The organism is Pseudoalteromonas maricaloris, assembly GCF_024746855.1.
GTDB lineage: Bacteria > Pseudomonadota > Gammaproteobacteria > Enterobacterales > Alteromonadaceae > Pseudoalteromonas > Pseudoalteromonas maricaloris.
Genome location: NZ_CP024625.1, coordinates 3657538 through 3714595, shown reverse-complemented (window position 1 = coordinate 3714595; position 57058 = coordinate 3657538). Strand labels below are relative to the sequence as shown.

Here is a 57058-nt window from a genome sequence, read left to right as displayed (position 1 = left end):
CTTGAGAAGGAGTTTTAGCTAGGCCTGCGATACGGTCTAGCGCTTTCGCTATTGGAGGGGTAACAGCAAGCATGTGACCACATAATAAAACTAACAACATTTGCATCGCAAAAGTCAGCAGCTTCCAAAAGCCATTACCCCATGCCTCAAGCACCATGACAGGCGTTGCTGGAGTAAACAATGTAGCGAGTACCATCACCAAAAAAGTGAGTAAAAGTACAATCACAAATGGATCGGGTAAATACTTGTCGACTAATTTTGTTAGCGGGGTGGTAAACTTGCCAAGCATAAGACATCCTGTTTTCATTATTATTTTATGTAAATCAAAGTGATTGAATTACGCATCATAATATAGCTAAACTTTAAGCTAAAAGTTAGTGGTTTAGGCTAACTTATAGTGAACAGAAAACAATGAGCTTCATTGGTTTCTTTTAAAATCAAAGTGTTAGGGTTGGCATGAAATCTGATACATTAAAAAGAAAGACTTTAAGTAACTAAGAGAGGTAACTATGTCTGGACAAGGTTCTGGTGGTAATGTAATTGCAGCGATTTGTAACGTCTTTTTCCCTGGCCTTGGTCAGTTGGTTCAAGGTCGTATATTGGCGGCTTTAATCTTCGCAATTGTTGTTGTAGGTGGGTATGCACTGTGGTTTTTATTGGTTCCACCTGTGATTGCAGCCGTTTTCCATTTGTGGGCTATTATTGATGCTGCTAAGTATACGCCGCCTAGGTATTAACGGTTATACCAAAAAGTATAACCACCCAGTCAGGCTGACCATACTCAGCACAGTAGACAGCACAACGGTAGCCGCAAGCGTTGCTTGTTGGCTGTCGAGCTGTCTAGCAACAAGATAGGCATTGACTCCTAAAGGAGAGGCACTCATTAAAGTCACCACCTGAACTTGCTGAGTTGCCAATCCTAAATAAGTGGCAAAGAGATAAACCAATCCCGGTAGTAGTATCAGTTTTACTGCACTTAGCCATATCGCACCGTGTAACTTTCCTCGCACGCCATACTGTACCAAGCTCGCACCCAAAATAAATAGCGCCCCAGGAATGGCAGGTTTTGCCAACCAACTAAAGCTTTCAAGTATTAAGCTTGGTAGCTTTAATCCAGCAACGTTTAATATCAAACCACTCGTAATACTTATCACTATTGGATTTAACAGCAGGGGTTTCGCAATATCCACCTTATTCTTGTGTCTTGCTGCCAGTAAAAAAGTCATAAAAAACAGCATTGCACTGTGGAATGTAATAATCATAAATACCATGGCAGCGGCTTGCTCACCGAGCGCCATTAGGATAATCGGTAATCCGACTAACACGGTATTAGAGTAGGTGCCACTTAATGCTAATGCTGCACTGTCTGCTTTCGAGCGATGTTGCGCTTTAAAGAGAAATAGGTATAAGCCTGCATAAGTCAGAGCGACTGGGAGATAAAAGGATAATAACAAGGAGCCCGTCGCGAGGCTTTCCAGATCTGCTTGCACCATACTGCTAAATAACAGCACAGGAATACATAAATTAAAGATAAAAGTACGCAAGCCATCAAGCTGATTGATGGCGATAAAGCCTATCTTTGCACTTAAAAACCCAGAAATAACGATAAAAATGAGAGGAAATAAGATCTCAACAGGCGACATGCGTTGACCAATAATCGAGTGGTTAAAAGGTAATTCTATCAATGAATGCTTAGCGGACGCCACTTAGGTATAATAAAAGAAGGTGATTTAGTTAAGAAGTAAAGATGGAATATCAGTTTATTCGTGACCCACTTTCTGGGTTTCGAGCTCGCTTAAATGACGAGCACGCGTTGATAGGTCGGTGGCTGAGCGAAGAGCTAGCACATGAGCATATTGTCAGTCTGCTGACACAGCTTGAAAACCTGCCAAATCAAAAAGAAGAGCTTGTGTTGGCTGGAAAAGAGATCCGAGCCACGTTCACGCCGCAAGAAGCATTATTTGAAAGCCACGCTCTGTTTCATGAAAGTGATGACATAGCACAATACCAAGAAGACGCACTGGCTTTAGATGAATCGGGTATGATGGCGGTGTGTGGCTATGAAGATTTTTTACCCATGCTGATAGAGTGGGCTGAATTTACCAAAGCTAAATAAGTTCTGTGGGGCTTGTTGATCTTGTATGCTTGAGTTCAACAGCCCTTGAAGTATAGAGATAGCTTATTTGGGCGTACCATAGAGTTGCTCTGCTCTATTAAATAACACCCATGAAGTGAGTATATACTTATCATTAGAAACCGGAATATTGCCTCTATGTGTATGTGTAAAATACCCTGGCGCTATCACCATAGAGCCTTTTACTGGGGCAATTTTACGCTGCTGATAATAAAACTCGGTCTCGCCACCTTCCTCGACATCATTAAGGTAGAACATAAATAACAGCACTCGGTGTAAGGCTTCATTATGGTCGTGTTGAGGGTAGACTTCGCTGTGCCAGTAGGGGTAGCCGCCTTTATTTATTTGATAGCGCTGAGCTTGTATAGCGCCCAAACGAAACAGCTGTTGAGCAAGGACCGGGAGTTGTGGCTTGCCGACTTCTTCAAAGTTATCCACAGTGAGATCGACAGGCTCACCAGTTTTGGGGTGATACACTTTAAGTCCAAATGCACCGATGATCATAAAGAAATGCTCTTCAAGGTATTCAAATAAGTGCTTTGCCGTAACCTGTTGAATGTGTTGTAACTGTTTGGCATAGTCAGGATAGGAATTTAAATAAAGGTCGTGACTGACTTTTTTACTCAAGTCGACACCACCAGACGTAGTCCCCTGTTTTAAATGTGGGCTTTGATCGAAGGTCTTTACGAATTCATCGCAAAAGTTTGAACTGAGTGCGTTATCGTAAACGCGAATAAAATCACTCATGTTTTTCCCTAGTTTTTATTGGAGTTATTATGCTGTCTGAAAAGCTTATGCCGCGTTTTTGCGACACAGATGTGCTTGGACATATCAACAATACCGTACTCCCTGTATGGTTTGAAGCCGCGCGCACACCTATTTTCAAAATATTTACACCAGATTTAAATCCAAAAGAGTGGAAATTGATTGTTGCTAAAGTCGAAGTCACTTTTAAAGGGGAGCTATTTTATGGTCAAGAGGTCGAAATAAAAACGGCTGTTGAACATATCGGCAACAGCTCATTTGTCATTTTGCAGCAGGCTTGGCAGCATGGAGAATGCTGTGCTGAAGGTAAAACCATTATGGTGCGATATGACTTTGCGGTTAAGCAATCTCAACCGCTGAGTCAGCAAGAGCGCGATGCGCTAGGCACCTTTATGGTTGCTGCGGCTTAAACTGATGACCAATTGCCGCTGAAATACAAGGCTTTACTGTATAGGTGTAGCCGTATTCTGCGGCGTTATCCGGCATGATCTCTAAGATCTCATAATCGTTTAATTCAACAATATTACTGCCTTCGCTATGTTCACAACGTGAGTTTCCGTCAGACTCAAAGCGAAAGATAAAGTAAGCCAGTATTTGGTTAAGCACATCGTTATAGTTTTTGCCTTGCTCGTGCAAATCGGGGTTGGGATCGTTATTAATAGATACCGTTAACGACTCCGGCTCATCTGCTGTGGACTTTGCTTCATCTTGTTGTGGAGTATCGCCACTCATGTCGGCCACTTGTGGCTGAGTTTCCGATGCTCCTTCGTTTTCTTCTGTGGAGTCTGCAGAGCGCGATTCTTTCGCGTTGGCTTGGAAAGAAATTCCGTCCTCATCTATTTTGAAATCAGAAGAAAACTCAGTAAATGCGGTTGAAGCACCTGATTTAGCAATGCCAAGCACCAAAAAAGCCAATAAAACAAAACACATGATCAACCTGATGATTGCTGTTGTTGCCGGATAACGATAGTGATTCTGATGCCAAAAAGGCTTTATTCGTAATGGTTTAAGTAGGAAAAGCACAACGACATAGCAGGTCATAAAGAGTTGCGCGAGAATTAACAAGAAGGTACTGGTAATAAAAAACCAAGTAGGTAACGACAGCAACACACTCAAATTATGTGTGTAAGGGAAATTATCTGTGTTGACCCCAGTTAAATCATTGATACGGCCATCAGCTTGCACTAACACAAAGTTGGCGATAAAGGCATAAAATAACAGTATTAGTGCTTTACCAGGCACACTTTCCCAAAAGGTCATGATCCTTGGCCAGAATTCATAACATAGCGCCGTTACTGTGGTTATTAAGATCAAAAAAGCAGTGAAGTTATTATCTTCAGTTTCACTCAAGCTGAACATAAAAATGATAAAACTGACCAAATAATAGCGTTGAGCCAGCGTTAGGCTTTGCCAAAATTGGCCGATGGAAAAGCGCAACCTTGCTAGGTATGCGGTTAAGTTTTTTGGCGCGAGAAGTTGGTGCATAATAAATGAATTTGTAATTATTATGCACCAATAATAGAGACTTTTAGAAATTAAGACAATAAGGGCTTAAGGTACTTACCCGTATGCGAAGCCGCAAAGTCAGCCACCGTTTCAGGCGTACCTGAGACGAGTATTTGACCACCTCCTGCTCCTCCCTCTGGACCTAAGTCTACAATCCAGTCCGCGGTTTTGATGACATCTAGATTATGCTCGATAACCAGCACCGTATTACCATGATCGCGTAGACGGTGTAATACCGCGAGTAGCTGCTGAATATCATGGAAGTGTAGACCTGTGGTTGGCTCATCGAGAATGTAGAGTGTTTTACCGGTATCTCGTTTTGATAGTTCACGAGCGAGCTTAACACGCTGCGCTTCACCACCGGACAAGGTCGTGGCGGCTTGCCCCAAGCGAATGTAGGAGAGGCCAACGTCCATTAAGGTTTGTAGTTTGCGATTGATTGCGGGAATTTTATCAAAAAATTCTCGAGCGTCCTCAACGGTCATTTCCAACACTTCGTGGATATTTTTACCTTTATACAGCACTTCCAGTGTTTCACGGTTATAGCGCTTACCAGTACAGACATCGCAAGGAACATAGACATCCGGTAGGAAGTGCATCTCAACCTTGATAACCCCATCGCCTTGACAGGCCTCACAGCGACCGCCTTTAACATTAAAACTAAAGCGGCCAACCTTATAACCGCGTGAACGCGACTCTTGTGTCCCCGCAAATAGTTCACGGATAGCAGTAAAGATCCCGGTATAAGTTGCTGGGTTTGAACGTGGTGTGCGACCGATAGGACTTTGATCAATATCGATAACTTTATCAAAGTGATCTAGCCCATGAACTGATTCATATGGTGCAGCTTCTTGCGTTGTTGCACCGTTTAATTCCTGATGGGCAAGCTTGAATAGGGTGTCATTAATGAGGGTAGATTTACCCGAACCAGATACTCCAGTTACGCAGGTCATGAGACCAACAGGCACTTTTAAGTCGACACTTTTTAGGTTGTTGCCCGTTGCACCTTTAAGTTCAAGCCACTTGTCATCACATTGATGACGTTGCGCTGGAACTTCAATGCATTTCTCGCCACTGAGATATTGACCCGTTAATGAGTCTTTACTTTGCATTATCTCATCGCGAGTTCCCTCAGCGACGACATAGCCGCCGTGTACGCCTGCGCCTGGACCGATATCGATGATGTGATCGGCTGCACGAATGGCATCTTCGTCGTGCTCTACCACAATCACGGTGTTGCCAAGATCTCTTAGGTGCGTGAGTGTTTTAAGTAAACGGTCGTTATCGCGCTGATGTAGACCAATTGAAGGCTCATCCAGTACGTACATTACCCCCACGAGGCCGGCGCCAATTTGGCTTGCAAGACGGATCCGCTGAGCTTCACCGCCAGATAAAGTATCAGCACTACGCTCCAAAGAGAGGTAGTTTAGGCCTACATTGATCAAGAAAGATAAACGGTCGCGGATCTCTTTGAGTATTTTGTCCGCAATTTGTGCTTTTTGGCCTGTGAGTGCTAAGTCGATAAAAAATTGACTGGCTTCGCCGATACTCATCGTTGTTACGGTTGGCAGGTTGGTCGAGCCGATAAACACATGGCGAGCTTCCTCGCGCAGGCGTGAGCCATGGCAACTTGGACACGCTTGGCTGGTTTGATATTTGGCGAGCTCTTCTCTTACTGAACTTGACTCCGTTTCCCGATAACGGCGATTCATATTGTTTAACACGCCTTCGAACTCGTGATTGCGAGTGATAAGATCGCCTCTGTCATTACGATACTTAAACGCGATTTTAGTTTTGCCTGAGCCTTCTAATACCACTTTTTGAAACTTACTCGGCAGATCCTGAAATGGCGTTTCTAAGTCAAATCCATATTGCTCAGCAACCGAGCTTAACATCTGAAAATAGTAAAAACTGCGTTTATCCCACCCTTTGATTGCACCGCCAGACAAGCTTAGTTCTGGGTTTTGCACCACACGTTTGGGATCAAAATACTGCTTTACCCCCAAACCATCACAGCTTTGGCACGCACCTGCGGGGTTATTGAAAGAAAACAATCGTGGTTCAAGTTCGCTCATGGCATAGCCACAAGTTGGACAGGCAAAGTTGGCTGAGAAGATCAGTTCGTCTGCCTCGCTATCATCCATATAGGCGATTTGCGCAATGCCATCAGCCAAATCAAGCGCGGTTTCAAAAGATTCGGCTAACCGCTGCTCAAGCCCTGCTTTGACTTTGAAACGATCCACCACGACTTCTATGGTATGTTTTTTCTGTAACTCTAGCGTGGGTGGATCTGAGAGATCGCATACCTCGCCATCAATACGCGCACGAATAAAACCTTGGCTCGCAAGCTCTTCTAACAGTTTTACGTGCTCACCTTTACGGTTTTTCACCACCGGTGCAAGTAGCATGAGTTTGCTACCCTCTGGGAGTGCCAATACAGTATCAACCATTTGGCTGATAGTTTGTGCGGCTAACGGTAAATCATGCGTAGGGCATCTCGGTTCACCCACTCGAGCAAAGAGTAACCTTAAATAGTCGTATATTTCGGTAATGGTTCCCACGGTTGAGCGAGGGTTGTGAGAAGTCGACTTCTGCTCAATGGAAATCGCGGGAGACAAGCCCTCAATGTGATCCACATCTGGTTTTTCCATCAGCGATAAAAACTGCCTCGCGTACGCAGACAAAGACTCAACATAACGACGCTGGCCTTCTGCGTATAAGGTGTCAAATGCTAAAGACGACTTCCCTGAGCCAGAAAGACCCGTGATCACTATCAACTTGTCTCTTGGAATAGTGAGTGAAATGTCTTTTAAATTGTGGGTGCGGGCACCCCTAACTTCTATTTTATCCATACGACCCTTGTGTTTTTTCGTGCGCTGTACTGAGTACGCGATACTAATCCACTAAATTGAAACCTGGATCAGTCAAAGCATGATGTGAAGTGAACAGATTACCGCATCCCGAATACAAAATTAAGTTATCTCTGCTAAACGAACTAAACTTATTAAACCGATCAACTTGGGATATTGATTTTGTATCGACTTTTATTGCTTTTGGCGCTGCTTTGCCAAAATGTCTTCGCCTGTGAGCTGGTGGTGCGGTTTGAGAATTATGCGGCGCAGTCTAAGTTAAATGACGACCTTGTTTGGCACGGTATGGACGTTGATTTCGCTAAAGCCTTGTTAGATGAAGCTGGGTGTAGCTATCGTTTCGTGAGTATTCCTTGGGGTCGGGCGCTGAAGCTTTTAGAGGAGGGTGATATCGATCTTATTTTGAGCGTCACAAAAACACCAGTACGTGAACAATTTGCGTATTTTATTGGTCCCCAACGCATGGAAACCATTGTTTTTGCTATGAACTCAGGGGAGCCTCATCAGCTTGACTCACTTGAGTCGTTATTTCATCTGTCAAAGCCCATCGCTATTCAGCGTAATGCTTATTACGGTGAGGCGTTTACAGCTCGCCTTGCGCGTCGTACCGACAGTGAAACACAATTTATTTATGTACCCGACAATCAGGTAAAATTGAATTTGCTCAAAAAAGGACGGATCGCAGGGTTTTTAGAAGAAAAATTCAACATCCTGTATCAAAGTAAAAATAACCCTGATTTTGAAAAGTTTGCGATTAGCCCGTTGGTTATTAACGAAAACCCAGTATATTTTGCCTTTAGCAAGGCACGCACCTCGAGCGAGCGTTTGCAGCGTTTGAGTCAAGCATTTGAACGGGTTAAACGTAGCGGAAAATTAGATCAGATCACGGCCAAGTACGGCGTCAACTAGCGCTTTTCTCTCTCGAAGTAAGCCACTCAAATTCACGATGGTAACAATCGCATTGCAAAGATCCGTTCGCGCTAGTGTAAGTTAAGAAAAGAGTTTGTTAAACTTGCGCGTGATTTTCGATAGTGATGAATACCGCCTTATGTCTAATGACTCTTTAAATCCAACTGAAAAGCGCGCCGCGATTTCTCTTGCTGGCGTTTTCGCTTTCCGCATGCTTGGTTTGTTCATGCTGATGCCTGTGTTAGCTGTTTACGGCCAGTCTTTACAGGATGTCTCGCCACTGTGGATTGGTTTGGCTATTGGTGCTTATGGTTTGACTCAAGCTGTACTCCAGATACCCATGGGTTGGTTGTCTGATAAGTTCGGCCGCAAGCCAATCATCATTGGTGGGTTGTTGGTATTTGCATTAGGATCCGTTATCGCGGCATTAGCGGATTCAATCTATTGGGTGACATTTGGTAGAGCCCTGCAGGGGATGGGCGCGATTGCAAGTGCTTTACTTGCGCTTGCTGCGGATTTGAGCCGTGACGAGCAGCGTCCCAAGGTTATGGCGGTCATCGGCATGTGCATTGGTATGAGCTTTGCTGTAGCCATGTTATTAGGACCAATGATTGCAGCGTCTTTTGGTATCGCAGGGATCTTCTGGCTGACGGCGGTATTGGCAATTGTAGGTATCGCTATCATTACCTTTATGGTGCCAAATGCGGTAAATAAAGCCCCAAAAGGCGACACAATTGCAAGCTTTGCAGATACTCGTCGCTTGGTGCAAAACCCACAGTTACTGAGGCTTGATCTTGGGGTATTGCTATTGCATTTGACGCTGACTACAATTTTTGTAGCCTTGCCAGGTCAGTTGATCCGTGACGGCCTTGCAGCAGATAGGCATTGGCAACTCTACATTCCGGTATTTTTACTCGCCTTCATTTTGATGGCACCGATGATGATAGTGGCGATCCGCAAACAAAAAGAAAAGCAGACATTCTTGTTGTCTATTGCAATGCTAGTAGTAAGCTCGGTTACTTTGTATTGCTTTGTAGATTCACTTTGGGTGATCGCAGGTGCAATGCTGGTCTATTTTATTGCCTTTAATTTTCTCGAAGCAACTATGCCTGCGTTGGTTTCTCGCATAGCTCCAGCCAACCAAAAGGGATCGGCGATGGGAGTATTTTCATCTGGCCAGTTTCTTGGCGCATTTATAGGTGGAGCTTTGGGTGGTATCTTGGCACAAAATTTTGCGGTCGATACGATATTTGCCGCAACGGCCATTATTGGGGTAATATGGTTTGTTATCGCATGGGGCATGCAAGTGCCACCTAAGAGCAAAGCGATCAGCTTAGTTTCTGCTGTAGAAAATGAGCAACAAGCGACGGAATTGGCAGACCAATTGGTTTCATTACCTGGGGTACTTGAGGCCACGGTAGTGAGAGATGAGAATCGTAGCTACCTAAAAGTAGATGATAAAATTTTTGATTTGAAGCAAGCCAAGCAAGTGCTGGGCTTGTCATAGTGTGAGGAGACAATGCCATGGCACGTGGTGTTAATAAAGTAATTTTGGTAGGTAATCTGGGCCAAGATCCTGAAGTTCGCTATATGCCAAACGGTAACGGCGTGGCTAACATCAGCATTGCAACTACGGATAGCTGGAAAGATAAAAACACCGGTCAATTGCAAGAGCGTACAGAATGGCACCGTGTGGTGTTGTTTGGCAAACTTGCGGAAGTTGCGGGTGAGTATTTAAGAAAAGGCTCGCAGGTTTACATTGAAGGTCGTCTACAGACTCGTAAGTGGACAGATCAAAGCGGCCAAGAAAAGTACACAACGGAAATCGTGGTGGACATGGGTGGCCAAATGCAAATGCTAGGTGGCCGTGGCGAGCAGCAGGGTCAAGGTGGCGGCCAGTACCAAGGTGGTCAACAGCAGCAAAATAATTATGGCCAGCAAAGCTATAATCAAGCGCCTCAGCAGCAATATTCGCAGCCACAGCAAAGCCAGTCAAACCAACAGCAAGGTGGATTCGCACCACAGCAATCGCAACAGAATTCTCAGCAGTCTTCTGGATTCGGTGGCCAGTCTCAAGGTGGTTTTGCACCACAACAGAACCAAAACAATGGTCAATCAGGTGGTAGCTCAAATCCTATGGAGCCACCAATTGACTTTGATGATGATATTCCGTTCTAATTTCTGGTGTAGCATCTACGAAAACCCTAGCATCATGCTGGGGTTTTTGTTTTTTACTGGTATAAATATCTCTAAGAAAATGGTGACAAGTAAGCTTAGATAGAGCTTACCATCTTGTACGATTAATAAACTTAACGCATTTCTAGTTTTGGCTCAGTTGCTTATCCTTTCTGTACAATTAAAAGCCGCATCTCGCTTGAGTTTTGCACTATTTTGAACAACACTTCAGTTATCTTTCCACCCAATAAAAACATTATGCCAATTCAGCTGTTAGATGGATTTAGTCGTCAGTATCAAAAAAAGCTAGTCGCGGTAAGTTTGGCGGTGTTGTTGTGTCTAAATTTCCTTCTTAATCATTTATTGCACCTTCAAGTTCACACACAAGGAGAAGAAGCCGCGGCTGAAATTTCGCAGCTATCAGCTGAAGCTTTTGCTATGGGAGTAAGTGAAATAGCTACGAAGTATGGTTTTTCGTCGTTACCTATTGCGAATGCAGAAGAACATCAATTTGTTGCCGATGATCAAACCGTTACCTTGTACCATGAATCTATATGGATAAGTCATGGATATATATTGATATTTTTCAATTTGTTGTCAATTGGGCTGGTGTTATTCGTACACCGGTGGTGGTTTTTATACGGTAAGGCTGAGTCTACCTCACATGCGCAAAAGCCTGTGGCTTTACCAGCCCCCGCTCCTGAAGGGCAGTACGCACTATTTGCGTTAATCCATTGGCAGTGCAGTACGCCTAAAGAAGTTGATCTGCAGTTACATTTTCAGCTTGCGCTGGTTAAAGGCGTTGGAGAGTTTGGGACGGTGGCAGTTAAATATCTAGCTTCTGGGGCATTAGCCGTGACAGTAAAGCAGATTGGGGCGACTAAAGGTATGGATTTGGTAAAGCAAATGCACGAAATCGTTTATCGAGTGCTGTTAGAGTTTCGGGGGGATTTATCTCGCAGCAAAGTGAAACTTGGCGCTTGTTTTTATCAGGAAAATAAACAACAGACACAGGTTTATCAGAGCGCAAAATCAGCGCTTTCGATCGCGCAAAATCAAGTGTGGCAACATACTCATTTAGTTCATCTCACAGAGTTATTGGCAAAACGCCTTAACGAAGATGGTGAGGCTTTGCTGAGTTATCTGAAAGCCGGACAGTTTTCCTTATTCTTCCAGCCGTTGTTCGACTTTTTAGCCGAAGACGTAATTGTAAGCGAAGCGCTACTAAGAGTGACTCACAAAGAAATGGGGCGAATTTCGGCCAAGCAGGTGATGCAACACCTCTATACCCCAGAGCAATTTCAGTTTCTGGATAGAGCGATAGTTAAACAGGTGTTGTCTGTTTATGAGCAGGAAAGGAATTTTGGAAAGGTAAGTATTAACTTACATATTTCGAGTTGGGTGGATAGCCAGTTTATTGATTGGCTAGAGGGGCAGCTCATTGCGTCTCATAGTGGTGCGGCAATTGGGTTTGAACTTAGCATAGAAGAGGTCTATCAACATGGAGAGCGATTGCTAGCAGCTTTTGATAGGTTGAACCGACTTGGGTGCGATATTTATTTGGATAATGTTACGCAGGCTCTGACGCTAGGGCGCTCACCGCTTGCCGAGTTGGTAAAAGCTGTCAAGCTTAGCTATGAGCTGGTACACGGCATTGAAAAGTCTGCGTATCGTAAACGCACAGTAAAGCAAATAGTCGCTCAAGCAAGAAGCTTGGGTATTCCCGTGTATGCAGTGGGGATTGAAACCGTTGCTGAACTGAGTTGCATCAAAGGGCTTGGAGTGAAAGGGGCCCAAGGTCATTATTTCTCCGCACCGTTACAACAGCTCGCTGATATTCACTAAAACGCTAACCGCATGAGCTGATTAGGTCTACTTTTTATTTGCCAGATATCTCAAACCATCTAATCCTTGTAAGCCGCCGGTATGGATTGCGGTGATCACACTGCCTCTTTTGAAGTATCCTTGTTGAGCCAAAGTGAAAATGGCGTAAAACAGTTTACCAGTGTAAATAGGCTCAAGAGGCAAACGATATTTTACCTTCATTTCATGACAAAAACTCAGCAATTCAGGTGTAGTATTGGCGTAACCTCCGTGGTGAAAATCATGGAGTAGCTGCCATGGCGCACGGCGCTGAATTGTGATTAATTCATGTATTTCCTGTGCTAGGTATTCAGCACCTTTTAGTACCGTAACACCTAAAACCTGCGTGTGGTTAGGCAATCCCGAGATTAGTCCTGCCACTGTGCCGCCACTACCCACTGCAGTCATGACATAATCACTTTGAGGCAAGGAATGCGCTAGCTCTTCAACGCCTTGCAGTGCAAGTGCATTAGTGCCGCCTTCTGGTATGAGATAAGCATTAATAAACTTGGCTTGCAGAGTTTGAATGTATTCAGGTTGATTTCTTTGTCGATATTCGACTCGACTCACTGGATGAAGTGTTAGCCCGCAAGCGCTTGCCATTTTTAGCGTTGGGTTGTGCCGGTCAATCTCTGGGCCTCTAACAATTAAGTGACCTTTGATTGCGAAAAGTTTGCACGCCATGCTAGTAGCATATAAGTGATTGGAAAACGCCCCGCCAAAAGTGACTAACTCTTCAAGGCCAGCTTGCTTTAGGTGGAGTATGTTGTATTTTAGCTTACGCCATTTGTTTCCTTGGATCACAGGATGGAGCAAATCATCACGCTTAACCTGCAACGTTAAACCGTATTTATCCAATGTCGGGTGGTGGATAGTTTGGATTGGTGACTCGGCGATATTGGTGATGGTTTGCATGATGAAATCAGTCTGATATTTTGCACACTATAATAAATAACCCGAGCGTTTCACTCCAGAGGTTATCATACATCCTTGATTACCTATCTTCTATTTTGGACTCGAATTAGTAACACATCGCGATGTTAGAGAAAAATAGACAAAATCTCAGCTAAAAACTGGCAAGACGCTGGTTAATAGTTGTAAACTCAGATATTAATTGTGCAAAGCTTGTGTTTTACTTTGTAAGTACATAGCATAGAGCCCTAACTATAAGAAATAACAAGACCAAACAATTGCCGCTGTTGGGAATGGAACATATGCGAATTGCTCCTTTAACTTTTATTGTCTCGGCCTCGATCCTGGCCATGGGTACTGTTGCTCAAAGCGCTATGGCGCAAGATACTGCGACGGTCACTGCCATCGAGTCTGAATTGTCTAATAAGCAAAGCGAATTAGACAGATACTCGGTCGTTTTAGAAAAACACCTAGCTGAGGAAACGCGTCTGCAGTCTCAACTTGAGTTATTGAGAAAACGTTCAGGTGAGTTAGACAAAGAAAAAAATCAGGCCTTAGATGCAATGAATGAGTTGTATCGTCGGCTAATTGATGATCCTTCCATTGATATTTCTTCTGCGCAAACGCGTTATCAGCAAGCAGTGGCAGATCACAAGCAGAATAAAGAAGACATTGCGATGCAGATTGCGGCGATTGCATCACAGCGTAAAGATATTGAGCAGGTCCGTGTAACTAAGCACACCTTAGTAAATACGCTTGAAAACTTAAAAGATCAGCTTGGCACAGCGCGAGTAGAGCGACTACGTAATGAGTTTACTCGTGAAGGTACGCTAGAGGTAGACCACACGATTAACTGTAAGCGCACAGAAACCTTGGCGGCTTGCGAACAGCGTGGTCAGCAAATGGGGCTTCAAAAAGCAACTAAGCGCTTTATTGATCAGATTTTTGCTAACCTAACCGAGAGCCGTGTTGTCGAGCCAAAACGCAATATGGCTGGCGCGCAGGTTCAAGTGGTGAGCAGCCATGTTGTAAATAGTGGATTTAGTGGACAAGGCAACTACAACGTTAATCTCAGCGTGACGATGCGTGGTGATGTAAATAGCAGCCGCTTATGTAACCTGCTGAGCTTAGACAATCGTTATTGTGCTGAGTATGGCACTCCGCTTGCCGTAAATTACCAGTCGAACTACTCGACAGTCTACAGTGATAATCAACTGACTTTTTCGGACGAGCAAAGTGATCCGGTTGAAGTTGCGACTATTACAAAGCAGCCAGTCGTGGAGACCCCTCTTGTAAAAAAGTCACAAACGGCTGATAAAACAGTCGAGTTAACTTTAAGATCAAATGTTTACGACGACGAAGTATTTATTAATGGAGTCAGCTACGGCGCGACAAAAACGACAGTAGCAATTCCTGCCGGATTTTATGATGTTGAGATCCGAAAATTAGGTTATGAACCTTATAAAGCGCGCATTAACCTACGAGCGGCACAAACTATTAATGCGAAATTGGTGAAGAAACGCCAATCGGTAACGTCTGTTGTAACGAAAAAGCCTGAGCCTGAAGCGCAACAAGCACAAGTGGTCGCCGTAGCAACCACCGAAAATGAGCTAGCTATTATCCCTGCAGGCACTTTTAAAATGGGCGACCTGACGGGTAATGGCTTACCAAATGAGCGTCCCATTGTTGAAAAAGTGTTGAGTCATTCATATGCCATGCAGAGCACTGAGGTTACAGTGGCGGCTTTTCGCCGTTTTGCACAAAGCACTGGATATAAAACCTTAGCCGAACAAGGTAAAGGCTGCGCGTACTATAAAAATGGCGAACCGGTTTGGGAGCTTGAATATAATTGGGAAAACCCCGGTTACGAGCAATCAGATAATTTTCCCGTTGTGTGTGTTGCTTATGATGATGCCAAAGCGTATGCCAACTGGTTATCTGGCGAAAAAGGACAACAATTTAGATTACCCAATGAAGTTGAATGGGAATATGCGGCGCGTGCAGGCACTGCATCTGAGTACCCATGGGGTAATGAAATCGGAAGAAACCTAGCTAATTGTGGTTGGTGTGGCAGTGAGTGGTCTAATAAAAGTCCTTCACCAGTTGCCCAATTTTCACCGAATAGCTATGGCTTATATGATACTGTAGGAAACGTCTGGGAGTGGACGCAAAAGCGTGCTTCTCAGAGCGATGTTACAGTGCGTGGCGGTGCATGGAACTTCGCGCCGAGTTTGGCTCGAGTGTCAACTCGCTTAGCGTTAGCGCCAGATTTTAGAGCGAATTATATAGGTTTTCGACTTGTTCGAGAGCGATAAGTAGTAAATTAAGAGCAGCAGGTGATGCTGCTTTGTTTGACAGAATTCTGAAAGGTCACCCAGCCTCATGTTTAAAAAATTACGCGGATTATTTTCTAACGATCTCTCTATCGATTTAGGGACGGCAAACACACTTATTTATGTAAAAGAAGAAGGCATCGTACTGAATGAGCCATCGGTGGTGGCAATTCGTCAGGAGCGAGCTGGTGGCCCAAAAAGCGTTGCATCAGTAGGTACTGCGGCTAAGCAAATGCTAGGTCGAACGCCGGGTAACATCAAAGCTATTCGCCCGATGAAAGACGGGGTGATTGCAGACTTCTATGTAACAGAAAAAATGTTACAGCACTTTATCAAACAGGTGCACAATAATAACTTCATGCGTCCAAGCCCTCGTGTACTTATTTGCGTACCTTGTGGTGCAACGCAAGTTGAAAAGCGTGCTATCCGTGAATCCGCAATGGGTGCTGGTGCACGTGAAGTGTACTTAATTGAAGAGCCAATGGCTGCTGCAATTGGTGCTGGCTTACCAGTATCTGAAGCAACGGGTTCAATGGTTGTTGATATAGGTGGTGGTACGACGGAAGTGGCGATTATCTCACTAAATGGTGTTGTTTATTCGTCTTCAGTACGTATCGGTGGTGATAAGTTTGATGAAGCGATTATTAACTATGTACGTCGCAACTTCGGAAGCCTGATTGGTGAAGCGACGGCTGAGCATATCAAACATGAAATTGGCTCAGCGTTTAAGAGTGAAACACCGATTGAGATTGAGGTTCGCGGCCGTAACTTAGCTGAAGGGGTGCCGCGCTCTTTCACACTCAACTCACATGAAATCTTAGAAGCGTTACAAGAACCTTTGATGGGGATTGTAAGTGCAGTAATGGTTGCGCTAGAGCAGTCGCCACCAGAGCTTGCCTCTGATATTTCTGCCCATGGCATGGTATTAACAGGTGGTGGCGCATTACTCAAAGACTTAGACCGTTTGTTGATGGAAGAAACTGGTATTCCAGTGGTGGTTGCCGATGACCCATTAACTTGTGTGGCAAGAGGTGGTGGTAAAGCGTTAGAGATGATAGACATGCACGGTGGTGACGTATTTAGTTACGACTGATGAATTTATTATTTGGCCGAACCGTTCCTTTACAACTGCGACTTACTGTCGCAGTTGTGCTTAGTATTATTCTGATCATTGGTGACCGCTACACGGTTGGTGGGACTATGGTGCGAACCAGTTTAAACACTTTGGTCAGTCCGCTACTGTACGTCGCTAATATTCCCTATGAAGCGTTCAACTTGGGCCTGAAAAGCCTTAATACCAGAGAAAAGCTACAACAAGAAAACCAAGCACTCAGAGAAAAACAATTAATACAGAGTGAGCAATTACAGCAACTTCAGTTTTTGCAAAAAGAAAATCAAGAGTTGCGCGCTTTATTAGGTGCTTCAGCTAGGGAAACCAATCAACGTTTAATATCTCAAGTGTTGTCTGTTCATTCTAACCCTTATAGCCATCAGGTGGTGATTAATCGCGGTACTATTGATGGGATCAGCGAAGGGCAGGCTGTTATTGACGAAATGGGCATTGTTGGGCAGCTCACTCAAGTCGGTACAACGACCTCAAGAGTGCTGCTTATGACTGATACCACCCATGCGACACCGGTCAGAATATTGCGTAATGACGTTCGCACTGTGGTAGAGGGGACGGGTAAAATCAATAATGTTCGCCTTGCTCATGTACCGCATAGCATGGATATTCGCATTGGTGATGTGTTGGTCACTTCCGGGCTTGGTGGTACTTTCCCTGAAGGCTATCCGGTGGCTGTAGTTACTGAAATAGATAGAGACGAAGGCCTACCGTTTGCACAAGTACAGGCAGAGCCGATTGCACAACTAGATCGCATTCGCTTACTCGTGGTGTTAGGTAAACGTAGCCAAGAGGCAATTAATCATGAGTAAACATAGCAACTTATTGATTGCATTAAGTGTCTTTGTTGCGTTAATCATGGCACTTATGCCATTGCCTTTTTCACTTGAACCATTTCGTCCTGACTGGGTATTGTTGGTGTTGATGTACTGGTCTTTGGCCGTTCCTCACCGTGTGAATATTGGTTGGGCTTGGATGACTGGCCTAATAATTGATTTAGCGATGGGCGCGCCGCTCGGGGTGAACTCGTTGACCTATTCCATTTGTATTTATATTACCGCCAGTAACTTTCAGAAAATTCGTAATTTCTCCATCTGGCAGCAAGCAGTGCTGATCGGGCTATTTCTCGCGCTCTATCATTTGTTACAATTTTGGCTTAATCATTTCTTGCTTGATATCTACTTTAACCCGCATTATCTCTGGCCTGCAGTTACGGGCATGGTGTGCTGGCTGTGGATATTCCCACTGCTGAGAAAATATCGTAGACAGTTTAGGATCAGATAATGTCTATTTCTTTATATTTAGCTTCGGCTTCTCCGCGTCGCAAAGCGCTGCTTTCTCAGCTTGGCTATTCGTTCGAGCAATTTAGTGTTGATGCTGATGAAAGTCCGCTAGACGATGAAAGCGCATTACAGCTTGTGGAGCGTTTAGCGTGTTTAAAAGCGCAATCAGGTGTGGCGCTAGGGTATACCGATAAGCCGGTTCTTGGCAGTGACACTGTGGTTGTCATTGACGGAGAAGCGCTTGGTAAGCCTCGTGATAAAGCGGATTTCAAAGCGATGATGCAGCGCCTTTCTGGTCATACGCATCAGGTGATGACGGCGATTGCACTTGCAGATACAAGCAAAGTACTGAGCGATGTGATTGTGACCAATGTGACTTTTAAAACGCTCAGCGAAACCGAAATTGATGCCTACTGGGACACCAACGAGCCGCAAGATAAAGCGGGTGGTTACGGGATCCAAGGGGTAGGTGGACGCTTTGTAACTGAGATCCAAGGTAGCTATTTTGCAGTTGTCGGCTTACCTTTATATGAGACAGACGAATTAATTCAACGGTTTTTAAAATAAAATATGAGTAGCGAACTACTAATCAATGTCACCCCAAGTGAAAGTCGCGTAGCCTTAATCGAAAATGGGGTGCTGCAAGAAGTTCAAGTTGAACGGATCGGTAACCTCGGCATCGTTGGTAATATTTATCTTGGCAAAGTAAGCCGAGTTCTTCCTGGTATGCAGGCTGCTTTTGTGGATATCGGCTTGGAAAAAGCGGCGTTTCTACATGCGTCAGATATCGTGAACAGTGCTTCCATCGAAGAGGGGGTGGCCGAGTCCCCAGTTAAGAAAGTGCAGGATATTCGTGAGCTGGTTAAACAAGGCCAGTTCATTATGGTACAAGTGGTCAAAGATCCGCTTGGCACAAAAGGCGCTAGACTGACAACGGACATCACTATTCCTTCACGTTATTTGGTGTTTATGCCTGACGCGACGCATGTGGGTGTGAGTCAGCGTATTGAAACCGAACAAGAGCGCGACCGATTAAAAGAAATTGTCGCACAATATAATGACGAAAACGGTGGTTTTATCGTTCGTACCGCTGCTGAAGGCGCTTCGGAAGCAGAGTTACAGCATGATGCGGAGTTTTTGAAAAAGCTTTGGCAAAAAATTGTGACTCGCCGCCGTAAAACGAGCAAAGCAAAAATTTTGCACGAGGATCTTACCTTAGCATTTCGCACCTTGCGTGATTATGTTGGTGAGGACATGGAACGTATCCGTGTTGACTCAAAGTTAACTTACCAAGAGCTAAAGCTTTTCACTGAAGAGTTTGTTCCCCAACTCGCAAGTGCACTTGAGTATTACCCCGGTGAACGCCCTATTTTTGACTTGTTTGATGTTGAAACTGAGATCCAAAAAGCACTACATCGCAAGGTTGAGTTAAAGTCTGGTGGCTACCTTATCATTGACCAAACGGAAGCAATGACAACGGTTGATGTTAATACCGGCGCGTTTGTTGGCCATCGTAATCTCGAAGAGACGATTTTTAATACCAATGTTGAAGCGACGTCAGCAATTGCGAGGCAACTAAGGTTACGAAACCTTGGTGGTATCATTATTATCGACTTTATTGACATGGTATCTGACGAGCATAAACGCCGAGTATTGCACTCTTTAGAAACCGCGTTGTCTAAAGACCGAGCGAAAGCCAATATCAATGGACTCTCTGCACTTGGGCTTGTAGAAATGACCCGTAAGCGCACGCGCGAGAGCCTAGAACATATTCTTTGTGATGTGTGTCCATCTTGCTCCGGTCGTGGTTCACTAAAAACGGTCGAAACCGTTTGCTATGAGATCCTACGGGAGATCGTGCGTGTGAATCGTGCTTATGATGCCGACAAGTTTATGGTTTATGCCTCGCCAGCGGTGAGCGAAGCCTTGATCAACGATGAGTATCATAATTTAGCTGAGCTTGAATTATTTATTGGTAAGCAGGTTAGCATTCAAACTGAGAGCTTATATAGCCAAGAGCAGTTTGACGTAGTAATGATGTAAAGGGTAGCTGTACATGCAGGCTAAGGCCGTCTGTTTTTTCTGCCTGCGTAAAGCGTGGCAAATCTTTGCGATCACTTTAGTGACACTCGCGGTGCTGGTGTCTGCGCTGAAGTACGCCTTGCCCTATGCAAATGATTATAGAAGTAACATCGAAGCGCTGATCCAAAAGCAACTGAATGTTGATATTAGTATTGGCCAGATCAGTGCGAGTTGGGAGGGCAATGGGCCTGCTCTGGTGTTGGAATCGCTCTCTTTTAAAGATAATAAAGACTCGCCAATTTCCATTAATATTGCCAAAACCTCGTTGCAGCTCAATGTATTTGAGTCTGTACGGCAAATGCAGATCGCATCTAACTATTTTGTACTGGAAGGGTTTGAAGCCGATATAGATCTGAGCAAGTTAAACGCGGCTCAAGATCAAGGTGCTTTTGAGCAGCAAGCATTAATTGAAAGCCTTTTCTTAGGCGATGTTGGGCATTTTGCGGTGCAAAACAGTCGTCTAAATATCACCTTTTCTAGTGGTAAGACCCACAGTTTACTATTGAAAGATTTAGTGTGGCAAAATTCTAGCGCATTACATGAGGGGGCGGGAGAAATCGCATTACCCGGGTTTTCTCAAGGTCAGTTTAACGCTCGTCTTTCTTTATCAGGGCGAAAGCTACGTGAATTGGCGGGGAATATCTATGTATCTGCGGATAAGGTTAATCCGGTTGATTGGCTAGAAGAGCTTATCACCTTAGCGCATCCAGACCTAAAAGCAGACATCAATGCTCAGCTATGGTTAGGCTTTGATCAAGGTACATTGCAAGATATCACCGTGGATATCAAACCCAGTACGTTGACTTGGCAAGAAGATGAAAATCAGCGCACGTTAGCATTAGATGATGCGCAATTTCTGTTAAAGCCAGATCAGCAAGGTTGGTGGGTGCAAAGTAGTGGTATCCAGTTTAGTCGCAATCAAGAAGCGCTTGCTCCTATTTTATTTGAAGCGAAATGGCATAAAGATAACAAGACCTTTTGGCTAAAGGATATTAACGCCAACTTTTTAGCTGAGTTAGCACAACTTGCTAAATTCCCTGGACGAGATTTGTTGTATGGTATGAATCCCAATGGTCAACTGAGCGCAGCGAAATTCAGTCTAGGTACTAATAATGCTTTTGCGGCATGGGGGGTCATTGAGGAGATAGCTTTTGAGCCATTTCATGGGATCCCTGGAATTTATGGTACTCGATTAGAGGTGAGTGCGACTGATGAGCAAGTTAGGCTCAATTTAAGTGCTGAACAAACTGAATTGCTATCAAAAGAGACTTTCAAAGATAATATTAAGCTCCAGCAGCTCAGTGGTGATGTCTATATTCGCAATCAACAAACGCAAGGCTGGCAAGTTTCCAGTCCCAACTTTTGGCTTAGTAATCAAGACGTAGCGTTAGCCACAGAATTTTCCTTGCAGTTATCAGATGACCCTCGGCTTGATTTATATGCGGAGCTACTCGGTGGGCGTGGTGAAATCGCTTCACAGTACTTTCCTGTCAGTATTATGCGTAAAAGCTTAGTCGATTATTTAGAAGCAGGGATCCAAGGTGGTCAGCACTTGCAGACTCAAGTCTTACTGAGTGGAGCGCTTTCACAATTTCCATTCGCTGATAAGCAAGGTCAGTTTGAAGTTAAATCACGTTTGAATGAGGTTACTTTTGGTTTTGCGCCGGATTGGCCTAGCGTTACTTCAGGTGATGTCACACTACACTTCGAAAACGAAAGAATGGATATCTACGCACACCGTGGGGAACTTGTTAATCAAAGTATTGATGAGGGTGTCATTGTGAGTATTGCGGATTTAAATCACGCTGATGTGCTGATTGTTGATATTAAGCACACCACAGAAGCGAGCACGTTACAGCCTTTCTTTGCGGCAACACCGCTCGCAGATCCGCTCGCGAATATATTAGATATTGTTCAAGGTAAAGGTGATGCAAAAGGGGATGTGCAATTGGCCGTCGACCTGCACTCAGGTGCCGTACATGCTAAAGGTGACATCTACCTAGACAACAATCCTGTTTTTTTGGCAAAGCCTGGGATGCAATTACAGCAAGTGAAAGGTGTGGTTAGCTTCGATGATGACACTATCAAAGTGAATAATTTGTCTGCTAAGTGGCTGGACATGCCCCTTTCGTTAGACTTATCAGGGAGCGGAAATAAGCAAAATTATCAAGTAACGACCAAGGTCAGTCTTGAAGCAGGGATTGAGCAACTGCAACCGCACGCAAATGGAATTATTGACGGCTACTTTGAAGGCAATAGCGTGCTGAGCACTGAGCTTATCCTTAATTTTTCCGATGCTGGATTTAACTATAAAGCCAAATTTGCGAGTGATTTACGGGGGATTGCAAGTCACTTACCCGATCAATTCGCTAAACCCGCTGATCAAGCTAAACTGCTAAGTGGCACTGTATTAGGGGATGATATTTCGAATCTTGTTACGGCAAGCCTAGATAATCAATTGTATTTTAATGGCATCATTGATAATGGATCCGGTGCGATGCGTAATGCACACCTGATAATTGGCAGTAAAGATGAAGGCTTAAATACATCCGGTTTTGATATCACAATCAAACAACAAGAAGTCGAGCTGCTGCCTTGGTTACCACTGATCAACCGCATTATCAAAGCGCCAAGTTCAGGTTCCGACCCTACATTTCTACCAGCACTGAATCAGGTAAATGGCTCTTTCTCAAAAGTAACGTTCTCAGAGATCCCTTTCCATGATGTTGACTTTACTATGGCCGCGATTGACGGCGCGATGCAGCTTAAAATCAATAGTAAAGAAATGCGCTCACAAGTGGCTATTCCAGCGTCAAACTCAAGCCGGCCTATTCACATTAATAGTGATTATTTACGTCTAAATTTACCTAAGACAGAGCCGCAAGCGCAAGAGACAGTGGAAAAAGACGTTCACTCATTAGATTGGTTGTTGAGCTTACCTGCAACCGAATTTGTATGCAGTGACTGTAAAGTCGGTGAATATCAGTTAGATCAGGTCAATATGTCGTTGTTTGGAGATGGTAATAGACTCAATATCTCAGAGTTAGTGATTGACAAAAAAGATCATAAACTCAATGCCAGTGGCCGCTTTGAGCAAGGTAAAACGACGCTAAGTGGCGCGTTAAACAGCGATGATTTTGGTGAACTAACGGATGAGTTTGATATTACTTCGACTATCAAAGATTCCCGCGCCAACATTGATTTTTCCCTCAATTGGCAAGGTGCGCCATACGAAATGGATTTACCTAGCCTAGGAGGCGAGTTGACTTGGCGCTTAGGTGAAGGTCATTTGGCAGAAATAAGTGATAAAGGGGCACGCGTCTTTTCTCTACTGAGTTTGGACTCTTTGATCAGAAAGCTACGCTTGGACTTTAGAGATGTGTTTTCTAAAGGCTTTTTCTATAACAGTATGAGTGGTTCGGTACAACTAACGAATGGTATTGCGATCACTGAAGATTCAAAGCTCGATGGCGTGCCTGCAGATCTAACGATACGTGGCTATGCTGACCTCAATACTCACGAAATTAATTATGATTTGGCCGTAGCACCACAAGTCACGTCGAGTTTACCTGTGATTATGGCATGGGCGGTGAACCCTGTGACGGGATTAGCTGCACTAGCATTAGATAAGGTTATCCACTCCGCGCGAGTGATCTCTGAGATTAATTTTAAAATCACCGGAACGATGCAAGAGCCAGTGGTTACCGAGGTTGATCGTAAGAGTAAAGAAATTGAGTTACCTAAACCGGTTGTGCCTCCTAGTGATGAAGCGACGCCAGATGGAGCTGATAAGAATACAAGTAAAGAAGCACCAGCATTGAATTCAGAATCACATCCAAGTGCTACACTTAAGCAAAGTGAGCAACCTCTTGTGTCGCAAAATAAGGAAAGTGGTAATGGCTAAGGTGATTGCATTGCCAATGTGCTCGGCTAAAGCACCCCAAACAAATATAGAGTACCTTAAAAACCAGCTGGCTAAGTTAGTGGTTGAAGAGCCAACCTTAGTTTGTTTACCTGAAACTTGGCTGGCATTTTGCGACAATGCGCAACAGAGTTGGGAATACGCGCAGTATAATGAAGCGCTGCTTGGAGAGCTCTCAGCGCTTTGTCAACAACATAACATTTGGTTGGCGGCAGGTACCATCGCGATACCAAGTCAGAACGATAAATATTTGGCTGCGAGTTACTTATTTAATTCGAGTGGCGAAATCGTAGCACGCTATAATAAGATCCACCTGTTTGACGCCGATGTGAGTGACAAAACTAAACAATATCGAGAGTCTGAGCGAACAGAGCGTGGACAGGATGTCGTGGTAGTGGATAGTCCATTTGGCAGAATTGGATTAAGCGTGTGTTATGATCTGCGCTTTCCTGGTTTGTTCCAAATGATGAGAGCGAAGGGAGCTGAGCTATTTTTAGTCCCAAGTGCTTTTACCTGTGCAACGGGCAAGGCACACTGGCAGCCATTATTACAGGCGAGGGCGATAGAAAACCAATGCTATGTAGTTGCAGCCGCGCAAGTAGGTCGTCATGAAAATGGCCGAGAAACCTATGGACACAGTTTAATTGTATCGCCTTGGGGTGAAGTCTTAATTGACTCTGGTGAGAGTTTAGAACCCATTTCACAGCAGCTAGATAGCGCGTTTCTTGATTCGATCCGGCAAAAAATGCCGGTTGCGGATCATAACCGATTTAAAAGTGAGTTTTTATGAGTAATGTAGAGCAGAATTTACTGACCAATAGCCAGCTGACACGTGAGCAATTATCACAAGCTCTCGAGTATATTCATCAGCACAAAGTAAATTATGCCGATCTGTACTTTCAATCAAGCTACCATGAAACTTGGGTGCTGGAAGACGGCATAGTCAAAGATGGCAGCTACAACATCGAACGTGGTGTTGGTGTGCGTGCAGTGAGTGGCGAGAAGACTGGCTTTAGTTATTCTGATGCCATCAATATTGAAGCGTTAACCAAAGCAGCAGAAGCTGCGCGTAGCATCGCGCAAGCTGGCGAAAGCAGTAAAGTCCAAGTATTTAGCGATGTAAAAGCACCCATTCAATTTCAACCAGCACAGCCAATTACCAGCATGAGTGATGCGGATAAAGTGGCTTTACTAAGAGAGATTGAACAGTGCATTCGCGATTTAGCACCTGAGGCGCAGCAAGTAGTCAGTTCGCTGTCTGCGGTATATGAAGAAGTGTTAATTGCCGCAAGCGACGGCACATTTGCAACCGACATTCGCCCGTTAATACGTTTAAATTGCTCGGTACTGCTTGAGAAAAATGGTCGCAGAGAGCGTGGCAGTGCCGGTGGTGGTGCGCGTTTAGACTATGGTTACTTTAAAGAATTAGTAGACGGTGCACCGAGATGGATGCAGTTTGCCAAAGAAGCTGTGCGCCAAGCACGTGTGAATCTTGAAGCCATCGATGCACCAGCAGGTGCGATGCCTGTGGTGCTTGGTTCTGGTTGGCCGGGCGTTTTGTTACACGAAGCTGTTGGACATGGCCTAGAAGGTGATTTTAATCGTAAAGGAGCCTCTGCATTCAGTGGCAAAATAGGTGAACAAGTCGCTTCGAGTCTTTGTACTGTGGTGGATGATGGCACGATAGCCGACCGTCGCGGCTCTTTGAATGTGGACGATGAAGGTACGCCAGCGGCATACAATGTACTGATTGAAAACGGTATTTTGAAAGGCTATATGCAAGACAAGCAAAACGCGAGCTTAATGGGTTTGGCGCCTACAGGTAATGCGCGTCGTGAGTCTTATGCCCATTTACCGATGCCGAGAATGACAAATACCTACATGCTTGCGGGTGAGCACAGTCAAGAAGAGATCATTCGTAGCGTAGATAAAGGCATTTTTGCTAGTAACTTTGGCGGTGGTCAAGTGGATATTACCTCCGGCAAATTTGTATTCTCAGCATCTGAAGCATACCTAATAGAGAATGGTAAGATAACCCAACCAATTAAAGGCGCAACGCTTATTGGCAATGGTCCAGAGGTGATGAAAAAGGTCTCTATGGTAGGTAATGACCTTGCGCTTGATAAAGGCGTTGGAGTATGTGGTAAAGATGGTCAAAGCGTCCCTGTGGGAGTCGGTCAACCGAGTTTGAAGATTGACGAAATTACTGTCGGTGGTACAGCGTAATACTACCTGCGATAACTATTCATAAGCAAAAAGGCGCATCAGCGCCTTTTTGTATTGTATCAGAGCACAATATAGCGTTACGGCATAATTGCTTCTTTTAAATACTGGAACAGCTCTTTGTAGGCTTTGCCTGGCTTCTCAGCTTTTACTTCTTTACTTGCTTGGCGCGCCATCTGGCGCATTTTTTGACGCTCAAGTTCAGGATACTTATCCAATAGCTCATTAATCTTGCTATCTCCTTTGGCAATCACTTCATCGCGAATAAGCTCAATCTTGTTCAGCAATACGTCTGCTTTATTGTTCTTATTTAGCATCAAATCCATCGCAGCCTGAATCTCTTCGACATTTGGAGTACTACGCAATGTCTTGGCAATGTAGTTCATATGACGACGGTAAGCATCTGTTTTAGCACGGATCCTATCCGCAACAGTCATGGCCTCTTTAAGCTCGTCCGTTAGAGGTAACTTCTCACGCTGCTTCTTGGCAAGCCCTGCAATTTCACAGCCTAGTTCATGCAACTCTAGCGCCTCGCGCTTAAGCTCGCTTTTTGAAACGTAAATAATCTCTTCTTCGGTCGTTTGCTCGTGTTTAGCCATTGCTCTTGTCTATACTAGTAAATATTAAGGTCTCTAACATTAGAGTATACCACAATTGATCACTACAATAGTTAGTAGCTGTGATAGCATATTAACTAATATGTTTTAGTTAGACGAGCGAGCGGATAAGGTATCTATGACTCAACCTCAACAACACCCTATATATAATCAAATTGATGATGTGAAAAATGCAGTTGCCGATGTGTTAGCGCATGCTAAAAAACTAGGTGCAACCTCGGCAGAAGCGGCGATGTCTAGCACCTCAGGTCTGTCTGTAAGTACACGAATGGGAGAGGTTGAAACCATTGAGTTTAATCAAGACGGTGGTCTTGGTATCAGCGTGTATGTGGGTAATCATAAAGGCTCAGCATCAACCGCGGATCTGAGTCCTGACGCCTTACGCTCTGTGGTTGAAAAGGCCGTAGATATTGCTCGATTTACCTCGGATGACCCCTGTAATGGTGTGGCTGATAAAGCCTTGCTAGAGATGTCACCAACAGATTTAGATCTTTTCCACCCTTGGCAAGTTTCTCCCGATGAAGCCATTGAGCAATGTATTGCTGCTGAAAAGGCCGCGTTAGAATTCGACCCTCGAATCGTCAATTCTGATGGCGCGAGCTTATCGAGCCACCAAGGGATCCGTGTATATGGCAATAGCCATGGCTTAATTGCAGGGTTCCCACGTACCAGACACAGCCTAAGCACCATGGTGATTGGTAAAGAAGGTGAGCAAATGCAGCGGGACTCAGCATATGCCTTATCTCGCGTACACACAGAGCTAAAATCCCCTGAAGAAGTTGGTTTAGAAGCAGCGCAATCTACGCTAGCAAAATTAGGCAGTCGCAAATTATCGACGCGTAAAGTGCCTGTTATTTTTCGAGCGGATATCGCGAACAGCTTATTTGGGCACTTAGTGTCAGGTATTGGCGGCGGCGCGCTATATCGTAAGTCTAGCTTCTTGTTGGACTCTTTAGACACACAAATTTTTAATCGCTGCGTAAACATTGAAGAGAAGCCACACTTACTAAGAGGGCTTGCTTCGAGTCCTTTCGATAGCGAAGGTGTAAAAACCATCGACCGTGAAATTATCACAGATGGCGTGCTTAATACTTACTTATTGGCAAGCTATGCCGCACGCAGAATGAATATGCAAGCGACAGGTCACGCAGGTGGGATCCATAACTGGTTAGTAAAACCAACACACGACGATTTAACCAGCCTACTTGCGTCGATGGGCACTGGCTTATTAGTCACTGAACTTATGGGGCAAGGTGTTAATACGGTAACTGGTGACTACTCAAGAGGAGCTGCTGGTTTTTGGGTCGAAAATGGAGAACTTCAATATCCTGTAAGTGAAATTACTATCGCTGGTAATTTAAAAGATATGTTTATGGGGATTGAAGGCGTTGGCGGTGATATTGAATGCCGAGGCGCAGTACAAACCGGCTCTATACTACTCAATAATATGCAAATAGCGGGCGAATAACTCCCTTCATCAGCTCAAGAAATGCTGGTTTTGACCAGCATTTCCCGCCATTTCGACACTCTTACTGTTACACTAATAACCAAGTTGCGGTGCCAAGGAATGCAAAGATCCCGACAATATCGGTAACCGTTGTTAGTACCACACTACCAGCTAGTGCTGGGTCGATATTCATTCTCTTTAGCATAATTGGAATACTGGCACCCGCGATACCTGCTGCGACTAAGTTCATAAACATTGCGAAGGCAATAACTGCACCGAGTGTGAAGTCCCATTGCCATACAGCAATAACCCCAGCGATCAATACTGACCACAGCACGCCGTTTAAGGCGCCGATCGCCAGCTCTTTACCCATTAAAAACTTTTGGTTAGTCTGGTTAATATGGCCAAGGGCAATACCACGAATCACTAGGGTTAGCGTTTGGCTACCGGCAACGCCGCCCATACTTGGTACTATGCCATTTAACACCGCGAGAATAGGTAAAATATCCAGAGTACCTTCGAAGAAGCTTGCAACAAACGCTGCCATTAAGGCGGTTAACAGGTTAATTCCAAGCCAAATAGAGCGGCGCTGGCTACTTTTTAGAACTGGCGCAAAGGTGTCTTCTTCATCTTCAAGACCTGCCATACTTAACAAGCTGTGCTCAGCATCTTCACGGATGACGTCAACAACGTCATCAATGGTGACACGACCAAGCAAATGGGCGTTATCGTCAACTACAGGAGCCGAGATCCAGTTGTGACGCTCAAAAAGCTGCGCCACTTCAGACTCATCCATGGAGATAGGGATCGTTTCCTTATCTTCATCCATCAAGTCTCGAACCATACTGTCAGGAGACTTAGTTAATAAGGTATTGACAGGCAGCGTGCCTAAAAAGCAGTTGTCTTTATCAACTACATACAACTCGTCCGTACCGTCTGGCAATTCGCCTTTAAGACGTAGATATCTAAATACAACTTCTAAGGTAACATCGGGTCGAATAGTGACCGTGTCGGTGCTCATTAGCGCACCGGCCGAGTGTTCCTTGTAGGACAATGCTTGTGTCGCACGTTCTCTATCTTGGCTATCCATCGCACCGATAACGTCTTGGTAGACGGTATCAGGCAGGCTTCTTAGGACATCACCAAGGTCATCGTCGTCCATGTCTTCTGTAGCGGCAGCAATTAGCTCCGGCTCCATCTGGGCGATGATCCCAAGTCTTACGTCCTCTGACAGTTCCTCTAAGACATCCCCTTGGATATCTGGGTCAACGAGCTGCCACAGCATAGAGCGAACTTTATGAGGGGATGATTCTAAAAGCAGTGCTGTATCACAAGGAGCTGTTTCTGCGAGCATACGCCTAACTTGAACAAACTGACCACTGTTTAAGGCTTTAGTTACCTTTTGGAGTTGTTCCAGTGTGTAGTCTTGTTCAAATACTTCAGGCATAGGCATCCTTTTTGATAATAGTGTTGGCTAACGTGATTAAGTTAACCCTATTCATTTATTTTATCGCAGAAATCAATTTCTTAATTTGAATTTTATTCGTGTTGTTTCTGCTGGTGGGTTGTTATCGTTAATACACGTTAAAGGTGTACGCAACGATAAAGTAGGATTTTCTCGGCAACTCGCTTTACTGCACGAGAGAAACCTAAATTGGTATTACAGTGTAACTCAGTTTATTGGGAACTACCAAGGTTTACGCTTAATTATGAGAGACTTATTATACCAATTCGATTAATTAAGTGATCTATTTTTAAGCGAGAAAACCTTGTCGATAACACGGCGAAAATTTTGCTATTTAGTTGTTCTAAATGAGAAATTTTTAACACAGTTAGCGTCAGGTTTGCTCCTTCAAATTGAGTAAGTATTAAGACTAATTGGTATTAGACCAGTCTGGTTACGGAGGGGGAGATTAGCAGGGACTAAATGAATCAGACCTTAGTGCTATTTTGGTGCTAGTAGCCCAAGTTACTCGGATTCATTAAATTTATTTTCTATTAGTCCGCCAATGGCGTCTAGTGCATACTGAGCATCAGGACCTTCACAAACCACTCGGACTTCTTTCCCTTGGCTGCTTTCAAGTAACAACAGCGCTAGTACGCTGTCAGCAGCTGCACTTTTGTCTCCTTGATATAAGGTCACTTCGGCATCAAATTGGGTTGCTAATTGTGCAAGAACCGTCGCTGCTCTAGCGTGCAGACCAAGCTTGTTCTGGATTAAAAACGTATCTTCTAACATTTAACCCTCTTGCTCACGGTGGCGAATTTTGACGTTGGGATGGGTTTTAGCAAAACGCTCACCAATGGTTTGCGCTAAATATACCGAGCGATGTTGCCCACCTGTACATCCTATTGCAATCGTTAGATAACTGCGATTGTTACGCTCTAAGTGTGGTAACCAAGTTTGTACAAAGGTTTGGATCTGCCAAGTAAACTTTTGCACGATGCTGTGACTCGACAAATAGTCTTTGACTGGCTGATCTAGGCCAGTTAGCGGCTTAAGCTCAGGCTCCCAATGTGGGTTGGGCAAAAAGCGCGCATCAAAAACGTAATCCGCTTGTTTTGGGATACCGTGTTTAAAGCCGAAAGATTCAAAGGTAATAATGAGTTGTTTGTCTTTTTTACCTAAGATTTTTTCGCGGATATCTTCTGCAAGTTGATGAACGCTCAGGCCTGTAGTATCAATGAGAAAATCGGCGCGAGTGATCAATACGTCTAACAATTCCCGTTCTTTCTTTATTGCAACATCTAGTGGAAGATTATGCAGTGAAAGAGGGTGCAAACGGCGTGTTTCTGAGAAGCGTTTTATCAGGGTTTGATCGTCACTGTCTAAATAAAACAGGGTAGGTTTGGCAAAGCCTGGTAAGTATTCAAGAATGTCATTAAACTCGTCCTGTTCTTTAGGTAAGTTTCTGACATCAATACTGACTGCTATTTTATTATAATTGTCCGAAACGCTGCGGACTAAAGACGGCAGCAAATTGACCGGAATGTTATCTACACAATAGTAGCCTAAGTCTTCCAATACTCGAAGCGCTACAGATTTACCAGAGCCTGAGCGGCCACTGATAATGATAAGCTCGAGTCCTTTTTCTTCATCACTCATCAAGTTCACCTTGGATCACTGCATATAACTCATCGTCACTTTTTGCTTGTCTAAGCATTTTGCAAAAAGACTTGTCTTTGAGTGTATCAGCAATCGCCGCTAAGGTCTTCAGGTGCTGTTGATTATCACCTTCGGGTACGATGAACGCGACAAAAATATCGACAGGCTGCTTATCTATGGCTTCAAACTGGATCCCTTGCTCGCTGACAAGCACCATTGCAAGGATTTTATCCAAACCTTCAAGTCGACCATGGGGAATGGCAATGCCTTTACCGATCCCTGTGCTGCCTAATTTCTCTCGCGCCATTAAAGCGTCCAAGATAGCATGCTGACTGGTATTTGGAATTTGGCTATGAGCCAGTTCGCTGATGTATTCTAAAATACGTTTTTTGCTATTAAAAAGGACCGCAGCTTTACTGCAGTCCTTGTTCACTAATTCACTTAATTTCATCTTAGTGTCGAGTGAGCTTCTCTTTGTGTTTAATAACTTGACGATCTAGCTTGTCGATAAGGCCATCAATTGCGGCATACATATCTTGATGCTCTGTTGATGCAAATAGCTCGCCGCCGTTTACGTGTAATGTTGCTTCTGCTTTTTGTACTAGTTTCTCGACATCAAGGATCACATGCACGTTATTGATATGATCAAAGTGCCTTTCTAGCTTCGCAAACTTGTTGGTGACATAGTCTCTTAATGAGTCAGTAATTTCTACATGGCGACCAGTTAGATTTAGTTGCATAAGCATTTTTCCTTCTTGGGTTTTACGTCTTATATCAAGCTTTTACGCTGATTTGACGGTGGAATGGCTAGGGATTCACGATATTTTGCAATCGTGCGTCTCGCTACCTTAATTCCTTGCTCAGCTAAAATATCTGCAATTTTGCTGTCACTCAATGGCTTAGCGGTATTTTCTGCAGCTATCAGCTTTTTGATAAGTGCTCTAATTGCTGTAGAGGAGCACTCACCTCCATTTTCTGTACTTACATGGCTAGAGAAGAAATACTTCAGCTCAAATATTCCCCGAGGTGTATGCATGTATTTTTGTGTTGTCACACGGGAAATTGTGGACTCATGCATCTCAACCATTTCAGCAACATCATTTAGCACCATAGGGCGCATTGCTTCGGGGCCATGTTCAAAGAATGCCTGTTGTTGTTGCACAATGCAATTGGTAACTTTTAATAATGTATCATTTCGGCTTTCTAAGCTTTTAATAAACCACTTTGCTTCTTGTAAATGTGAGCGAATAAACTGACTATCCGTACTGGATTTCGCTGTTCTAGACATCGCAGCGTAATGGTCGTTTACTCTTATTTTAGGCATAGCATCAGGATTTAGCTCTACGACCCAACGACCTTTTACTTTTTTCACCGATACGTCAGGGATCACATATTCAGGCTCTTCATGAATAATGCTTGCCGCTGGTTTTGGGTTAAGGCTATGAATTAACGTCATGACCTCTTTGAGATCGGCTTCTTTAAGGCGCGTTTTCTTTGCCAAAGTTCGATAGTCACGGCTGGCAAGCAAGTCGATATGCTCTGTCAGAATCATTTTTGTTTCGGCAATCCATGGCGTATCCGGAGCGAACTGATTTAGCTGAATACACAAGCATTCTTGTAAACTACGCGCTGCGATACCGACAGGATCGAAAAGTTGAATACGTTTGAGCACGGCTTCGACTTCATCCAGCTCAATAGGCTCTTCGCTACTCTCGTCATTAATGCTTTCTAAAATGTCTTCGCAAGACAGTGTTAAAATGCCTGACAGGTCGACCGCTTCAATAATCGCAATCGCAATCGCTCTATCTGTTGGACTAAATGGTGTCAGCTCAAGTTGCCACATGAGATAGTCGTGGAGAGATTCAGAGGTTTCCCCTTGATAAACATTATCGTCATCAGGAAGTGGGCCTGAACTTGCAGCGGGTGCTGCGCTCATATATTCATCCCAAGTGACATCCATGGCAAGGTCATCACTGACAGTGTCTTTGCTCATGGCGGTATCTGAGTCTATTTCATAGTCACTAACCTGCGCTTCATCGCTTGAATCTTGATTGTCGTCAGCACTACTTTTTTCTTGGCTGTGTTGGTCAGCGTTTTCGCCGTCAGTATTATCACCTTCTTCCACTTCCAACAATGGATTGCTGTCTAATGCTTCTTGTATTTCTTGTTGCAGATCCAATGTACTAAGCTGCAGCAAGCGAATGGCTTGTTGCAGTTGTGGAGTCATTGTAAGTTGCTGCCCCATGCGCAGCTGTAATGATTGCCTCATGTATCTCTAACAATCCTTTTTAACAGTTATTAATACTACGTCTTAACTATAGCTTGAATTGTTCGCCTAGGTAGACATCTCTTACGGTTTGATCTGCCAAAACATGTTCTGGCGTGCCTGCAGCGATTAACTCACCATGTGAAACGATGTAGGCTTTTTCACATACGTCCAGTGTTTCTCTAACGTTATGATCGGTGATTAGCACACCGATACCGCGGTTTTTTAGGTGCTCTATGATTGTCTTTATATCTAACACCGAAATAGGATCAACACCAGCAAAAGGTTCATCTAACAGGATAAACTTAGGATTAGCGGCTAAAGCGCGAGCAATCTCTACGCGTCTTCTTTCGCCTCCCGATAATGCCATGCCCTGTGAGTCACGGATGTGTTGAATATTAAACTCATCCAGTAACTCATTGAGTTCAGCTTCTCTCTCAACTTTAGATAAGTCTTTTCGAGTTTCTAAAATCGCCATCAAATTTTGATAGACCGTGAGTTTTCTAAAGATTGAAGACTCTTGCGGTAGATAGCCAATACCAAGTCGCGCGCGGCTGTGCATCGGTAGCAAAGTGATATCTTCATCATCAATCTGAATAAAACCTTTGTCGCTTGGTACTAACCCTACAATCATGTAGAACGTAGTGGTTTTACCTGCACCATTTGGTCCTAATAAGCCTACAATGCTGCCAGCCTTAACACTTAAGCCAACATTTTTGACGACTTCACGACCTTTATAACTCTTTGCTAGACCAGTTGCTTTGAGCTCGCTCATTAATTGTTACCTTCTTCCTGCGCTTTTTTATCTTTTGCGTTTTTTTTGTCATCAACAGGAACAAGGATGGTTCTTACCCGAGAATCTTCTTGGTCTGAGCGCTCAGCACTGATCAATTGCTTTTCAATGTCATAGGTGATGACTTGCGCATTGATTTTTTGCCCAGTTTGATTGATTTCCGCATCGCCAGAAATGACTAAGGTGCCTTTCGCAACGTCGTAACGAATTTCGTTTGCTTTGGCTTCTAGCAAATTACCATCAGGTTGACGTTCGCTGAAAATAGCTGGGCTGCCAGTTGCAACAAGCAGTTGCTTGTTAGTACCAAGCTCCGCGCGGCGGTGGACTTCTAGGCGATCGGCATTTATTTTTCTGTTGCCATGAATAATAACAACATTCTGTTCAAAAATACCGATGTTGCTTTGCAGTTGAGCTTGCTGACGGCCAGCATCAATAATGACTTCATTTTGTTCTGCAGCATTTGCTAAAGTAGAACTTGCAAGCAAGCCGATGAAAACTAGTTTGTTAATGATTTTACTGGTCATAATAAATTGTCTTTGTGTGGTTGATGAGTTCGATCACTTGCTTTTGTAGATCCGCATGCAGCCCTTTACCCGTGATCCTAAGACTAGGACCGGTGATAACGACAGGGTGTTCCGATTTCATCAATTTTTGCTTAATTTCAACTCTTACATTATCGGCATTGATATTGGTGATCATGGCGTTAGGCGTTAAATTCTTTGCCAGTACATTGCCTTCTAATATCAAGGTATTGTTTTCGTACAGTGTTGCTTCTAATGCACTTATTTGCCAATTCTGCTCACCGTTATATAAGGTGAAAATAGGCTTTTCAAAGTGACTAAAGCCAAGATCTTGATACAACTCCATCTTATCAGCAGTTACCTGATAGTTTAATAAGCCATTTTCACTATAGGTCGTTTGCTGAAGCGTGGTTGCAACATAATCGGGCTTAGCTAACGGTTCATCTTCTTTTGCTGAGTCCGCCTCTGATGGATTAAACATGGGCGACCACATCCATACCATTAAAGAAGCGAAAACAATGAGTAAGATGACACGTAATACGGTCATGTACTTGATCCTTTGGAAGTCAATAAGTGATTTTGGCTGAGCATTAGAAGATCAGTCAACTCTCTCACGGCACCAAAACCACCAGGCATCAAGGTCGTGTAATGGGCGATATGTTTAACAAGAGGATGTGCATCATTGACGGCAACGGCAAAACCGACTCGCTCCATTACGGGTAGATCTGGGCCATCATCACCAATATACGCAATTTCGTCATCACTAAGGTTGAGCTTAGTCTTCAGTTCATCATATGCCACTAACTTGTTTTCTTGGCCTTGGTAAATATAAGTTACATTTAAACTAGTCATGCGTTGCTGAACTATTTGTGAATGCCTACCTGTGATAACGGCGACTTCGATACCACTATCAATCAAGGCCTTAATACCAAACCCATCTTTGGTATTAAATGCTTTCAGTTCTTCTCCATTATTACCAAGGTATATACGTCCATCTGAGAATACGCCATCAATATCGCAAATCAATAATTTGATTTGTTTTGCTTTTTCCCAAGCTTCAGGTGAAATCGTCTGATATAAATCTTCAAATTGCATTACAGCACCCCCGCTCTAAGTAAATCTTGCGTATTCAAGGCGCCAACCGGTATGTTGTTTTCGTTTACCACAATCAAGCCATTAATTCGTTTGGTTTCCATGATATTGAGTACCTCAGCTGCGAGCATATCGGCGCGTGCCGTCGTACTTTTAGCCGTCATTACTTGCGTGATTGGGGTGGTATGAATATCGACCTTTTGTTCGATAATACGCCGCAAGTCACCATCGGTAAAAATACCTTGTAATTGCGAGCTTTCATCTACGATTGCCGTCATACCTAAACTTTTAGCTGACATTTCAAATAAAGCTTCTTTAACTGTGCAATGACTATTGACCATAGGGATTGCATCCCCTTGATGCATGACATCAGCAACGGTTAGTAGTAGACGCCTTCCTAAACTACCGCCAGGATGAGAAAGCGCAAAATCATCAGCCGTAAAGCCTCTGGCTTCAAGTAGCGCAACCGCGAGCGCATCACCCATCACTAGTGTAGCTGTGGTGCTAGCCGTGGGTGCAAGTCCTAATGGGCAGGCTTCTTTTGATACTTTAACACAAAGGTGAACCGTCGCATTACGAGCCATTGTAGAGCTCGGGTTGCCTGTCATGGAAATAACGGGGGCTCCTAAACGCTTTATCACAGGCAGGATTGAGATCACCTCTTGGGTTTCCCCTGAGTTGGAGATCATCAAAACCACATCATCTTTGGTGATCATACCCAAGTCGCCGTGACTTGCTTCACCTGGATGAACAAAAAATGCGGGGCTGCCAGTACTTGCGAGTGTCGCTGCGATTTTGTTACCAATGTGGCCTGATTTACCCATGCCAATCACGATGATGCGACCTTGGCAGCCAAACATAATTTCACAGGCTTTTACAAATTGTTGATCAACAAACTGTTGCACTTCTTCTATTGCTGCAAGTTCGGTAGCAAAAACTTGATTTGCAGAATCAATAAATGGGTTCGTTGTCACAAGGCTTCCTTAAATGATGTAGTAAATATAACCGACGAAGCTAGCGACAAGTATGCCACCTTCCAAGCGGTTGATGCGGCGCTGACCTGTTAGGCTGAGGCTCATTAGGATAAGCAGCAGTGTCGCGCCAAGCATAATAAAGATATCACGTGACGCAATATTGGCGTCGAGGACAGATGGGTTGATAATCCCAGCAATAGATAGCACTGCCAATATATTAAAGATGTTCGAGCCAATAATATTGCCAAGCGCTAGATCGTCTTCTTTTTTAAGTACGCCAGCAACACATGCCGCAAGCTCGGGTAAACTAGTACCAACGGCGATAATGGTTAATCCTATTAGCAGGTCACTCATGCCAAAATATTTGGCGATGTCAACCGCAGCGCCAACGAGATAGTCCGCGCTAATAGGCAGTAAAATCATACCCACGATTAACCAGAAAACGGCTTTTTGAGTTGGAATATTATTTGGCACTTCTTCACAGGCTTCACTGACAAATGGGTCATCATTATCTCCACCACCACGCTTGGTGATAATGATAAGTGCAAGAAGAAAAGCGGCGAAACCGACTAATAACAAAACACCTTCTACGAAACTAAAGTGGTTATCACTAACGATATACCAAGCAGCCAATGAAACGATGACTAACAGCGGCATTTCGCGGCGCAAAATACCAGAGCCTACGGAGAGTGGCCTTAATAACGCAGTGAGACCCAAAACGAGTAAGATATTAGCGATGTTAGAACCTATGGCATTGCCTACGGCGGTGTCTGTTTTATCTGCAAGAGCGGCTTGCGCAGCAACCATCATTTCTGGTGCTGAAGAACCCATGGCCACGATAGTTAAACCAACAATTAATGTTGGCACACCAAAGTTTCGTGCAAGAGCGGCCGCACCAAAAACAAAGCGGTCAGCACTCCAAACCAGTGCAATAAAGCCAAGAATGAGAATAACAAACGATAAAACCATGAACCTCTAGCCAATAGGATTAAAATTTCGATAGATACTACCAAAAGCGCTCTGGAAAGTATAAGCAAACCGTTACATTTCACTACTTACAAAATTTTACCAAAACGATTTTCCATCTTGTTTGAAAAAAAAGTATCATACTTGGATGAATATAGTCTGGATCTGGAGAGCGACTTGTCGCAGTCAATTGTAGAAATCAAGGATGTAACCTTCTCTCGGGGTGAAAGGATCATCTACAAAAACATGAGCTTTTCTGTACCAAAGGGCAAAATTACCGCAATAATGGGACCGAGTGGTATTGGTAAAACCACCATGCTGCGTTTAATCGGTGGTCAGCTTAAGCCTGATAGCGGTGATATTCTTTTTGCTGGAAACAGTATCCCTAACATGTCACGAGCAGCTTTGTATCAAGCTCGAACGCGCATGAGTATGTTATTTCAAAGCGGTGCTTTGTTTACCGATATGAGCGTGTTCGACAATGTGGCATTTCCTCTACGCGAGCATACCGAATTATCTGAAGAACTAATCCGTTTAGTGGTGCTAATGAAGCTTCAAGCGGTTGGTCTTCGTGGTGCAAAAGATTTAATGCCGGCAGAGCTCTCTGGCGGTATGGCAAGACGCGCGGCTTTAGCGCGTTCTATCGCACTTGATCCTGAATTAATTATGTACGATGAACCGTTTGCAGGTCAGGACCCTATCTCCATGGGTGTTCTAGTTCGCTTGATTAAGTCCCTTAATGAAGTGTTGGGATTATCGTCGCTGATAGTCACTCATGACGTTACTGAAGTGCTGAGCATTGCCGATCACGTCGTTATTATTGCTGAGCAAGGTGTGATTGGTACAGGAACCCCTGAGCAGATGCTTGAACATGAATCGCCATTAGTGCAGCAGTTCTTACAGGGCCTTGCGGATGGGCCTGTGCCATTCCACTTTAAAGCGCCTGATTATCAGCAAGCGCTGTTGCAAGGAGAGTGAGTATGGTCGACTTTTTACAAAAACTAGGCCACAAAACCCTCAGCCGTTTTGCTGCACTTGGCCGTGCCACAACAATGCTTTTTGGTGCGCTATGTAGCTTACCTAATTTCCGAAAAGGCACGCCGCTGTTGATTAAGCAACTTTACATGGTTGGCCATCAATCATTGTTGATTATCATGGTGTCTGGTTTATTTATCGGCATGGTATTGGCATTACAAGGCTATACCGTGTTAGTTGGGTATGGCGCTGAAGATAGCCTTGGACCTTTGGTTGCTTTGAGTTTACTTAGAGAGCTGGGCCCTGTGGTAACCGCACTCTTATTTGCAGGACGTGCAGGCAGTGCGTTAACTGCTGAAATCGGTTTGATGAAGGCTACGGAACAATTATCTAGTTTAGAAATGATGGCGATAGACCCGCTTAAACGCGTGGTTGCTCCTCGTTTCTGGGCCGGTTTTATTAGTATGCCGTTACTCGCATTGATATTCTCTGCGATCGCTATTTTAGGCGCACACTTGGTGGGGGTTGATTGGTTAGGCGTAGATTCAGGTAGCTTCTGGTCAATTATGCAATCGCAAGTGTCGTTTCAACAAGACATCTTAAATGGTCTTATTAAGAGTTTCGTATTTGCACTATTAGTAACTTGGATCGCGCTATACAAAGGCTATGACTGTATTCCCACTTCTGAAGGAATAAGTAAAGCGACGACAGAGACGGTAGTACATTCTTCACTGGCTGTACTTGGCTTTGACTTTGTATTAACAGCGGTTATGTTCTCAAGTTAAAAGGTTTTAAAAATGAATACACGGAAAATAGAAATTTTAGTTGGGTTGTTCGTGGCATTGGGCATTGCTGCATTTGTTATGTTGGCGCTAAAGGTAGCTAATTCAGGCTTAAGCGGCAATGGTGAAACTTACACTTTGCATGCTAAGTTCGAAAATATAGGCTCGTTGAAAACCCGCGCCCCAATTAAGGTGGGTGGGGTTGTGATTGGTCGTGTTGATGGAATTCACATCCATCCACAAGAGTTCGTGCCGGTAGTTTCAATGAGTTTAGATAAAAACTACGAGTGTCAGTTTTCCGATACGTCGTCGGTTTCGATTTTGACTTCGGGCATTTTGGGAGAGCAATACTTAGGTATTTCTCCCGTTATTGCTGCTGAATCTGCGAAGCAAAAATGTCTTGGTCAGGAGGTAACGAGTGAAGATAGCGTTGATCTTGAGTCTCTTTTTGGTGTGGAAACAAAAGCGCTAAAAGACGGTGACATGATCACAGATACAAAATCGGCACTGGTATTAGAAGAGCTAATTGGTCAGTTCCTATTTAATCAAGGGAGCGAGTAAATATGTTAAAAAACATCTATGCAAAATGTCTGACTTTGCTTGTAGCATTGATGGCTACCGCATTGGTTCAGGCGAAAGAAGTGGACTCAAGTGATCCTTATAAAATGGTTGAGCAAGTTGCGGCGCAAACTTTTCAGCGTGTTACGAAAGAGCAAAACATCATTGAAGAAGACAAAGAACACTTACGCGTTATCGTAGAAGAAGAGCTCTTGCCTTACATTGATTACAAATATGCTGCGTATCGTGTATTAGGTTCTTATATTCAAAAGGTTCGCAACATCGAAAGTAAAGAGGAGAAAGCTGCTGCTGTCGAGCATATTAGAGAGTTTATTGAGGTATTCAAAAATTACTTGGTAGCGACTTATGCTGGTGTATTTACTCAATATAAAGACCAAAAGGTAGAGTTTGGTGAGCATCGCCCATTTGAAAATGAAGGTGTGGTGGTTGTTAAGACCAAAATTGTAGAGCCTGGTAAGCCTGATATCAAAATTGATTTCAAAGTTAGACGCGGTCAAGACGGTGACTGGCGTGCTTTTGACATGATGGCGGAAGGCATTAGTTTACTCGATGCCAAACAATCGGAGCTACATGGTATTTTACGCCAGCAGGGTATTGAACATGTGATCCAACTGTTAGATAAGAAGAGCAAGCTTCCGGTGCAATTTAGAGGGGATGATGGTGACGCCTAGTATTTCATTCACCGAAAGTAAAGGTGAAATCGTGTTAACTGGTGAACTTACGAGAGCGAGTTTACCAAGCGCACTGAAACAGTCGACCATCGTTCAAGTGCTGAAAAATGCACAATCAACCGTCTATTTTAACCTTTCTGAGGTGACAAGGGTTGACACCGCGGGCTTAGCTTGGTTAATTCACTCTTTAGGTCAATTGAAACAGCGCGACATTCGTCTCGAGCTGAAAAATACGCCTGAGCAACTGCAAAATTTAATGGAGTTGGGGCAGGTGACAACCCTATTTGAGTGAGTCTAATGGAAACAAATCAAGTCGAAACTTTATTGAGAGATGCACTATCGCTTGACGAGATCATCGTCAAAGCTAATGGTAGTCACTACGAAGTCATTGCTGTTGGAACGTGTTTTGACGGATTAAGAAGGCTGAAAAGAGAACAGCTGATCTACGGCCCACTGATGGATACTATTAAAGACGGCACCATCCATGCTGTTAGTATTCGTGCATTCACACCTGATGAATGGCAAAAAGAGCGCAAATTTATTCTTCCACAATAACGGAGTGCCGCAATGGATCAGTTTGTTATCCAAGGTGGCACCACTTTAGCCGGTGAAGTCACTATTTCAGGGGCTAAAAATGCAGCCCTACCTATTTTATTCGCCGCTCTGCTTGGCGATGGTAAAAGTCGTTTTTCTAATGTACCGCACTTACGCGATATAGGTACCACTGAAGCCTTATTAAAAACACTGGGCGCTGAAGTTGAGTGGGATGGCGATATCTTAGAAATCAATGGTGCAACGGTAAATAGCGTGCTTGCACCTTATGAGCTCGTTAAGCAAATGCGTGCGTCGGTACTGGCGTTAGGCCCATTAGTTGCAAGATTTGGTCAAGCGCAAGTATCCCTACCGGGAGGCTGTGCTATTGGTGCTCGTCCAGTCGATCTGCATATTTCAGGCCTTGAGAAAATGGGCGCTAAGATCAAAGTTGAGAATGGTTATATCCATGCGGTAACCGAGGGTCGTCTTCGTGGCGCCGAGATCTTTATGGAAACCGTCAGCGTTGGTGCTACTGAAAACTTACTGATGGCTGCAACCCTCGCCGATGGTAAAACTGTGATAGATAATGCTGCGCGAGAGCCAGAGATTATTAACTTAGCGGAATGCTTAGTTGCCATGGGTGCCAAGATCAGCGGTGCAGGTTCGAGCCGAATTGAGATAGAAGGCGTTGAGCGTCTTAATGGTTGTGAGCATAAAATCCTTCCTGATCGCATCGAAACAGGGACCTTTTTGGTTGCTGCGGCAATGGCAAAAGGCGAAGTGCTGTGTAAAAACACGGATTATCATAGCCTTGAACCTGTGCTTGAAAAGCTACGCGCCGCCAATGCGATTGTGGAGGTAAGTGAAGACAGTATTTACGTGGATATGCGTCAACGCGCTTTGAAAGCCGTTAATATCAAAACTATGCCACATCCTGGTTTTCCAACAGACATGCAAGCTCAGTTTACCGCATTAAATGTGGTGGCTGAAGGGAGCGCGACAATCACAGAGACTATCTTTGAAAACCGTTTTATGCACGTACCAGAGCTACAGCGTATGGGCGCGAATATTCGTTTAGAAGGCAACACTGCAATCTGTGGTGAGACTGAGTCGTTATCTGGTGCGCAGGTAATGGCAACCGATTTACGCGCTTCAGCGAGTCTTATCCTAACGGGTATTGTGGCAACAGGCAAAACCATAGTCGATCGCATCTATCACGTTGATAGGGGCTATCAGAAGATAGAAGATAAGCTAAGTCGGTTAGGTGCAAATATAAAACGCCGTAAAACCTGAGCTTAATTAAGCGAATTGGTAAAAAACAAAAAAGCGTCCCTCTGGACGCTTTTTGCTTTGCTTAATACAGTCCTGTTTCGAGTTCAGCGACTTCCACCGTAATAGTGAGGCGCTGACCACCTCTGAGTACTTCAAACTCGAGTTTAGTACCAGGCGCGGTATTGCCAATCGTCTTCAGTGTCCTTTGCGGATTAGTCACAGGCTCTCCACCTACTTTAACCACAATATCATGCTCTTTCATGCCAGCTTGCCAGGCGGGACCTAGCGGGTCTAATTCGCTCACAGCAAGGCCGACAATTGGTGTGTAGAGATCCGTTACGCTTTTACCTGTATTGTCAACTGGTGTGCCTCTAAAGCCGAGGTAGCCTCGGATCACTCTGCCATCCATAATGAGTTTATGCATGACGTCCATTGCAAGATCATAAGGGATCGCAAAAGAGATACCTTGGATATCAATATTCAAACGCGTGCGAAATTGCGCAGAGGTAATGCCAACTAGCGCGCCATTAGAATTGACAACGGCACCACCTGAATTACCAACATTAATCGCGGCATCCATTTGCAGCAAATTGTTGAACTGGCTTTCTGTGAGAGTCTGTTTGCCTGTTGCACTGATAATGCCTTGCGTAATGGTTTGTCCAATGTTCAATGGGTTACCAATTGCGAGCACCACATCCCCAACACGTGGTGAGTAGTCATGATCGATAGGAATGACAGGCAAATTCTCAGCTGGAATTTTTAATAAAGCTAAGTCCGTAATCGTGTCAAAGCCTATCAGTTGCGTATCGCTATACTGGCGGCCATCAGGAAGAAGGACAATGATTTGGTCGGCATTGTTCACCACATGATAGTTTGTCAGTATGTAGCCATCTCGGCTCATGATTACGCCAGAGCCAAGTTCTCTAACCGTGCTTTGGCGCTGATATCTTGGCTGATTGCTAAAGCCCTCGGAAAAAATCGTCACGACCGCTGGAGCTGTTTTTTCTACAGCATCAGCAAAACTCATATGATGGGCCTGAATATGTGGGGCCTCAAGTTTTGGCAAGTTATCCCTTAGCTCAGGATTAAACCAAATGATGATAAAAGCGATCCCAAGTCCGGCAAGCAGCGGTGGAAAAATGAATTTAATTAATTTGAACACAAGAGCTTATATTTATCGTTATCTAATACTGCTAATAATGACACAAAAAAAAACACAGCGACAAGTTTCGCTGTGTTTCATTTTTAATATTTGTCTATTTCGTTACTGAATGAGGTAGAAAACCGTCTCGCGATCGCGTTTAATCCCAAGTACGATATTACCTTTAATACCATTAATTAGTTTAGACATATCTTTAACACTCGTGACACGTTGGCGATTCACTTGCATGATCACATCGCCTTCTTCAAGGCCAACACGTGCAGCTGGTGAGCGAGGTTCTACTGAGGTAATGACGACACCTTCATTGCCATTGCGCTCGCCACTCTCTAGTACTGCGCCTCGTAGGTTTGGATGTACATCCTCTGCATTCGCCTGTTCTTCTTGCTTACCACCAAGCTCTACGTCGATAAACTTGGTTTTGCCATCACGGTAGACACCAAGTCGTACCTCACGACCTTCACCCATGGTAGCCACTTTACCGTGGAGTTCATTAAAGCTTTCAATGTCGTCGCCGTTTAGGCTGACAATAACATCATTGGCTTTCAGCCCGGCTTTGTCCGCTGCAGAATCTTCCACTACGCGCATGACATAAGCACCACGTTTAACATCAAAGCCTTGTGCTTTAGCAAGACCAGCATCTAAGGTACGACCCAATATACCCAATGAACCGCGACGAACTTCTCCGTACTCAACAATTTGATCTACTAGGTTTTTCATCATGTTTGACGGAATAGCAAAGCCGATCCCGACATTACCGCCAGACGCGCCTAAAATAGCAGTGTTGATACCAATAAGTTCGCCGTTTAAGTTAACTAGCGCACCACCTGAATTACCTTGGTTGATTGCCGCATCTGTTTGGATAAAGTCTTCATAGCCTTCGATATTTAAGCCGCTACGGCCTAGTGCACTGATGATGCCTGAGGTGACGGTATGACTTAATCCAAATGGATTACCAATAGCAACGGAAAAATCACCCACTCTCAACTTGTCTGAATTAGCGAGTTTGATTTCTGTTAGGTCTTCGCCGTCGATTTGTAGCAATGCGATATCAGATTCGGCGTCGCTACCGATTAATTTGGCCTCAAACTCTCTGCCATCCTTTAAAGTGACCAGCATCTCGTCTGCATCATCAATAACGTGATTGTTTGTAACGACATAGCCTTTATCTGCATCGATGATGACACCTGAGCCGAGGCCACTAAAAGGGCGCTTTTGGCTGCGAGGCTGCGGTTGTCCAAAGAAAAAGTCGAAAGGGTCGACACGGCGACGCACTTCTTTAGCACCTTTTACTTGGATACTAACAACGCCCGGGGCTACCTTTTCGAGCATAGGTGCTAGCGTTGGTAGTTGTTGGCCGTCTACGGCAACAGGAAGTTTGGCCATGCTTTGCTGCGGTAACAGCAATAAGCTAGAAGAAAGTAAAGCGGCCGATAACAAAGATAGTTTAAATTTCATAGTCGTGAAGTACTCCGCTATTAGCGTTAATATAAGTCATAAGGGGCTGATAACTAGCCTCTTATTAGGGCCTGTTGACCTTTGCTGTTTGACTTTTGTTCCCCTGAGAGGGTTTTGGTCGCGGCGCTCGACTTGCCGCCTAGTAATCTAAGCAAAAGTTGAGCAACAATGAACAAAGCGCACTCAGGGGAACCCAAAGGGCAGCGTTTGATTGGCATTTCTACTGTGTTATCGCCTGACTTACATAGACAAACTATGCTACACAGGCTCTGCCTTGTATAAATACCAATCAAACTGCTGCAAAAGCAAATTCGAAAGATCAATAGGCCCTAGAATCAATAACTTCTTTTAAAGACTATGGGGTCAACAAAAAGTTTCATCAAGAGGCTTTAATTTGCTCACTTTCTTTTTTTTGACCAGAAAATAACCCAGTTTCACCTTCGGCATAGTCACTAGGTGGAGCCTCAAAACTTGGATCTTGTTTACGTCTTCTCTCTGGGCGTGCTTGAAGAGAAGCTTGTAGTTGTTCTGTGGTTTCTTTCGAGAAAAAAGGATCCGCAGGATGAGATGGACGATCCTGTGTCAGTAGTTGGTTGGTTTCTTCCACATGGGTAAGCAGTTGCTGATAGCTATCCTGCATTTTATTTACTAGTTTTTTGGTGCTAGCAAGATGATCTGATACGTCTTGGCGATATTGCTCAAGGTCGTGTTTAGCTTGTTGTGCTTGCACTTCCAGTTCATCGTGTTTGAACTGCTTTTTCGTTACAAAGCCACCTAAAAAGAATGCAGCAATGGCAACAATGATCAGTAATCCAAGCCAAGTAACGGTAGTCATAGGTTTCTCCCTGTGTGCCTCAACGGCAAATAAAATTAAAACTCTGTTAGAGTTAAATATACGCTGTGAATACAGTCGTGTTAATATAACCTACAAACAAATCGTAAAAAAATATTTAAGTCGATGACGCCTTGGGAAAAATATCAGCAAGATCTACAACGTGATGATTTTCAATATGACAGCGCGCAAGAAAATGCCGTAAAGCATTTACAGCGATTGTATGACGACCTTATCAATCAGCCCCCGGTCAAACAAAACTTTCTCTCGCGCTTGTTTGGTAAAGCTGAGCCGCCAAAAGTGAAAGGGTTGTACTTTTGGGGAGGAGTAGGGCGCGGTAAAACTTATCTGGTTGATACCTTTTTCGATGCGTTGCCGACGGAGCGCAAAATGCGGGTGCATTTTCACCGCTTTATGCATCGTGTTCACGCAGAGCTAAAAAAGCTTAATGAAGTGAAAAATCCTCTGGAAAGCATCGCTGATACGTTCAAATCTGAAACTGACATTATTTGCTTCGATGAATTTTTCGTTCAAGATATCACTGATGCCATGTTACTGGGTGGATTAATGCAGGCGCTGTTTGCGCGCGGTATCGTGTTAGTGGCCACATCGAATATTGTGCCTGATGATTTGTATAAAAATGGCTTGCAGCGTGCGCGATTCTTACCTGCTATTGAATTGGTAAAAGCCAATACTGAGGTCGTTAATGTGGACTCGGGCATTGACTATCGCTTGCGCACGCTGGAACAAGCGGAAATTTTTCACAGCCCACTTGATAAACAAGCGGATGAAAACTTATTCGACTACTTTAACAAACTCTCTCCGGAGCCAGGTAAAGCCGAACAGGCGATTGAGATTGAAGGTCGGATGATCCAAACTCGAATGGTGTCTGATTGTATTGTTATGTTTGATTTCCCAGCGCTATGTGAAACCGCTCGTTCGCAAGTGGATTACATGGAGATCAGTCGCTTATATAACACAGTGATCCTATCTAATGTGAAGCAAATGGGTCAGCAAAACGATGATGCGGCAAGGCGCTTTATTGCGCTCGTCGATGAGTTTTATGAGCGCAATGTGACGCTTATCATCTCGGCTGCAGCGCCTATTACTGAACTTTATACCGAAGGTACATTGAATTTTGAGTTCAAACGCTGCATTAGCCGCTTGCAAGAAATGCAATCCCATGAATATTTAGCAAGAGAGCATTTAGCCTAACGGCAATTACTTTTTTGTTCAGAGGACTTGTTCGGTGTGGGTGTTTGTAAATATCCTATTTGAACGAGTCCTTGTCACGCACACGTCGTCATTTCGTTGGATTTTTTGCCTTTTCTATTTTTTTCGAAATTCTTCAGATTTTCTTGTAGAAAAAAGCACCAAGCGCTGGTTTTCACCCAGAAGGCTTGCTATAATCCGCGGCCTGCCACGTTGCGTTCTATTGCCCTCGTCGGCTTAGCCACTGACTTGAGCGGCATAAAAGTCTTAAACTCGAAGGGGTTAAAGCAAATACAAGTAGAGCGGTAGTCCAAGGACTGCCTGTGGTTTTAAAATTGAAAACTTTGGATTTTTATAATGAAAACGTTTGTTGCTAAACCAGAAACTGTAAAACGTGACTGGTACGTAGTTGACGCTGAAGGTAAAACTTTAGGTCGCATCGCTACTGAAATCGCTCGTCGCCTTCGCGGTAAGCACAAAGCTGAGTATACTCCACACGTTGACACTGGTGACTACATCATCGTAATCAACGCTGAGAAAGTTACTGTAACTGGTAACAAAACTCAGGACAAAATGTACTATGCTCACTCTGGTTACCCAGGTGGCCTTAAGTCTATCAACTTTGAGAAACTTCAAGCTAAAAAGCCTGAAATGATCATCGAGAAAGCGGTTAAAGGCATGTTACCTCGCGGTCCTCTAGGTCGTGAAATGTTCCGTAAACTTAAAGTTTACGCTGGTAACGAGCACAACCACGCTGCACAGCAGCCTCAGGTTCTAGACATTTAAGGAGCACTATCATGGCAAATCAATACTACGGTACAGGTCGTCGTAAAAGTTCAAGTGCTCGCGTATTCCTACGCCCAGGCACTGGCAACATCGTAATCAATAAGCGCTCTTTAGAAGAGTTCTTCGGTCGTGAAACTTCTCGCATGGTTGTTCGTCAGCCTTTAGAGCTAGTTGAAATGACAGAAAAGTTTGACCTATACATCACTGTTGCAGGTGGTGGTACAACTGGTCAAGCGGGTGCTATCCGTCACGGTATCACACGTGCACTAATGGAGTTTGACGAGTCTCTACGTCCAGCTCTACGTAAAGCTGGCTTTGTTACTCGCGATGCTCGTAAAGTTGAGCGTAAGAAAGTTGGTCTTAAGAAAGCACGTAAGAAGACACAGTTCTCTAAGCGTTAATTTATTACGTTTCAAGAATTCAAAAACCCAGCTTATGCTGGGTTTTTTGTTTTTAGCATCTCCTATGCACATCAATCTCTCGTATTTACGAGGTATCTCATTCGTTTTGTCCTACTTATTTGCTCAAAAATATCGCGTCGAGTTAAAAAAGTTCAATAAATATAATAATTAGTGCAATTCGAGCGGTAACTTGGCGGTTTTTTTTGCTACAATTGGCGAAGCAAGTAGAAAGACCTGAGATCCAGTCACGCGATTTGGTGCGTATCCTTAGTCGGGGGTTGATCTTAGTCAGTATATTGTTGTGTCAGATGCGATATCATAAATACTCGGTTTCATGCTCGAAGTAATCATAGATGATTTTCTGCGGGTTTATTCGGGCATGGATCTGGAATAACCTTGTTTTAATCAAGGTATTTATTTATGATCGCGTCTATTTTGTAATTTCTTAAATTAACCTGCTGTAACTGATGTTCTCAATATAGCAAGTGTTGGGAATCAAGTGGAGATAAGTGGATGAGCAATGCGCCTGTAGACAACAGCCGACGTCGCTTTTTAACTATCGCTACCTCTGTTGTAGGTGGCGTTGGTGCGGTTGGAGCTGCTGTTCCTTTTATTGCGTCCTGGAATCCAAGTGAGCGAGCTAAATCTGCAGGTGCGCCTGTAGAAGTAGATATCAGCAAGCTTGAGTCTGGACAACTTATTCGTGTTGAGTGGCGAGGCAAACCAGTTTGGATTGTTAATCGTACACCAAAAATGCTAGAACAAATGAAGCAACACGAAGACAAACTTCGTGATCCTAACTCTGAAGAGCCACAGCAGTTGGCATCAGCGCAGAACGGTTACCGTTCTAAGCGACCTGAGCTTTTCGTCGCGGTTGGGATTTGTACTCACTTAGGGTGTTCACCATCTTTCCTTAACGGAAGCTTTGGTGAAAAAGTAGAAGGCACTGATAGTGGTTTCTTCTGTCCTTGTCACGGTTCGAAGTTTGATATGGCGGGGCGCGTATTCCAAAACGTACCTGCACCTCTAAACTTAGAGATCCCTCCGTATACCTTTATTGACGACACTACCATTTTGGTAGGTGAAGAAGAAGGGGTTGCATAATGTCTGTTAATGTAGATAAAGCAGCAAATACGGGCGTTGTGGGCAAAGTTGTTGATTGGATCGATGCTCGTATTCCGATGACTCGCGTCTGGAATATGCACATTGCTCAATACCCAGCGCCAAAAAACTTTAACTTCTGGTACTTGTTTGGTTCACTCGCCATTCTAGTACTGGTAAACCAGATTGTAACGGGTATCTGGCTAACCATGAACTTTGTACCTTCTGCTGAAGGTGCATTTGCATCAGTTGAATACATCATGCGTGATGTTGAATACGGTTGGTTATTGCGATACCTGCACTCTACCGGCGCATCCGCATTCTTTATCGTGGTCTATCTTCACATGTTCCGCGGTATGATCTACGGTTCTTATCAAAAGCCACGTGAATTACTGTGGTTATTCGGTATGTTTATCTTCTTAGCGCTAATGGCTGAAGCTTTCATGGGTTACTTATTACCATGGGGTCAGATGTCTTTCTGGGGTGCTCAGGTAATCATTTCATTATTCGGTGCAATCCCTGTAATTGGTGATGACTTAACACTTTGGATCCGTGGTGACTACGTTATTTCTGGTGCAACGCTTAACCGCTTCTTTGCACTACACGTTATTGCCCTACCATTAGTACTGGTTATCTTAGTATTCCTTCATATCGTTGCACTGCACGAAGTAGGCTCAAACAACCCTGACGGTGTTGAGATCAAGCGCAAGAAAGGCTCTGTAGCTGAGGAAGACAAACCTAAGTTTAAATTCCATGAATACTACACTGATAAAAAAGATATTGTGGATGCAATTCCATTCCACCCTTACTACACAGTAAAAGATGTCTTAGGTGTTGCTGGCTTCTTAATTTTCTTCTGTGCCATTGTGTTCTTTGCACCGGAAATGAATGGTTTCTTCCTTGAAGCACCAAACTTTGAAGCGGCAAACCCGCTTAAAACACCAGAGCACATTTTCCCAGTTTGGTACTTTACGCCATTCTACGCGATCCTTCGTGCTATCCCTGATAAGTTAATTGGTGTAATTGCAATGGGCGCTTCAATCGTAGCATTGGCACTACTGCCTTGGATTGACCGTGGTTCGGTTCGTTCAATTCGCTACCGTTGTGGTTTCCATAAGTTGAACATTGCTCAGTTTGTTGTCACATTCGTTATCCTTGGCTGGATTGGTGCAACACCGCAAACTGACTTTAAAACGCTATTGTCGCAAATCACGACAGTAACTTATTTTATGTTCTTCGTGTTGCTATTCTTCTACAGTAAAAACGAGAAGACGAAGCCACTACCAACGAGGTTGACGAAATGATGAAAAAGCTAGTAATCGGTTTATTCGCATTGTTGCCAACGTTATCGATGGCAGCGGGCCCATCAGTGCCTTTGATGGAAGCAAACAATGACTTAACTGATAAAGCATCTCTACAGCGTGGCGCTAAGTTATTTATGAACTACTGCCTTGGCTGTCACCAAATGCAATATCAGCGTTATGAGCGTACTTTCCGTGACATCGGTATTCCAACTGAAATTGGTCAAGAAACGCTTATTTTCGATGGTTCAAAAGTAGGTAGCCATATTAAAAATTCTATGGCTAAAGATGATGCTGCAAAATGGTTTGGTGCTGCGCCACCGGACTTAACACTTATCTCTCGTGTTAAGTCTCCGGACTACATCTATACTTACTTGAAGTCATTCTATAAAGATGAGTCTCGCCCATTTGGTGTGAACAACGTTGTTTTCCCATTGGTGGGTATGCCTCACGTACTACAAGAGTTACAAGGCTTGCCAACACCGATCACTGAAGAAGTGGAAGAACATGGTCACACAGTGACTAAAGTTGTCGGCACTGAAACAGATGGTACCGGTGAGATGAGTGTTGATGAATATGACCAAGCAGCACGTGACCTGACAAACTTCTTAGCTTATGTAGGTGAGCCTTCTCGCCTAGAATCAGAAGCTATTGGTATTAAGGTTATTGGTTTCTTAGTTATCTTCTTCATCCTGGCATTCTTCTTGAAGAAAGAATACTGGAGAGATGTTCATTAATTTGAATATTCAAAGGTAATTTTTGCAATAGGGGCGTTCGCCCCTTTTGCTGTTTAAAGTGATTTAATTACTTTTAGTTTTTTAATGGAGGTAGGCATGGCCGTTGCTGCCAATAAGCGCCCTGTAATGACACTTTTTTCTGGGTCAAACTGTATGTACAGTCACCAGGTACGTATTGTACTTGCTGAGAAAGGTGTAAGTGTTGATATTCATCAGGCTGAAAAGGACAACTTACCAGAAGCTCTACACGAGATTAACCCGTATGGCACTGTTCCTACGCTAATCGATCGTGAGCTTGGCTTGTACCAAGCGAATATCATTATGGAGTATCTAGACGAGCGCTTCCCGCATCCTCCTCTGATGCCTGTATATCCAGTAATGCGTGGTCGTAGTCGTTTAATGATGCACCGCATTGAAACTGACTGGTACTCACTTGCTGAAAAGATCACTGCGGGTGGTGATGAAGCGGCTCAAGCTCGTAAAGAGTTAACTGAAGCGCTGCTAGCTGTAGCACCTATCTTTAATGAAGCACCTTACTTCATGAGTGAAGAGTTCAGCTTAGTTGATTGTTATTTAGCTCCACTACTTTGGCGTTTACCACAGCTTGGTATTGAGCTGAATGGTGCTGGTAGCAAAGAGCTAAAAGAATACATGCTGCGTTTATTTGAGCGTGACTCATTCCAAGCATCGCTAACGGATGCAGAGCGTGAGATCAGATCGTAATGACGTCTAATCGTCCTTACTTACTACGCGCGTTTTACGAGTGGATTGTCGATAACGAATGTACACCGCATTTAGTGGTGAACGCAGACTTTCCCTCGGTACAGGTTCCAACACAATTTGTGCAAGAAGGGCAAATTGTGTTGAACGTAAGCCCGTCTGCTGTGACGAATTTCTCAATGGATAATCAAGCGCTGAGCTTTAACGCCCGGTTTGGTGGCCAACCGATGCAGGTATATGTGCCTAATGGTGCAGTATTGGCTATCTATGCAAGAGAAAATGGTGAAGGCACGGTATTTACACCTGAAGAAGAAATCTTTGAAGATGAAGAGTTTGATTTGGTAGAAGAGACGGAAGTCCCACAATCTCCAGAGACTAAGCCAGAACCTGAAAAGAAAAAAGGTTCTCACCTTCGAGTGATAAAATAAAAAAACCTGCGAATGCAGGTTTTTTTATGGCTATACGTTATTGTTTATATGTACTCAAAGGCTTTGATCACACGTTTTACACCATTAATATTTCTGGCGATTTCTACCGCTGAGTTTGCTTCTTGCTTAGAGACTAAGCCCATCAAGAACACTTCGGCATTCTCGGTAACTACCTTAATATTTGCGCCATTGACTTCGTCGGCCGTCAGCAGTTTGGTTTTAACTTTGGAGGTCAGCCACGTATCATGTGTTTGCGTCGTGATGCCGATGTTTGAGCTTATTCTCAACTGATTATGTACTTGCTTAATCCCTGCAACGTTCTGTAGCGCACGCTCAGCTTCCGTTTTCATTTCTTGATTAGTGACCTGACCAATCATTAATACTACGCCATTAACACTCACCAGCGTGATATTGGCATGATCAGCAAGGCGCTTAATCTCTTTGATGGCAAGCGTGCCTTTGATCTCGATATTGTTATCGTCAATTTGTGCACCGATAGTGCGTCTATCATTTGCTGCTGACACCGCACCGGCTGTACCAGCAACTACCGCAGCAGCGCACCCTTGTAGTAACAAGATGGCGGCAAGTAAAGAGGTTATTCTCATCATCATACTTCGTCCTGAGGGAATAAAATTGCGTCGATTAGCTCACTTAAACAGTGAGTATTGAATAGTTGTGACTCGATTATCCGGCTTGGGCGTTTACTTGGGATCCGGATCTCTACATCCTGTGGGCCCAACAGACCGGTAATTTCACCACCATCATCACCAACTAATGCGATGACTTTCATATCTCTAGTAAGGGCTGCTTCCACTGCGCCAATAACCGCCTTTTCTTGCCCGTTTATGGCATACGCCACCAGCAAATCTCCTTGCTGCGCAAATGCGCGTATTTGCTTGGCAAAGCGCTCTCTGGCTTTGCCATTTTCTGGTGATGCCAAATTATATTGCTCATTCGTTAGTGCAATCGCCGGCAGACACGGGCGTTCGGTTTCGTAAAAGTTGCTTAAGATGGTTGCGAAGTGGTGCGCCAACATATGATTACTTGGCGCGCCGCAGCAGATGATTTTATTGCCATTGATCAGGCTCTGAGCCATGGTCATCGCTGCGGTTTCTAGCGCTTTAGGCAATACTTCGCCTGCTGCTATCTGCGCTTGAATTGACTCTGTAAATATAGACTTTATAGATTCTTGCATGCTAAAAAATATTTCTAATCCAGTTTATTTCAGGGGGATCGGCCCCTTGAATGGCAACAAAGTCGACTCTAAGTTGCGTGTTATGCAAATTTTGCTGTGCTAAATAATTATAAATACTACGCTTTAATCTTTGAAGCTTAGTTTTTGATAGTGCGTTAATTGCGCCACCAAAGTGGCTGCTATCGCGATACTTTACTTCAATAAACACTAAGGTTTGCGACTCTCGCATAATGAGATCTATCTCTCCGTATTTACAGAGATAGTTTCTGGTAACGGGGGTTAATCCTTGTTTTACCAAGAATTGCTCCGCAATCACCTCAAAATGCTCGCCTTTACTCCGTGTGTTGCTAAATAGTCCTTTAAACATCCAGATATCCTATCTGATCAAAGAGTCTCCCGCAGGTTTCTCTTGTTGCATAAATAATGGTAGTGGAGGCTGTTCATCTAAGCTCACCAAACGAATTTGTTTATTATGATACTGTGCCCAACTGAGCTTTCGCACAACATCACTGCCACCGCGGATGCTGAGCTGGCCGGTTAAGCCATCAAAACTTTTCCCCGAGAGCCAAGCCAATTGGCGCAGCTCGGGGACTAAATTCGTGGCGTCATATGCCATTGCAAACAGGCGCTGCTCCAAGTCGGCCTGCTCAGGCCATAAAGATTGATAGGCATCTCGAAGCGGTGCTTTTTCAACAGCACCCGGTAGCATCCAGGGCTGCTCGGTAAAATAAAGCCCTTCTAAATCGCCCTTATCAGTGACATCAATTTGTTTACTATAACTGCGAGAGCTTGCATATAAAGGGATCCTATCGGCAAATGTACTGACATTGACGTCTAAATAAGGTTTGAGCAGTCTAGTTTCCATTGCATCACCTAAAATATAGATGGCATCAATGTCGCGTCTAGAGCGTGTTTCGCTTTTGACCTCTTTGCGAAATAGACTTTTGATGACACTAGTGCGTGCTTTGGATGCATCGACCTCTAAAATATCCGTGATGACATCCGCCATGTTGGTACTATTGGTATAATAACCCACTTCTGGTGCGGTCTCACTGTAGCGTTTCCAACCTTGATCAAAATACTCAATTAAACGCTTACCAGAGGCGTTCGCTGGAGCCAGTAACATGGGTTTTTTATAGCCTTTAGCAAGAAAGTGCTTCATTGCTTGCTCGACTTCATGCTCAGGGTTAAGCGCAAAAAAGTACTGTTCACTGCTGCTAGGCGTAAGGGTTTCGCGAGCATTTAAAAATAAGGTGGGGTAAGCCGCAAAACCTTTATCTGCGAGTAGTTTTTCAACGTTGGATTTTAATAATGGACCAATGACAAAATCGACATTTGCCTCAGCAAGTTGTGTTACGATTTCAGATTCGGATGCCATTTCATCAATGAAGAAGACCTCTTCAATCGCCCCTTCGTCAGTAGCAGCCAAGAAACCATTTTTCAAGGCTGTGCCGAGTCGCTCGCTCGCACCAGATTGCGGTAATAACACCGCAAGTCTTTTAACTTGGTAAGGTTCAAGCGCAACAGCGCCTTGCAAATCTTTAGGCAGCAAAGCAACCGCAGGGTGATTAGTAAAACGACGACGCCAATTATTCATGGCTTGGTCGAGCTGGACGCTCGAACCCAAATAAATTTGTTGATATTTAGCTAGTGTCACCCAACCACGCTGTAAAACAGAGCCAGAATCAAAGCGCTCTAGGGCGTAACTTGATAGCTGCTGTAGCGCGAGCCAAATCTCTTCGTTTAGCCCCGCCACCGCTAAGTTATGTTCATTGGCAATATCGGCCGCTTTAAAGTATTCAACCAATGCTTTTTTTGGTAGTTGCTGAGAGGCATAAATACTACCCAGTAAATACTCATACCAAGCTTGGTGTTCAGGGGTGTTGAGTCGGCCCTCTAGCGTGTTTAGTATGGCTAACGCATTGGCATACTGCGATAATTCTTTGCGAGCAAGTGCGATGTATAATTTGTTTTGAATATGATCAACACTGGCTTTAGCTTCCATCGCTAAACCAATTTGCTCTAATATTTGCCAGTCTTTTTCTAAGATAGCAGCGTCTCTGGCTGCATATAGCAATTGGATTTTGGCAACGCCTTCTTTAGTCTGCGCCTTTGCAAATAACGACGCGGCATTGTCATCCGATTGGCTAAAGGCTTTAGTTGTTTTAGTTTCTTGGGCGGATTTGGTGACATTTGTGCTTGTACTACAAGCGGATAACCCCGACAATATGGCAACTAAAAGCGCTATCTTTTTAAACTGCACAGGCAAACCTTCTTTTTCACGACTGAGTGGATATCTTACTGACTGATATTGGAGAGCTCAATGGCTAATCTTCACAACGAAAACAAAATCGGCACCCTACATATTGTAGCGACACCAATAGGTAATTTAGATGACATCAGTGAACGTGCACTGAAAGTGTTAAGTCAGGTCGATTTAATCGCTGCCGAAGATACGCGCCACACTGGCAAATTATTGAGCCACTTTAGCATTAAAGCAAAAACTTTTGCACTGCATGATCACAACGAGAAGCAAAAAGCGCAGCAAATTTTAGATTGCTTAAACGAAGGTAAAGACATCGCGCTAGTGTCTGATGCGGGTACGCCGCTTATCAGCGATCCAGGCTATGCCGTGGTAAACCTGTGCCGTGAAGCAGGTGCCACAGTGACTCCCGTTCCTGGCGCGTGTGCCGCCATTGCTGCGGTGAGTTGTTCAGGCTTACCGACAGATAAATTCCAATTCGTGGGATTTTCACCTGCAAAAAGCCAAGCACGTCAGCAGTTTTTTAAAGATGCAGTTGCCTCCGGTATCACCAGTATCTTGTACGAAAGCACCCACCGCATTATGGCAAGTCTAGAAGATATGAAAATCGCGCTGGGCGAAACACAACAAGTTGTTTTTGCTAAAGAACTGACCAAAACCTACGAAACCTTTTTCAGTGGCACGGTTACAGAGCTTATTGAGTTTTTAACCGCAACACCTGAAAAGCAAAAAGGTGAACTGGTGCTGATGCTACCCGGTGAACAAAGAGA

General features: G+C 44.1%; 59 protein-coding genes (2 of these 59 running past the window's edge). 33 read left to right on the top strand and 26 right to left on the bottom strand.

Features of this window, described 5'->3' with window-relative positions; genetic code table 11:
- On the bottom strand, positions 1 to 289 hold the 5' portion of the coding sequence (locus CTT31_RS16515; RefSeq protein ID WP_260491602.1) for a short-chain fatty acid transporter. It extends 1025 nt beyond the left edge of the window; only the first 289 of its 1314 coding nucleotides appear in the window; its start codon is at positions 287 to 289; its stop codon lies beyond the left edge, outside the window.
- 220 nt (positions 290 to 509) lie between these two features.
- Here CTT31_RS16515 and CTT31_RS16510 point away from each other — a divergent pair, with 220 nt between their 5' ends.
- Positions 510 to 737, top strand: coding sequence for a hypothetical protein (locus tag CTT31_RS16510; protein ID WP_010376621.1), 228 nt, complete (start codon positions 510 to 512; stop codon positions 735 to 737).
- A 3-nt stretch (positions 738 to 740) separates the two neighbouring features.
- On the opposite strand, the gene CTT31_RS16505 is transcribed toward CTT31_RS16510, so the two are convergent.
- The gene (locus CTT31_RS16505; RefSeq protein WP_260491601.1) at positions 741 to 1685 is read right to left on the bottom strand and encodes an AEC family transporter; all 945 of its coding nucleotides are present in this window, start codon (positions 1683 to 1685) and stop codon (positions 741 to 743) included.
- 62 nt (positions 1686 to 1747) lie between these two features.
- Here CTT31_RS16505 and CTT31_RS16500 point away from each other — a divergent pair, with 62 nt between their 5' ends.
- Positions 1748 to 2116 carry a YacL family protein gene (locus CTT31_RS16500; protein ID WP_260491600.1) on the top strand — a complete coding sequence of 123 codons (369 nt, stop codon included), beginning with the start codon at positions 1748 to 1750 and terminating at the stop codon, positions 2114 to 2116.
- Positions 2117 to 2179: 63 nt separating this feature from the next.
- Here CTT31_RS16500 and CTT31_RS16495 read toward each other — a convergent pair whose 3' ends face one another.
- Entirely contained in the window at positions 2180 to 2881 is a 702-nt protein-coding gene (locus tag CTT31_RS16495) for a 2OG-Fe(II) oxygenase (RefSeq protein ID WP_260491599.1), read from the bottom strand.
- Positions 2882 to 2910: 29 nt separating this feature from the next.
- On the opposite strand from CTT31_RS16495, the gene CTT31_RS16490 reads away from it, so the two are divergent.
- Positions 2911 to 3309: an acyl-CoA thioesterase gene (locus tag CTT31_RS16490; RefSeq protein WP_010605953.1), complete on the top strand. Its 399-nt coding sequence runs from the start codon at positions 2911 to 2913 to the stop codon at positions 3307 to 3309.
- Here the strand turns inward: CTT31_RS16490 and CTT31_RS16485 are convergent.
- Together CTT31_RS16485 and uvrA are read right to left on the bottom strand one after the other, a co-directional pair.
- A complete protein-coding gene (locus CTT31_RS16485) occupies positions 3290 to 4384 on the bottom strand; it encodes a hypothetical protein (protein WP_211858765.1) in 1095 nt (364 codons plus the stop codon). The two genes, CTT31_RS16490 and CTT31_RS16485, sit on opposite strands and share 20 nt — an antisense overlap.
- Positions 4385 to 4434: 50 nt before the next feature.
- The gene (gene uvrA, locus CTT31_RS16480) at positions 4435 to 7257 is read right to left on the bottom strand and encodes an excinuclease ABC subunit UvrA (RefSeq protein ID WP_211858764.1); all 2823 of its coding nucleotides are present in this window, start codon (positions 7255 to 7257) and stop codon (positions 4435 to 4437) included.
- A 180-nt stretch (positions 7258 to 7437) separates the two neighbouring features.
- Here uvrA and CTT31_RS16475 point away from each other — a divergent pair, with 180 nt between their 5' ends.
- The 4 genes from CTT31_RS16475 (at position 7438) to CTT31_RS16460 (ending at position 12204) form a co-directional block, all read left to right on the top strand.
- On the top strand, positions 7438 to 8184 hold the full coding sequence (locus tag CTT31_RS16475) for a substrate-binding periplasmic protein (protein ID WP_010376631.1): 747 nt from the start codon (positions 7438 to 7440) through the stop codon (positions 8182 to 8184).
- 139 nt (positions 8185 to 8323) lie between these two features.
- Positions 8324 to 9691 (top strand): MFS transporter, encoded by a 1368-nt coding sequence (locus CTT31_RS16470; protein ID WP_211860103.1) that lies wholly within the window; start codon positions 8324 to 8326, stop codon positions 9689 to 9691.
- Positions 9692 to 9708: 17 nt separating this feature from the next.
- Positions 9709 to 10362, top strand: coding sequence for a single-stranded DNA-binding protein (ssb, locus tag CTT31_RS16465; RefSeq protein WP_010376633.1), 654 nt, complete (start codon positions 9709 to 9711; stop codon positions 10360 to 10362).
- Positions 10363 to 10617: 255 nt separating this feature from the next.
- Positions 10618 to 12204 (top strand): EAL domain-containing protein, encoded by a 1587-nt coding sequence (locus CTT31_RS16460; RefSeq protein WP_211858763.1) that lies wholly within the window; start codon positions 10618 to 10620, stop codon positions 12202 to 12204.
- A gap of 27 nt (positions 12205 to 12231) precedes the next feature.
- Here CTT31_RS16460 and CTT31_RS16455 read toward each other — a convergent pair whose 3' ends face one another.
- Positions 12232 to 13137: a 1-aminocyclopropane-1-carboxylate deaminase/D-cysteine desulfhydrase gene (locus tag CTT31_RS16455; RefSeq protein ID WP_211858762.1), complete on the bottom strand. Its 906-nt coding sequence runs from the start codon at positions 13135 to 13137 to the stop codon at positions 12232 to 12234.
- Positions 13138 to 13436: 299 nt separating this feature from the next.
- Between CTT31_RS16455 and CTT31_RS16450 the strand changes: the two genes are divergently transcribed.
- The 9 genes from CTT31_RS16450 to tldD all read left to right on the top strand — a co-directional run bounded on the left by CTT31_RS16450 (position 13437) and on the right by tldD (position 26103).
- Positions 13437 to 15449: an SUMF1/EgtB/PvdO family nonheme iron enzyme gene (locus tag CTT31_RS16450; RefSeq protein WP_010376640.1), complete on the top strand. Its 2013-nt coding sequence runs from the start codon at positions 13437 to 13439 to the stop codon at positions 15447 to 15449.
- Between the two features lie 67 nt (positions 15450 to 15516).
- Positions 15517 to 16560, top strand: coding sequence for a rod shape-determining protein (locus CTT31_RS16445; protein ID WP_010376642.1), 1044 nt, complete (start codon positions 15517 to 15519; stop codon positions 16558 to 16560).
- Complete coding sequence (mreC, locus tag CTT31_RS16440; protein ID WP_010376644.1) at positions 16560 to 17402, top strand: rod shape-determining protein MreC; 843 nt, start codon at positions 16560 to 16562, stop codon at positions 17400 to 17402. The genes CTT31_RS16445 and mreC overlap by 1 nt, the downstream gene beginning before the upstream one ends.
- A complete protein-coding gene (gene mreD / locus CTT31_RS16435; protein WP_010376646.1) occupies positions 17395 to 17874 on the top strand; it encodes a rod shape-determining protein MreD in 480 nt (159 codons plus the stop codon). The genes mreC and mreD overlap by 8 nt, the downstream gene beginning before the upstream one ends.
- Positions 17874 to 18440 (top strand): Maf family protein, encoded by a 567-nt coding sequence (locus CTT31_RS16430; protein ID WP_039492943.1) that lies wholly within the window; start codon positions 17874 to 17876, stop codon positions 18438 to 18440. Before mreD ends, CTT31_RS16430 begins: the two co-directional genes overlap by 1 nt.
- A 3-nt stretch (positions 18441 to 18443) precedes the next feature.
- Entirely contained in the window at positions 18444 to 19916 is a 1473-nt protein-coding gene (gene rng / locus CTT31_RS16425) for a ribonuclease G (protein ID WP_010376650.1), read from the top strand.
- A gap of 13 nt (positions 19917 to 19929) precedes the next feature.
- Complete coding sequence (locus CTT31_RS16420) at positions 19930 to 23859, top strand: YhdP family protein (protein WP_211858761.1); 3930 nt, start codon at positions 19930 to 19932, stop codon at positions 23857 to 23859.
- The gene (locus CTT31_RS16415) at positions 23852 to 24667 is read left to right on the top strand and encodes a carbon-nitrogen hydrolase family protein (protein WP_211858760.1); all 816 of its coding nucleotides are present in this window, start codon (positions 23852 to 23854) and stop codon (positions 24665 to 24667) included. Before CTT31_RS16420 ends, CTT31_RS16415 begins: the two co-directional genes overlap by 8 nt.
- Positions 24664 to 26103, top strand: coding sequence for a metalloprotease TldD (tldD, locus tag CTT31_RS16410; RefSeq protein WP_211858759.1), 1440 nt, complete (start codon positions 24664 to 24666; stop codon positions 26101 to 26103). The genes CTT31_RS16415 and tldD overlap by 4 nt, the downstream gene beginning before the upstream one ends.
- A gap of 77 nt (positions 26104 to 26180) precedes the next feature.
- Here tldD and yjgA read toward each other — a convergent pair whose 3' ends face one another.
- Positions 26181 to 26699 carry a ribosome biogenesis factor YjgA gene (yjgA, locus tag CTT31_RS16405; RefSeq protein WP_010376654.1) on the bottom strand — a complete coding sequence of 173 codons (519 nt, stop codon included), beginning with the start codon at positions 26697 to 26699 and terminating at the stop codon, positions 26181 to 26183.
- A 136-nt stretch (positions 26700 to 26835) separates the two neighbouring features.
- On the opposite strand from yjgA, the gene pmbA reads away from it, so the two are divergent.
- Entirely contained in the window at positions 26836 to 28185 is a 1350-nt protein-coding gene (pmbA, locus tag CTT31_RS16400) for a metalloprotease PmbA (RefSeq protein ID WP_211858758.1), read from the top strand.
- A gap of 67 nt (positions 28186 to 28252) precedes the next feature.
- On the opposite strand, the gene mgtE is transcribed toward pmbA, so the two are convergent.
- The 12 genes from mgtE to CTT31_RS16340 form a co-directional block, all read right to left on the bottom strand.
- Complete coding sequence (gene mgtE, locus CTT31_RS16395) at positions 28253 to 29611, bottom strand: magnesium transporter (protein WP_039492930.1); 1359 nt, start codon at positions 29609 to 29611, stop codon at positions 28253 to 28255.
- Between the two features lie 522 nt (positions 29612 to 30133).
- Positions 30134 to 30403 carry an HPr family phosphocarrier protein gene (locus CTT31_RS16390; RefSeq protein WP_010376658.1) on the bottom strand — a complete coding sequence of 90 codons (270 nt, stop codon included), beginning with the start codon at positions 30401 to 30403 and terminating at the stop codon, positions 30134 to 30136.
- Positions 30404 to 31270: an RNase adapter RapZ gene (rapZ, locus tag CTT31_RS16385; RefSeq protein ID WP_010605937.1), complete on the bottom strand. Its 867-nt coding sequence runs from the start codon at positions 31268 to 31270 to the stop codon at positions 30404 to 30406.
- Complete coding sequence (gene ptsN / locus CTT31_RS16380; protein WP_010605936.1) at positions 31263 to 31721, bottom strand: PTS IIA-like nitrogen regulatory protein PtsN; 459 nt, start codon at positions 31719 to 31721, stop codon at positions 31263 to 31265. Before ptsN ends, rapZ begins: the two co-directional genes overlap by 8 nt.
- Position 31722: 1 nt before the next feature.
- Positions 31723 to 32010 (bottom strand): ribosome hibernation promoting factor, encoded by a 288-nt coding sequence (gene hpf / locus CTT31_RS16375; RefSeq protein WP_010376661.1) that lies wholly within the window; start codon positions 32008 to 32010, stop codon positions 31723 to 31725.
- Between the two features lie 29 nt (positions 32011 to 32039).
- Positions 32040 to 33539, bottom strand: coding sequence for an RNA polymerase factor sigma-54 (locus CTT31_RS16370; RefSeq protein ID WP_039492928.1), 1500 nt, complete (start codon positions 33537 to 33539; stop codon positions 32040 to 32042).
- Between the two features lie 46 nt (positions 33540 to 33585).
- Entirely contained in the window at positions 33586 to 34311 is a 726-nt protein-coding gene (gene lptB / locus CTT31_RS16365; RefSeq protein ID WP_039492925.1) for an LPS export ABC transporter ATP-binding protein, read from the bottom strand.
- Positions 34311 to 34853: a lipopolysaccharide transport periplasmic protein LptA gene (lptA, locus tag CTT31_RS16360; RefSeq protein ID WP_211858757.1), complete on the bottom strand. Its 543-nt coding sequence runs from the start codon at positions 34851 to 34853 to the stop codon at positions 34311 to 34313. Before lptA ends, lptB begins: the two co-directional genes overlap by 1 nt.
- Entirely contained in the window at positions 34843 to 35397 is a 555-nt protein-coding gene (lptC, locus tag CTT31_RS16355) for an LPS export ABC transporter periplasmic protein LptC (protein WP_211858756.1), read from the bottom strand. Before lptC ends, lptA begins: the two co-directional genes overlap by 11 nt.
- Entirely contained in the window at positions 35394 to 35945 is a 552-nt protein-coding gene (gene kdsC, locus CTT31_RS16350; RefSeq protein ID WP_211858755.1) for a 3-deoxy-manno-octulosonate-8-phosphatase KdsC, read from the bottom strand. Before kdsC ends, lptC begins: the two co-directional genes overlap by 4 nt.
- The gene (locus CTT31_RS16345; RefSeq protein WP_010605930.1) at positions 35945 to 36916 is read right to left on the bottom strand and encodes a KpsF/GutQ family sugar-phosphate isomerase; all 972 of its coding nucleotides are present in this window, start codon (positions 36914 to 36916) and stop codon (positions 35945 to 35947) included. Before CTT31_RS16345 ends, kdsC begins: the two co-directional genes overlap by 1 nt.
- 9 nt (positions 36917 to 36925) lie before the next feature.
- Entirely contained in the window at positions 36926 to 37885 is a 960-nt protein-coding gene (locus tag CTT31_RS16340) for a calcium/sodium antiporter (RefSeq protein WP_010376669.1), read from the bottom strand.
- A 174-nt stretch (positions 37886 to 38059) separates the two neighbouring features.
- Between CTT31_RS16340 and CTT31_RS16335 the strand changes: the two genes are divergently transcribed.
- The 7 genes from CTT31_RS16335 to murA are packed head-to-tail and all read left to right on the top strand — an operon-like array spanning position 38060 to position 42716.
- Positions 38060 to 38860 carry an ATP-binding cassette domain-containing protein gene (locus tag CTT31_RS16335; RefSeq protein ID WP_010376674.1) on the top strand — a complete coding sequence of 267 codons (801 nt, stop codon included), beginning with the start codon at positions 38060 to 38062 and terminating at the stop codon, positions 38858 to 38860.
- Positions 38861 to 38862: 2 nt separating this feature from the next.
- Positions 38863 to 39642 (top strand): lipid asymmetry maintenance ABC transporter permease subunit MlaE, encoded by a 780-nt coding sequence (gene mlaE / locus CTT31_RS16330; RefSeq protein ID WP_010376675.1) that lies wholly within the window; start codon positions 38863 to 38865, stop codon positions 39640 to 39642.
- A gap of 12 nt (positions 39643 to 39654) precedes the next feature.
- Positions 39655 to 40200 carry an outer membrane lipid asymmetry maintenance protein MlaD gene (gene mlaD / locus CTT31_RS16325; protein WP_010376676.1) on the top strand — a complete coding sequence of 182 codons (546 nt, stop codon included), beginning with the start codon at positions 39655 to 39657 and terminating at the stop codon, positions 40198 to 40200.
- Positions 40201 to 40202: 2 nt separating this feature from the next.
- Positions 40203 to 40889: an MlaC/ttg2D family ABC transporter substrate-binding protein gene (locus CTT31_RS16320; RefSeq protein ID WP_130127095.1), complete on the top strand. Its 687-nt coding sequence runs from the start codon at positions 40203 to 40205 to the stop codon at positions 40887 to 40889.
- Positions 40876 to 41181, top strand: coding sequence for an STAS domain-containing protein (locus tag CTT31_RS16315; RefSeq protein WP_039492913.1), 306 nt, complete (start codon positions 40876 to 40878; stop codon positions 41179 to 41181). The genes CTT31_RS16320 and CTT31_RS16315 overlap by 14 nt, the downstream gene beginning before the upstream one ends.
- 5 nt (positions 41182 to 41186) lie before the next feature.
- On the top strand, positions 41187 to 41444 hold the full coding sequence (locus CTT31_RS16310; protein ID WP_039492911.1) for a BolA family protein: 258 nt from the start codon (positions 41187 to 41189) through the stop codon (positions 41442 to 41444).
- Between the two features lie 12 nt (positions 41445 to 41456).
- Positions 41457 to 42716, top strand: a complete 1260-nt coding sequence (gene murA, locus CTT31_RS16305) for a UDP-N-acetylglucosamine 1-carboxyvinyltransferase (RefSeq protein WP_260491598.1) — start codon at positions 41457 to 41459, stop codon at positions 42714 to 42716.
- Between the two features lie 61 nt (positions 42717 to 42777).
- Here murA and CTT31_RS16300 read toward each other — a convergent pair whose 3' ends face one another.
- From CTT31_RS16300 to CTT31_RS16290, 3 genes are all read right to left on the bottom strand, one after another.
- The gene (locus tag CTT31_RS16300) at positions 42778 to 43857 is read right to left on the bottom strand and encodes a trypsin-like peptidase domain-containing protein (protein WP_039492907.1); all 1080 of its coding nucleotides are present in this window, start codon (positions 43855 to 43857) and stop codon (positions 42778 to 42780) included.
- Between the two features lie 102 nt (positions 43858 to 43959).
- The gene (locus tag CTT31_RS16295; RefSeq protein WP_010376687.1) at positions 43960 to 45312 is read right to left on the bottom strand and encodes a DegQ family serine endoprotease; all 1353 of its coding nucleotides are present in this window, start codon (positions 45310 to 45312) and stop codon (positions 43960 to 43962) included.
- A 379-nt stretch (positions 45313 to 45691) separates the two neighbouring features.
- Positions 45692 to 46147, bottom strand: coding sequence for a Z-ring associated ZapG family protein (locus CTT31_RS16290; protein WP_010376689.1), 456 nt, complete (start codon positions 46145 to 46147; stop codon positions 45692 to 45694).
- A 123-nt stretch (positions 46148 to 46270) separates the two neighbouring features.
- Between CTT31_RS16290 and zapE the strand changes: the two genes are divergently transcribed.
- From zapE to CTT31_RS16250, 8 genes are all read left to right on the top strand, one after another.
- Positions 46271 to 47359, top strand: coding sequence for a cell division protein ZapE (gene zapE, locus CTT31_RS16285; protein ID WP_211858754.1), 1089 nt, complete (start codon positions 46271 to 46273; stop codon positions 47357 to 47359).
- 354 nt (positions 47360 to 47713) lie between these two features.
- Entirely contained in the window at positions 47714 to 48142 is a 429-nt protein-coding gene (rplM, locus tag CTT31_RS16280; RefSeq protein ID WP_010376694.1) for a 50S ribosomal protein L13, read from the top strand.
- Positions 48143 to 48150: 8 nt separating this feature from the next.
- Positions 48151 to 48543 carry a 30S ribosomal protein S9 gene (gene rpsI / locus CTT31_RS16275; protein WP_161796706.1) on the top strand — a complete coding sequence of 131 codons (393 nt, stop codon included), beginning with the start codon at positions 48151 to 48153 and terminating at the stop codon, positions 48541 to 48543.
- A 513-nt stretch (positions 48544 to 49056) separates the two neighbouring features.
- Positions 49057 to 49647 carry a ubiquinol-cytochrome c reductase iron-sulfur subunit gene (gene petA / locus CTT31_RS16270; protein ID WP_039492902.1) on the top strand — a complete coding sequence of 197 codons (591 nt, stop codon included), beginning with the start codon at positions 49057 to 49059 and terminating at the stop codon, positions 49645 to 49647.
- Complete coding sequence (locus CTT31_RS16265; protein WP_045987630.1) at positions 49647 to 50948, top strand: cytochrome b; 1302 nt, start codon at positions 49647 to 49649, stop codon at positions 50946 to 50948. Before petA ends, CTT31_RS16265 begins: the two co-directional genes overlap by 1 nt.
- Complete coding sequence (locus CTT31_RS16260) at positions 50945 to 51682, top strand: cytochrome c1 (protein WP_029215832.1); 738 nt, start codon at positions 50945 to 50947, stop codon at positions 51680 to 51682. The genes CTT31_RS16265 and CTT31_RS16260 overlap by 4 nt, the downstream gene beginning before the upstream one ends.
- 96 nt (positions 51683 to 51778) lie before the next feature.
- Positions 51779 to 52405, top strand: a complete 627-nt coding sequence (gene sspA / locus CTT31_RS16255; protein WP_017219052.1) for a stringent starvation protein SspA — start codon at positions 51779 to 51781, stop codon at positions 52403 to 52405.
- Positions 52405 to 52830, top strand: a complete 426-nt coding sequence (locus tag CTT31_RS16250) for a ClpXP protease specificity-enhancing factor (RefSeq protein ID WP_211858753.1) — start codon at positions 52405 to 52407, stop codon at positions 52828 to 52830. The genes sspA and CTT31_RS16250 overlap by 1 nt, the downstream gene beginning before the upstream one ends.
- Before the next feature lie 44 nt (positions 52831 to 52874).
- Here CTT31_RS16250 and dolP read toward each other — a convergent pair whose 3' ends face one another.
- From dolP to CTT31_RS16230, 4 genes are read right to left on the bottom strand one after another with little or no spacing between them, the layout of a single operon-like run.
- A complete protein-coding gene (dolP, locus tag CTT31_RS16245) occupies positions 52875 to 53441 on the bottom strand; it encodes a division/outer membrane stress-associated lipid-binding lipoprotein (RefSeq protein WP_211858752.1) in 567 nt (188 codons plus the stop codon).
- On the bottom strand, positions 53438 to 54025 hold the full coding sequence (locus CTT31_RS16240; protein WP_010376705.1) for an SIS domain-containing protein: 588 nt from the start codon (positions 54023 to 54025) through the stop codon (positions 53438 to 53440). Before CTT31_RS16240 ends, dolP begins: the two co-directional genes overlap by 4 nt.
- 1 nt (position 54026) lies before the next feature.
- Positions 54027 to 54392, bottom strand: coding sequence for a YraN family protein (locus CTT31_RS16235; protein ID WP_069020035.1), 366 nt, complete (start codon positions 54390 to 54392; stop codon positions 54027 to 54029).
- Between the two features lie 9 nt (positions 54393 to 54401).
- A complete protein-coding gene (locus tag CTT31_RS16230) occupies positions 54402 to 56288 on the bottom strand; it encodes a penicillin-binding protein activator (protein ID WP_260491597.1) in 1887 nt (628 codons plus the stop codon).
- Positions 56289 to 56348: 60 nt separating this feature from the next.
- Between CTT31_RS16230 and rsmI the strand changes: the two genes are divergently transcribed.
- Positions 56349 to 57058 carry the 5' portion of a 16S rRNA (cytidine(1402)-2'-O)-methyltransferase gene (gene rsmI, locus CTT31_RS16225; RefSeq protein ID WP_211858750.1) on the top strand. 151 nt of this gene lie beyond the right edge of the window, so only the first 710 of its 861 coding nucleotides appear in the window; the start codon lies at positions 56349 to 56351; its stop codon lies off the right edge, out of view.

Excerpts from the sequence above, each read along its gene's own strand:
- CTT31_RS16510 (WP_010376621.1), top strand. The coding sequence starts at position 510 with ATGTCTGGACAAGGTTCTGGTGGTAATGTAATTGCAGCGATTTGTAAC.
- CTT31_RS16500 (WP_260491600.1), top strand. The coding sequence starts at position 1,748 with ATGGAATATCAGTTTATTCGTGACCCACTTTCTGGGTTTCGAGCTCGC.
- CTT31_RS16495 (WP_260491599.1), bottom strand. The coding sequence starts at position 2,881 with ATGAGTGATTTTATTCGCGTTTACGATAACGCACTCAGTTCAAACTTT.
- CTT31_RS16490 (WP_010605953.1), top strand. The coding sequence starts at position 2,911 with ATGCTGTCTGAAAAGCTTATGCCGCGTTTTTGCGACACAGATGTGCTT.
- CTT31_RS16485 (WP_211858765.1), bottom strand. The coding sequence starts at position 4,384 with ATGCACCAACTTCTCGCGCCAAAAAACTTAACCGCATACCTAGCAAGG.
- uvrA (WP_211858764.1), bottom strand. The coding sequence starts at position 7,257 with ATGGATAAAATAGAAGTTAGGGGTGCCCGCACCCACAATTTAAAAGAC.
- CTT31_RS16470 (WP_211860103.1), top strand. The coding sequence starts at position 8,324 with ATGTCTAATGACTCTTTAAATCCAACTGAAAAGCGCGCCGCGATTTCT.
- ssb (WP_010376633.1), top strand. The coding sequence starts at position 9,709 with ATGGCACGTGGTGTTAATAAAGTAATTTTGGTAGGTAATCTGGGCCAA.
- CTT31_RS16460 (WP_211858763.1), top strand. The coding sequence starts at position 10,618 with ATGCCAATTCAGCTGTTAGATGGATTTAGTCGTCAGTATCAAAAAAAG.
- CTT31_RS16455 (WP_211858762.1), bottom strand. The coding sequence starts at position 13,137 with ATGCAAACCATCACCAATATCGCCGAGTCACCAATCCAAACTATCCAC.
- CTT31_RS16450 (WP_010376640.1), top strand. The coding sequence starts at position 13,437 with ATGCGAATTGCTCCTTTAACTTTTATTGTCTCGGCCTCGATCCTGGCC.
- CTT31_RS16445 (WP_010376642.1), top strand. The coding sequence starts at position 15,517 with ATGTTTAAAAAATTACGCGGATTATTTTCTAACGATCTCTCTATCGAT.
- mreC (WP_010376644.1), top strand. The coding sequence starts at position 16,560 with ATGAATTTATTATTTGGCCGAACCGTTCCTTTACAACTGCGACTTACT.
- mreD (WP_010376646.1), top strand. The coding sequence starts at position 17,395 with ATGAGTAAACATAGCAACTTATTGATTGCATTAAGTGTCTTTGTTGCG.
- CTT31_RS16430 (WP_039492943.1), top strand. The coding sequence starts at position 17,874 with ATGTCTATTTCTTTATATTTAGCTTCGGCTTCTCCGCGTCGCAAAGCG.
- rng (WP_010376650.1), top strand. The coding sequence starts at position 18,444 with ATGAGTAGCGAACTACTAATCAATGTCACCCCAAGTGAAAGTCGCGTA.
- CTT31_RS16420 (WP_211858761.1), top strand. The coding sequence starts at position 19,930 with ATGCAGGCTAAGGCCGTCTGTTTTTTCTGCCTGCGTAAAGCGTGGCAA.
- CTT31_RS16415 (WP_211858760.1), top strand. The coding sequence starts at position 23,852 with ATGGCTAAGGTGATTGCATTGCCAATGTGCTCGGCTAAAGCACCCCAA.
- tldD (WP_211858759.1), top strand. The coding sequence starts at position 24,664 with ATGAGTAATGTAGAGCAGAATTTACTGACCAATAGCCAGCTGACACGT.
- yjgA (WP_010376654.1), bottom strand. The coding sequence starts at position 26,699 with ATGGCTAAACACGAGCAAACGACCGAAGAAGAGATTATTTACGTTTCA.
- pmbA (WP_211858758.1), top strand. The coding sequence starts at position 26,836 with ATGACTCAACCTCAACAACACCCTATATATAATCAAATTGATGATGTG.
- mgtE (WP_039492930.1), bottom strand. The coding sequence starts at position 29,611 with ATGCCTGAAGTATTTGAACAAGACTACACACTGGAACAACTCCAAAAG.
- CTT31_RS16390 (WP_010376658.1), bottom strand. The coding sequence starts at position 30,403 with ATGTTAGAAGATACGTTTTTAATCCAGAACAAGCTTGGTCTGCACGCT.
- rapZ (WP_010605937.1), bottom strand. The coding sequence starts at position 31,270 with ATGAGTGATGAAGAAAAAGGACTCGAGCTTATCATTATCAGTGGCCGC.
- ptsN (WP_010605936.1), bottom strand. The coding sequence starts at position 31,721 with ATGAAATTAAGTGAATTAGTGAACAAGGACTGCAGTAAAGCTGCGGTC.
- hpf (WP_010376661.1), bottom strand. The coding sequence starts at position 32,010 with ATGCAACTAAATCTAACTGGTCGCCATGTAGAAATTACTGACTCATTA.
- CTT31_RS16370 (WP_039492928.1), bottom strand. The coding sequence starts at position 33,539 with ATGAGGCAATCATTACAGCTGCGCATGGGGCAGCAACTTACAATGACT.
- lptB (WP_039492925.1), bottom strand. The coding sequence starts at position 34,311 with ATGAGCGAGCTCAAAGCAACTGGTCTAGCAAAGAGTTATAAAGGTCGT.
- lptA (WP_211858757.1), bottom strand. The coding sequence starts at position 34,853 with ATGACCAGTAAAATCATTAACAAACTAGTTTTCATCGGCTTGCTTGCA.
- lptC (WP_211858756.1), bottom strand. The coding sequence starts at position 35,397 with ATGACCGTATTACGTGTCATCTTACTCATTGTTTTCGCTTCTTTAATG.
- kdsC (WP_211858755.1), bottom strand. The coding sequence starts at position 35,945 with ATGCAATTTGAAGATTTATATCAGACGATTTCACCTGAAGCTTGGGAA.
- CTT31_RS16340 (WP_010376669.1), bottom strand. The coding sequence starts at position 37,885 with ATGGTTTTATCGTTTGTTATTCTCATTCTTGGCTTTATTGCACTGGTT.
- mlaE (WP_010376675.1), top strand. The coding sequence starts at position 38,863 with ATGGTCGACTTTTTACAAAAACTAGGCCACAAAACCCTCAGCCGTTTT.
- mlaD (WP_010376676.1), top strand. The coding sequence starts at position 39,655 with ATGAATACACGGAAAATAGAAATTTTAGTTGGGTTGTTCGTGGCATTG.
- CTT31_RS16320 (WP_130127095.1), top strand. The coding sequence starts at position 40,203 with ATGTTAAAAAACATCTATGCAAAATGTCTGACTTTGCTTGTAGCATTG.
- CTT31_RS16315 (WP_039492913.1), top strand. The coding sequence starts at position 40,876 with ATGGTGACGCCTAGTATTTCATTCACCGAAAGTAAAGGTGAAATCGTG.
- CTT31_RS16310 (WP_039492911.1), top strand. The coding sequence starts at position 41,187 with ATGGAAACAAATCAAGTCGAAACTTTATTGAGAGATGCACTATCGCTT.
- murA (WP_260491598.1), top strand. The coding sequence starts at position 41,457 with ATGGATCAGTTTGTTATCCAAGGTGGCACCACTTTAGCCGGTGAAGTC.
- CTT31_RS16295 (WP_010376687.1), bottom strand. The coding sequence starts at position 45,312 with ATGAAATTTAAACTATCTTTGTTATCGGCCGCTTTACTTTCTTCTAGC.
- CTT31_RS16290 (WP_010376689.1), bottom strand. The coding sequence starts at position 46,147 with ATGACTACCGTTACTTGGCTTGGATTACTGATCATTGTTGCCATTGCT.
- zapE (WP_211858754.1), top strand. The coding sequence starts at position 46,271 with ATGACGCCTTGGGAAAAATATCAGCAAGATCTACAACGTGATGATTTT.
- rplM (WP_010376694.1), top strand. The coding sequence starts at position 47,714 with ATGAAAACGTTTGTTGCTAAACCAGAAACTGTAAAACGTGACTGGTAC.
- petA (WP_039492902.1), top strand. The coding sequence starts at position 49,057 with ATGAGCAATGCGCCTGTAGACAACAGCCGACGTCGCTTTTTAACTATC.
- CTT31_RS16265 (WP_045987630.1), top strand. The coding sequence starts at position 49,647 with ATGTCTGTTAATGTAGATAAAGCAGCAAATACGGGCGTTGTGGGCAAA.
- CTT31_RS16260 (WP_029215832.1), top strand. The coding sequence starts at position 50,945 with ATGATGAAAAAGCTAGTAATCGGTTTATTCGCATTGTTGCCAACGTTA.
- sspA (WP_017219052.1), top strand. The coding sequence starts at position 51,779 with ATGGCCGTTGCTGCCAATAAGCGCCCTGTAATGACACTTTTTTCTGGG.
- CTT31_RS16250 (WP_211858753.1), top strand. The coding sequence starts at position 52,405 with ATGACGTCTAATCGTCCTTACTTACTACGCGCGTTTTACGAGTGGATT.
- dolP (WP_211858752.1), bottom strand. The coding sequence starts at position 53,441 with ATGATGATGAGAATAACCTCTTTACTTGCCGCCATCTTGTTACTACAA.
- CTT31_RS16240 (WP_010376705.1), bottom strand. The coding sequence starts at position 54,025 with ATGCAAGAATCTATAAAGTCTATATTTACAGAGTCAATTCAAGCGCAG.
- CTT31_RS16235 (WP_069020035.1), bottom strand. The coding sequence starts at position 54,392 with ATGTTTAAAGGACTATTTAGCAACACACGGAGTAAAGGCGAGCATTTT.